47 protein-coding genes and 2 tRNA genes are annotated in these 47,769 nt (G+C 36.2%); 23 read left to right on the top strand and 26 right to left on the bottom strand.

The window, feature by feature from the left end; genetic code table 11:
• Positions 1-69: 69 nt before the first annotated feature.
• From EGH73_RS06060 to EGH73_RS06035, 6 genes are all read right to left on the bottom strand, one after another.
• The gene (locus EGH73_RS06060) at positions 70-1,248 is read right to left on the bottom strand and encodes a M28 family peptidase (protein ID WP_089770091.1); all 1,179 of its coding nucleotides are present in this window, start codon (positions 1,246-1,248) and stop codon (positions 70-72) included.
• Between the two features lie 78 nt (positions 1,249-1,326).
• Positions 1,327-1,671, bottom strand: a complete 345-nt coding sequence (gene rplT / locus EGH73_RS06055; protein ID WP_074233035.1) for a 50S ribosomal protein L20 — start codon at positions 1,669-1,671, stop codon at positions 1,327-1,329.
• 122 nt (positions 1,672-1,793) lie between these two features.
• On the bottom strand, positions 1,794-1,991 hold the full coding sequence (gene rpmI / locus EGH73_RS06050; RefSeq protein ID WP_027384637.1) for a 50S ribosomal protein L35: 198 nt from the start codon (positions 1,989-1,991) through the stop codon (positions 1,794-1,796).
• A gap of 160 nt (positions 1,992-2,151) precedes the next feature.
• On the bottom strand, positions 2,152-2,682 hold the full coding sequence (gene infC, locus EGH73_RS06045) for a translation initiation factor IF-3 (RefSeq protein WP_074233036.1): 531 nt from the start codon (positions 2,680-2,682) through the stop codon (positions 2,152-2,154).
• A gap of 72 nt (positions 2,683-2,754) precedes the next feature.
• A complete protein-coding gene (gene thrS, locus EGH73_RS06040) occupies positions 2,755-4,698 on the bottom strand; it encodes a threonine--tRNA ligase (RefSeq protein ID WP_123281106.1) in 1,944 nt (647 codons plus the stop codon).
• Between the two features lie 57 nt (positions 4,699-4,755).
• The gene (locus EGH73_RS06035; protein WP_123281105.1) at positions 4,756-6,291 is read right to left on the bottom strand and encodes a hypothetical protein; all 1,536 of its coding nucleotides are present in this window, start codon (positions 6,289-6,291) and stop codon (positions 4,756-4,758) included.
• 148 nt (positions 6,292-6,439) lie between these two features.
• Between EGH73_RS06035 and EGH73_RS06030 the strand changes: the two genes are divergently transcribed.
• From EGH73_RS06030 to leuB, 5 genes are read left to right on the top strand one after another with little or no spacing between them, the layout of a single operon-like run.
• A complete protein-coding gene (locus EGH73_RS06030; RefSeq protein WP_123281104.1) occupies positions 6,440-7,603 on the top strand; it encodes a 2-isopropylmalate synthase in 1,164 nt (387 codons plus the stop codon).
• Positions 7,604-7,610: 7 nt separating this feature from the next.
• Positions 7,611-8,996, top strand: coding sequence for a 3-isopropylmalate dehydratase large subunit (leuC, locus tag EGH73_RS06025; RefSeq protein ID WP_089770120.1), 1,386 nt, complete (start codon positions 7,611-7,613; stop codon positions 8,994-8,996).
• 1 nt (position 8,997) lies between these two features.
• Complete coding sequence (locus EGH73_RS06020) at positions 8,998-9,684, top strand: class I SAM-dependent methyltransferase (RefSeq protein ID WP_123281103.1); 687 nt, start codon at positions 8,998-9,000, stop codon at positions 9,682-9,684.
• Positions 9,685-9,731: 47 nt separating this feature from the next.
• Entirely contained in the window at positions 9,732-10,337 is a 606-nt protein-coding gene (gene leuD / locus EGH73_RS06015; protein ID WP_123281102.1) for a 3-isopropylmalate dehydratase small subunit, read from the top strand.
• Positions 10,321-11,442: a 3-isopropylmalate dehydrogenase gene (gene leuB, locus EGH73_RS06010; RefSeq protein WP_123281101.1), complete on the top strand. Its 1,122-nt coding sequence runs from the start codon at positions 10,321-10,323 to the stop codon at positions 11,440-11,442. The genes leuD and leuB overlap by 17 nt, the downstream gene beginning before the upstream one ends.
• Positions 11,443-11,523: 81 nt before the next feature.
• Here leuB and EGH73_RS06005 read toward each other — a convergent pair whose 3' ends face one another.
• The 6 genes from EGH73_RS06005 to EGH73_RS14465 form a co-directional block, all read right to left on the bottom strand.
• On the bottom strand, positions 11,524-12,021 hold the full coding sequence (locus EGH73_RS06005) for a hypothetical protein (RefSeq protein ID WP_123281100.1): 498 nt from the start codon (positions 12,019-12,021) through the stop codon (positions 11,524-11,526).
• Between the two features lie 148 nt (positions 12,022-12,169).
• Positions 12,170-12,349, bottom strand: a complete 180-nt coding sequence (locus tag EGH73_RS06000; RefSeq protein WP_123281099.1) for a hypothetical protein — start codon at positions 12,347-12,349, stop codon at positions 12,170-12,172.
• 12 nt (positions 12,350-12,361) lie between these two features.
• On the bottom strand, positions 12,362-12,973 hold the full coding sequence (locus EGH73_RS05995; protein ID WP_123281098.1) for a DUF4230 domain-containing protein: 612 nt from the start codon (positions 12,971-12,973) through the stop codon (positions 12,362-12,364).
• Between the two features lie 32 nt (positions 12,974-13,005).
• The gene (locus tag EGH73_RS05990; RefSeq protein WP_123281097.1) at positions 13,006-13,551 is read right to left on the bottom strand and encodes a TlpA family protein disulfide reductase; all 546 of its coding nucleotides are present in this window, start codon (positions 13,549-13,551) and stop codon (positions 13,006-13,008) included.
• Positions 13,552-13,561: 10 nt separating this feature from the next.
• Positions 13,562-14,026, bottom strand: coding sequence for a pyrophosphohydrolase domain-containing protein (locus EGH73_RS05985; protein WP_089770102.1), 465 nt, complete (start codon positions 14,024-14,026; stop codon positions 13,562-13,564).
• 197 nt (positions 14,027-14,223) lie between these two features.
• Positions 14,224-15,363 carry an acyl-CoA dehydrogenase family protein gene (locus tag EGH73_RS14465; protein WP_245985441.1) on the bottom strand — a complete coding sequence of 380 codons (1,140 nt, stop codon included), beginning with the start codon at positions 15,361-15,363 and terminating at the stop codon, positions 14,224-14,226.
• A gap of 119 nt (positions 15,364-15,482) precedes the next feature.
• Here EGH73_RS14465 and EGH73_RS05975 point away from each other — a divergent pair, with 119 nt between their 5' ends.
• The 4 genes from EGH73_RS05975 (at position 15,483) to EGH73_RS05960 (ending at position 17,412) form a co-directional block, all read left to right on the top strand.
• Positions 15,483-15,968: a ribonuclease domain-containing protein gene (locus EGH73_RS05975; RefSeq protein ID WP_123281096.1), complete on the top strand. Its 486-nt coding sequence runs from the start codon at positions 15,483-15,485 to the stop codon at positions 15,966-15,968.
• Between the two features lie 158 nt (positions 15,969-16,126).
• A complete protein-coding gene (locus EGH73_RS05970) occupies positions 16,127-16,438 on the top strand; it encodes a barstar family protein (RefSeq protein WP_123281095.1) in 312 nt (103 codons plus the stop codon).
• Positions 16,404-16,877, top strand: a complete 474-nt coding sequence (locus EGH73_RS05965) for a GNAT family N-acetyltransferase (protein ID WP_245985439.1) — start codon at positions 16,404-16,406, stop codon at positions 16,875-16,877. Before EGH73_RS05970 ends, EGH73_RS05965 begins: the two co-directional genes overlap by 35 nt.
• 31 nt (positions 16,878-16,908) lie before the next feature.
• The gene (locus EGH73_RS05960; RefSeq protein ID WP_123281094.1) at positions 16,909-17,412 is read left to right on the top strand and encodes a DinB family protein; all 504 of its coding nucleotides are present in this window, start codon (positions 16,909-16,911) and stop codon (positions 17,410-17,412) included.
• An 80-nt stretch (positions 17,413-17,492) separates the two neighbouring features.
• On the opposite strand, the gene lnt is transcribed toward EGH73_RS05960, so the two are convergent.
• From lnt to EGH73_RS05935, 5 genes are all read right to left on the bottom strand, one after another.
• Positions 17,493-19,142, bottom strand: coding sequence for an apolipoprotein N-acyltransferase (gene lnt / locus EGH73_RS05955; protein WP_123281093.1), 1,650 nt, complete (start codon positions 19,140-19,142; stop codon positions 17,493-17,495).
• A 179-nt stretch (positions 19,143-19,321) separates the two neighbouring features.
• Positions 19,322-20,977 (bottom strand): gliding motility-associated ABC transporter substrate-binding protein GldG, encoded by a 1,656-nt coding sequence (gldG, locus tag EGH73_RS05950; protein WP_123281092.1) that lies wholly within the window; start codon positions 20,975-20,977, stop codon positions 19,322-19,324.
• 95 nt (positions 20,978-21,072) lie between these two features.
• Positions 21,073-21,801: an ABC transporter permease gene (locus EGH73_RS05945; protein WP_123281091.1), complete on the bottom strand. Its 729-nt coding sequence runs from the start codon at positions 21,799-21,801 to the stop codon at positions 21,073-21,075.
• Between the two features lie 77 nt (positions 21,802-21,878).
• Positions 21,879-22,451 carry a CopD family protein gene (locus EGH73_RS05940; RefSeq protein WP_123281090.1) on the bottom strand — a complete coding sequence of 191 codons (573 nt, stop codon included), beginning with the start codon at positions 22,449-22,451 and terminating at the stop codon, positions 21,879-21,881.
• A gap of 233 nt (positions 22,452-22,684) precedes the next feature.
• Positions 22,685-23,512 carry an SAM hydrolase/SAM-dependent halogenase family protein gene (locus EGH73_RS05935; protein ID WP_089770110.1) on the bottom strand — a complete coding sequence of 276 codons (828 nt, stop codon included), beginning with the start codon at positions 23,510-23,512 and terminating at the stop codon, positions 22,685-22,687.
• 105 nt (positions 23,513-23,617) lie between these two features.
• On the opposite strand from EGH73_RS05935, the gene EGH73_RS05930 reads away from it, so the two are divergent.
• The 7 genes from EGH73_RS05930 to hemL all read left to right on the top strand — a co-directional run bounded on the left by EGH73_RS05930 (position 23,618) and on the right by hemL (position 31,210).
• Positions 23,618-24,571 (top strand): PhoH family protein, encoded by a 954-nt coding sequence (locus EGH73_RS05930; RefSeq protein WP_123281089.1) that lies wholly within the window; start codon positions 23,618-23,620, stop codon positions 24,569-24,571.
• A gap of 76 nt (positions 24,572-24,647) precedes the next feature.
• Positions 24,648-25,112 (top strand): hypothetical protein, encoded by a 465-nt coding sequence (locus tag EGH73_RS05925; protein WP_312207587.1) that lies wholly within the window; start codon positions 24,648-24,650, stop codon positions 25,110-25,112.
• A gap of 338 nt (positions 25,113-25,450) precedes the next feature.
• Complete coding sequence (locus tag EGH73_RS05920) at positions 25,451-26,302, top strand: transketolase (RefSeq protein ID WP_123281087.1); 852 nt, start codon at positions 25,451-25,453, stop codon at positions 26,300-26,302.
• A gap of 99 nt (positions 26,303-26,401) precedes the next feature.
• Positions 26,402-27,355: a transketolase family protein gene (locus EGH73_RS05915; protein WP_089770114.1), complete on the top strand. Its 954-nt coding sequence runs from the start codon at positions 26,402-26,404 to the stop codon at positions 27,353-27,355.
• A 348-nt stretch (positions 27,356-27,703) separates the two neighbouring features.
• Entirely contained in the window at positions 27,704-28,627 is a 924-nt protein-coding gene (locus EGH73_RS05910) for a 1-aminocyclopropane-1-carboxylate deaminase/D-cysteine desulfhydrase (protein WP_123281086.1), read from the top strand.
• 142 nt (positions 28,628-28,769) lie between these two features.
• Complete coding sequence (locus EGH73_RS05905) at positions 28,770-29,834, top strand: glucosaminidase domain-containing protein (protein ID WP_123281085.1); 1,065 nt, start codon at positions 28,770-28,772, stop codon at positions 29,832-29,834.
• A gap of 95 nt (positions 29,835-29,929) precedes the next feature.
• Positions 29,930-31,210: a glutamate-1-semialdehyde 2,1-aminomutase gene (gene hemL / locus EGH73_RS05900; protein ID WP_123281084.1), complete on the top strand. Its 1,281-nt coding sequence runs from the start codon at positions 29,930-29,932 to the stop codon at positions 31,208-31,210.
• Between the two features lie 613 nt (positions 31,211-31,823).
• Here hemL and groL read toward each other — a convergent pair.
• The 4 genes from groL to fbp form a co-directional block, all read right to left on the bottom strand.
• Positions 31,824-33,446, bottom strand: a complete 1,623-nt coding sequence (gene groL, locus EGH73_RS05895; RefSeq protein WP_123281083.1) for a chaperonin GroEL — start codon at positions 33,444-33,446, stop codon at positions 31,824-31,826.
• Between the two features lie 104 nt (positions 33,447-33,550).
• Positions 33,551-33,829, bottom strand: a complete 279-nt coding sequence (locus tag EGH73_RS05890; RefSeq protein ID WP_123281082.1) for a co-chaperone GroES — start codon at positions 33,827-33,829, stop codon at positions 33,551-33,553.
• A 339-nt stretch (positions 33,830-34,168) separates the two neighbouring features.
• Entirely contained in the window at positions 34,169-35,179 is a 1,011-nt protein-coding gene (locus EGH73_RS05885) for an o-succinylbenzoate synthase (RefSeq protein WP_123281081.1), read from the bottom strand.
• Positions 35,180-35,242: 63 nt separating this feature from the next.
• On the bottom strand, positions 35,243-36,262 hold the full coding sequence (gene fbp / locus EGH73_RS05880; RefSeq protein WP_089767520.1) for a class 1 fructose-bisphosphatase: 1,020 nt from the start codon (positions 36,260-36,262) through the stop codon (positions 35,243-35,245).
• Between the two features lie 237 nt (positions 36,263-36,499).
• On the opposite strand from fbp, the gene EGH73_RS05875 reads away from it, so the two are divergent.
• From EGH73_RS05875 to EGH73_RS05860, 4 genes are all read left to right on the top strand, one after another.
• Positions 36,500-37,738, top strand: coding sequence for an aspartate kinase (locus EGH73_RS05875; RefSeq protein WP_089767522.1), 1,239 nt, complete (start codon positions 36,500-36,502; stop codon positions 37,736-37,738).
• 5 nt (positions 37,739-37,743) lie between these two features.
• Positions 37,744-39,588, top strand: coding sequence for a lysophospholipid acyltransferase family protein (locus tag EGH73_RS05870; protein WP_123281080.1), 1,845 nt, complete (start codon positions 37,744-37,746; stop codon positions 39,586-39,588).
• 92 nt (positions 39,589-39,680) lie between these two features.
• Positions 39,681-39,753, top strand: a tRNA-Phe gene (locus EGH73_RS05865).
• A gap of 121 nt (positions 39,754-39,874) precedes the next feature.
• Positions 39,875-39,947: transfer RNA gene (locus tag EGH73_RS05860), tRNA-Phe, on the top strand.
• Between the two features lie 106 nt (positions 39,948-40,053).
• On the opposite strand, the gene coaD is transcribed toward EGH73_RS05860, so the two are convergent.
• The 3 genes from coaD to EGH73_RS05845 all read right to left on the bottom strand — a co-directional run bounded on the left by coaD (position 40,054) and on the right by EGH73_RS05845 (position 42,153).
• Positions 40,054-40,524 carry a pantetheine-phosphate adenylyltransferase gene (gene coaD / locus EGH73_RS05855; protein WP_089767525.1) on the bottom strand — a complete coding sequence of 157 codons (471 nt, stop codon included), beginning with the start codon at positions 40,522-40,524 and terminating at the stop codon, positions 40,054-40,056.
• A 75-nt stretch (positions 40,525-40,599) separates the two neighbouring features.
• Complete coding sequence (locus tag EGH73_RS05850; protein ID WP_123281079.1) at positions 40,600-41,583, bottom strand: D-alanine--D-alanine ligase; 984 nt, start codon at positions 41,581-41,583, stop codon at positions 40,600-40,602.
• Positions 41,584-41,787: 204 nt separating this feature from the next.
• A complete protein-coding gene (locus EGH73_RS05845) occupies positions 41,788-42,153 on the bottom strand; it encodes a diacylglycerol kinase (protein ID WP_123281078.1) in 366 nt (121 codons plus the stop codon).
• A gap of 267 nt (positions 42,154-42,420) precedes the next feature.
• Between EGH73_RS05845 and dnaN the strand changes: the two genes are divergently transcribed.
• Positions 42,421-43,551 carry a DNA polymerase III subunit beta gene (gene dnaN / locus EGH73_RS05835; RefSeq protein WP_123281076.1) on the top strand — a complete coding sequence of 377 codons (1,131 nt, stop codon included), beginning with the start codon at positions 42,421-42,423 and terminating at the stop codon, positions 43,549-43,551.
• Positions 43,552-43,799: 248 nt separating this feature from the next.
• Positions 43,800-46,199 (top strand): phenylalanine--tRNA ligase subunit beta, encoded by a 2,400-nt coding sequence (gene pheT, locus EGH73_RS05830; RefSeq protein WP_123281075.1) that lies wholly within the window; start codon positions 43,800-43,802, stop codon positions 46,197-46,199.
• A 34-nt stretch (positions 46,200-46,233) separates the two neighbouring features.
• On the opposite strand, the gene EGH73_RS05825 is transcribed toward pheT, so the two are convergent.
• Positions 46,234-46,842: an NUDIX hydrolase gene (locus EGH73_RS05825; RefSeq protein ID WP_123281074.1), complete on the bottom strand. Its 609-nt coding sequence runs from the start codon at positions 46,840-46,842 to the stop codon at positions 46,234-46,236.
• A gap of 37 nt (positions 46,843-46,879) precedes the next feature.
• On the opposite strand from EGH73_RS05825, the gene EGH73_RS05820 reads away from it, so the two are divergent.
• Positions 46,880-47,266, top strand: coding sequence for an SRPBCC family protein (locus EGH73_RS05820; RefSeq protein WP_123281073.1), 387 nt, complete (start codon positions 46,880-46,882; stop codon positions 47,264-47,266).
• A 21-nt stretch (positions 47,267-47,287) separates the two neighbouring features.
• Here the strand turns inward: EGH73_RS05820 and EGH73_RS05815 are convergent, their stop codons facing one another.
• On the bottom strand, positions 47,288-47,575 hold the full coding sequence (locus tag EGH73_RS05815; RefSeq protein WP_123281072.1) for a helix-turn-helix transcriptional regulator: 288 nt from the start codon (positions 47,573-47,575) through the stop codon (positions 47,288-47,290).
• Between the last annotated feature and the right edge of the window lie 194 nt (positions 47,576-47,769).

Raw genomic sequence — 47,769 nt, 5'->3', positions numbered from 1 at the left:
TTTTGTTAAGGAACGACTAAATAATTTTCTTTCTTAAATAAGTTTTTCGCTGAAGTTCAGAGCATATTTTTATTGTACTATTATTTTTTTGGTTGATTGTTGATCTGCTGAAATCACCCTAGCAAAATAAACACCAGGCTTCAAAGTTGTGATGTCAATTTGAGATTGGTTTTCCGAGGTTAAGATATGTTTTCCGCTCAGATCTGTTATGTCCACTTTAAAAGTCTTAATATTATTATCAATTTTCAGATTCAGCACTTTACTTGCGGGATTAGGATAGAGGTCTACAAATCCGGATGATTTTGGAACCGTGTCATCTGCATCCAAAGATGTTTTCGATGCTACCGCAAAATGCTGTACAGCGCCCACAGCAGCCTTCCCAATATTGAAGACATAAACAGGATCCATATTTGCATATAAATCATTAACTGTATGAACATATGGATTGTTATATCCGCCTTCATATTCAAAATATCCAGTAATGATTTCGCCATTCTGCTGGAAAGGCACATAATCCGTATTTTCCGCATTGTCATATTCCACACTTAGCGGCGAATATAACAAAGTACAATTGGCCAATTCCTGCACTGCTGTTGCTGCAGCAGCGTTATTACTTGTGGGCGAGCTTTGATCTTTGTCGTGATACAGTTTGTTATTAATTTTGTTTTTCAGGCCGCCAACCTGATCTAGATTTACAACCACTTTAATATCCATTTTAGGGCTTGTTCCATTAACAATTTGAGAAACATATCTGGAACTTCCCAAAAGACCTTGCTCTTCACCAGAAAAATGAATGAATTTGATCGAATATTCTGTAGGAACATCTTTTAGGATTCTAGCCATTTCAAGGATTATCGATGTTCCGCTTCCGTTATCGTTCGTTCCCGGACCATTGATAGAATCAAAATGCCCACAGATAATCACAAATTTATTAGGGTAGACAGTTCCCGTTTTCGTAACGATTAAATTTTTTGATGACAATCCGCTTGATGTCCAAGAGTGTTCAAAAAAATTGGCTGTAGTATATCCCAGAGAAAGGTATTTATTTTTTAGCCAATTGAATGCATTTGTATTCTGTGTGGTTCCTGTTTTTTTTACACCAATAGCTTCAAATTCCTGAAGATAAGTATTAATGTTGCTTTGAGAAATCTGGTTTGCTCTGTCCTGGTAAACTTGGACAAAAGTCTGAGCTTTGGGAAAAGCCATCGTGGCGAAAGACGCCAAAAAGAAAATAGATTTTCTTAACATTGTAAATTAAATTTTGCCAAAAATAAAAAAATCCTAAGATATTTCTCAGGATTTTATATTGATAACAAAGATTTGTAATTATTTTACTTGATCTACAACAGCTTTAAAAGCTTCAGGGTGGTTCATTGCAAGGTCTGCAAGAACTTTTCTGTTTAGCTCGATGTTGTTTTTCTTAAGAGCTCCCATAAACTGAGAGTAAGATAATCCGTGCTCTCTAGCACCCGCGTTGATACGAGTTACCCAAAGGCTTCTGAAGTTTCTTTTCTTCTCTTTTCTACCACGGTAAGCATATTGCATTGCTTTTTCTACCGCGTTTTTAGCTACAGTCCAAACGTTCTTTCTTCTACCGAAAAAACCTTTAGCTTGCTTAAGTACTTTTTTTCTGCGCGCTCTAGACGCTACAGCGTTTACTGATCTTGGCATAATTTAAATTGTTTTTTTTGAAATGTGCGGTAACTATTTCATTACTCTTAGTGGCTCCATCTCAGGGTTAAATTGTTGAATTTGTTTTGAATTCTTATAAACCGAATATAGATTTATAAAAACTACTTAATTGCTAATTGTCTTAAAACACTTTTCGTGTCCACAGCAGCAACGTAAGAAGTTTGCGTTAGATTTCTCTTTTGCTTAGTTTCTTTCTTTGTCAAGATGTGGCTTTTGAAAGCATTCTTTCTTTTGATCTTACCTGTTCCGGTAAGAGCAAAACGCTTTTTAGCACCTGATTTCGTTTTTAATTTTGGCATTGTTCTGCTTTTTATGTTTTGTTATCAATATTTTATTAATATTCCCAAATGTATTTAAGAATAATAGTTTGCAAAATTACAAAAAAATTCTGAAAGTTGAGATATTAAAAAACCTCAAAAATTAATTCGAGGTTTTATATTTCATTGAATTTTATCAATATTATTTTGCAGGCTTCTTAGGGCTCATCATCATAATCATTCTTTTTCCTTCAAGCTTAGGAAGTTGGTCAACTTTTCCAACGTGTTCCAAATCTTGAGCAAGCTTCAAAAGAAGAATTTCTCCTTGATCTTTGAAGATAATAGAACGTCCTTTGAAGAAAACATAAGTCTTCAGTTTAGAACCTTCTTCCAAGAATTTTTCAGCGTGCTTTTTCTTGAATTCGTAATCGTGGTCATCAGTCTGAGGACCGAATCTGATTTCCTTTACAACTACTTTTACTTGCTTCGCTTTTAGTTCTTTGGTTTTCTTCTTTTGCTCGTACAAGAATTTTTTATAATCCAGGATACGAGAGATGTAAGGTTCTGCCTTATCAGAAATAACAACAAGGTCTAACTCTTGTTCTCTTGCTATTTCCAAAGCTTTAGCCAATGGATAAACTCCTGGTTCTACATTTTCTCCAACCAAACGAACTTCTCTTGCGCGGATCTTATCGTTGATTTGATGAAGGTCTTCTTGGACTGGGCGTCTCATCGGACCTCTGCTGTTGTTTCTTTTTAGTGCTATGGTTTTAAAATTTTAAAATTAATAATAATTAAATAAGGCTTAGTTCTTTCCGCCTAGTTCAAATGTGGGTTTTGCCTGCTCTTTAAAATAAGAGATAAAAGCGTCAACCGTCATTTCTCCAAGGTCGCCTTCGCCTCTTCTTCTTACAGAAATCGTACCGTTATTTTCCTCATTCTCACCTACAATAAGCATAAATGGTAGCTTTTTCAATTCGGCATCACGGATTTTTTTACCCGTTTTCTCGTTTCTGTCGTCTATTAAACCGCAAATATCGTGATTTTCCAATAATTGTGAAACTTTTTTTGCATAATCTGCATACTTTTCACTGATAGGCAAAATCGTAAATTGTTCAGGGCTCAACCAAAGTGGGAAATCCCCTGCTGTGTTCTCTATCAAAATAGCAATGAAACGTTCCATAGAACCAAATGGCGCTCTGTGAATCATCACAGGTCTGTGCTTTTCGTTATCATTACCGTTATACCAAAGATCAAATCTCTCTGGCAAATTGTAATCAACTTGGATTGTTCCTAACTGCCAGCTTCTTCCCAAGGCATCTTTTACCATAAAATCTAGCTTAGGACCATAGAAAGCCGCTTCGCCATATTCGGTTACAGTTTTAAGACCTTTAGATTTTGCAGCAGTTACAATAGCGTTTTCAGCTTTTTCCCAATTTTCATCAGAACCAATATATTTTTCTCTATTTTCTGGGTCTCTCAAAGAAATCTGAGCTGTAAAGTCCGCAAATCCAAGTGAGCCGAAAACATATAACACTAAGTCAATTACTTTTTCAAATTCCTGTAATAATTGGTCTGGCGTACAGAAAAGATGCGCATCATCCTGAGTAAATCCACGAACTCTGGTCAAGCCGTGCAATTCTCCAGACTGCTCGTATCTGTAAACGGTTCCAAATTCCGCATAACGTTTTGGTAAGTCTTTGTAAGACCATTGTTGTGCTTTATAAATCTCGCAGTGATGAGGGCAGTTCATTGGTTTCAACAAAAATTCTTCACCTTCGTTCGGAGTTTTGATGGGCTGGAAACTATCTGCTCCATATTTGTCCCAATGTCCCGAAGTTACATATAATTCTTTTGCTCCGATGTGTGGAGAAATCACGAATTCATAACCTTGCTTTTTCTGAGCTTCTGATAAGAAGTTTTCTAATTTCTTTCTCAATGCCGCTCCTTTTGGCAACCAAAGTGGAAGACCAGCTCCTACTTTTTCTGAGAATGCAAAAATACCTAATTCTTTTCCTAGTTTTCTGTGGTCTCTTCTTTTTGCTTCCTCTAATCTTTCAAGATATTCAGCAAGTTCTTTTTGTTTTGGGAAAGAAACACCGTAAACTCTTGTAAGTTGCGGGTTTTTCTCATCACCTCTCCAATAAGCTCCTGCGGCGTTAAGGATTTTCACAGCTTTCACAATTCCTGTTGAAGGGATGTGTCCACCTCTACAAAGGTCTGTGAAGTTATCGTGAGTTACGAAAGTGATTTCGCCGTCAGGAAGATTTTCAATCAATTCAGTTTTGAAAGGATTGTCTGCATATTCTTTCAAAGCTTCTGCTTTAGAAACTTCACGCAGGTTGAAAGTCGAATTTTTCTTAGCGTTTTCTAAGATTTTCTTTTCTAATTTCTCAAAGTCTTTTTCAGACAAAGGCTCTCCTCCGAAATCTACATCGTAGTAGAATCCGTTGGCAATTGCAGGCCCGATTGTCAGCTTCGCATTAGGATAAAACTCCATAATTGCCTGAGCCAACAAGTGAGCAGAAGAATGCCAGAATGCTTTTTTACCCATATCGTCATTCCACGTCAAAAGCTGCACTGTAGAATCCTCCGTTATCGTGGTTTCTACTTCTGTCTGTTGTCCGTTTACGATGGCAGAAATCGTGTTTCTTGCCAAACCGTCACTTATACTTTGCGCAACTTGTAGTGGAGTAACTGCTCCTTCATATTCTCTGATGCTGCCATCAGGAAGTGTAATTTTTAGCATAATGGTTTTAAAAAATTAATGTTTGCAAAAATAGTGATTTTTAAAGAAAGAATAATGTTATTTTAGTTTAACTTTTTCCTTAATTATCTCTATCACATCTACATTCCTCACTTTGGAAGTAACCCATCCGTGGATGTCGATGTACATCAGCGTTCGTTTGTCATATTTGTTTTGGGAAGAAATTTTCAGTTCTTTCTCAAATTCCTTAAAGGCGATGGCTTGGTCTTTTGGATTTCTATCATTGATTTTCTTGAAGAAATTCACGATGCTGAAATGCAAATCGCCTGGATTTTTCATCTTTTTAGCAAACTTCATTGTTGCTTTTACGAAGTCATCATAATCATCATCAAAGCCTGATTCATATTTTGCCATCAACATCAAAATTCTTGTATGAAATAATAAATCTTCTTGTACATTGCCTTTAGAATTAATGATTTTTTGTCCGTATTTTACCGTATTCTGATAGTTTTTGCTTCCAAAAAACATCGCTGCAATTTTCAGATAAAGAACTAGAAAATGATGCTCATCGATTTTGTCGCGGTGTTTTTCGATTTTTAATTCCAATTCAGGAATCATTTTTGTACCGTTGAAAAAATCACCTTTAATAAAATAGAGATTCATTTTGGTGTTATAATAATTAAGGAAAATCAGAGATTGTGAATTCTCGTTATGAATGAAAGCATTTGATTTTACAACACTTTCAAATTTCTCAAAACTCTCTTCGATTCCCTTTATGCTTCCGTAAATAAACAAAAGTTTGAACAAATAAGTATTTCCTTTGATGTACCAAACAGGATGATTTTTTATCATTTCCGGATTCTGATGAAAAAGTTCTACCCATTGATAAGCGTATTTTATCGTGTACTTATAATCCTGAAGCAACTGATTTTTCCAAACGTGCGCTTTATAATACCAAAGTTTTTCTGTGAAATTTAATTTTTTTAAATCAATATTTTTGATGTTGCTGTCAAAGAAATTAAAAATATTGTTGCGGTCATTATCATTTTTGATGTAGCCGTGCGTCAGCATTTCGCTGTATAATTTCAAGGATAGATTGGAAAGTTGTGTTGCGTAACTATTTTGCTTGTTGATTTCGCTGGATTGCAGAATCAATTCGTCCGCTCTACCATTAATACTTCTTGTAATGAATTGGGATTCAATTACTTTTTCGAGTTCAATAATTTCGGATGCAATACTTTTTTCATCCAATTCCAATGCAGATTGTTTGGCTTTATCAAGAATCTTCAGAGCTTGTTTGTACAATCCTTTTTGATATAAAATCGTCGCAAAATCCAATTGTTCACGCAACTGGATTCTATTATTTTGATGACTTGGATTCAACCTCAAACTCACTAAAATTTGCTTATAAAGATGCGCTTTCAGATTAGAAAGTTGAAGCTTTGAAGAGATTTTTTTCTCGAGGATAATCTCTTCATTATATTCTTTCATTTTGTCCAATTCAGAAAATAGCAAGAGGAATTTTGCATCAACATTAATCCCTAGACGATTGACATATAGCTTAAATTGTCGCTTTTCTGAGGTCGAAAGTGACTTAATAAGGACAAATAAAAAATCTTTCTGTAATTCTGACATTGTAAAAATTAAATATTTAAATAACTGATAATTAATTTTTTATAAATTATTTTGAGCAAATCGAATATTGTATTTTTTGAAGTGTTTCCATAATAAACAATAAATCAAATTCTACTTTTGAATATCAAAATTAGATAAAAACTTTATTATGGATTCGGAAAAAATTGAAATTTTTGATACGACGTTGCGAGATGGGGAACAGGTCCCGGGATGTAAACTGAATACGGAACAAAAATTAGTTATTGCAGAGAAACTCGATTTTTTAGGTGTTGATATTATAGAAGCAGGTTTTCCGATTTCCAGTCCTGGCGATTTTCAGTCGGTTCAGGAGATTTCAAAAATCCTAAAAAATGCTAAAGTCTGCGGATTGACGAGAGCTAATAAAAAAGATATAGAAGTTGCGGCGGAAGCTTTAAAATATGCGAAAAGACCAAGAATCCATACAGGAATCGGGACTTCGGATTCTCATATCAAATTCAAATTCAATTCTACAAGAGAACAGATTTTGGAAAGAGCCGTTGACGCTGTAAAATATGCCAAAAATCTTGTGGATGATGTCGAGTTTTATGCGGAAGATGCAGGAAGAACAGATAACGATTTCTTGGCAAAAGTTTGTGAAGAAGTGATAAAAGCGGGAGCAACTGTTCTTAATATTCCTGATACGACAGGTTATTGCTTGCCCGAAGAATACGGAAGAAAAATCAAATATCTGAGAGATAACGTAAAAGATATTGACAAAGCGATTTTGTCCTGCCATTGTCATAATGATTTGGGAATGGCAACTGCCAATTCGATTTCTGGAATTATTAACGGCGCGAGACAAATTGAATGTACCATCAATGGACTTGGCGAACGTGCCGGAAATACGGCGTTGGAAGAAGTAGTGATGATTATTAAACAACATCCTGACCTTAATTTCTTCACTGATATCAATTCCAAAATGCTGAACGAAATGAGTTATCTCGTTTCTGACTTGATGGGAATGCCGGTTCAACCGAACAAAGCGATTGTTGGAGCGAATGCATTTGCTCACAGTTCAGGAATTCATCAGGACGGTGTCATCAAAAATAGAGAAACTTACGAAATCATCGACCCAAGAGAAGTCGGAATCAATGAATCTTCAATTGTGCTGACTGCGAGAAGCGGACGTTCGGCTTTGGCTTATCGATTCAAAAATATTGGTTTTGATGTGACAAAAGTAGAATTGGACTTTTTGTATCAGGAGTTTTTGAAAATTGCCGATACTAAGAAAGAAGTTAATAATGATGATTTAAGCTATATGATGAAATCATTTAATCAAAAAATTGGATAGAAATAAAATGAGCCAAAACAAAACATTATTTGATAAAGTCTGGGATGCACACGTTGTAGAAACCGTTCCGGATGGACCTCAGGTGATTTATATAGACAAACATTTGATTCACGAAGTGACCAGTCCGCAGGCTTTTGCAGAATTGGAAGCGAGAGGTTTAGAAATCTTTCGTCCAAATCAGATTGTTGCAACAGCAGACCACAATGTTCCGACTTTGGGACAAGAACTGCCTATCAAAGACGAATTATCAAGAACTCAAGTTCAGCAATTGACAGAAAATTGCAAAAAAAATAACATCGAATTATACGGACTTGGTCATCCATATCAAGGAATTGTGCACATTATCGCACCGGAACTGGGAATTACTCAGCCGGGAATGAGCATTGTTTGCGGTGACAGCCATACTTCCACGCACGGCGCTTTTGGTTCTATCGCTTTTGGAATTGGGACAAGTCAGGTTGCGCAGGTTTTTGCAAGTCAATGCTTATTGATGAACAAACCAAAATCGATGCGTGTTTCCGTGAATGGAAAATTAAACAAAGATGTTCAGGCAAAAGATGTGATTCTTTACATTATTTCGAAAATCGGGACTGATGCTGGAACGGGCTATTTCTGCGAATATGCAGGGAATGTCTTCGAAGAAATGTCTATGGAAGGACGAATGACAGTCTGCAATATGAGTATCGAAATGGGAGCGAGAGGTGGAATGATTGCACCGGACGAAACCACTTTCAATTATATTAAAGACAAAGAATTTGCACCAAAAGGAGAAGAATGGAATGAGAAATTAGAATATTGGAAAACTTTGAAATCGGATTCTGACGCCATTTTTGATAAAGAATTCGAATTCTCTGCAGAAGATATCAGACCAATGATAACTTATGGAACCAATCCGGGAATGGGAATTTCCATTGATTCTAAAATTCCGACTGCTCAAAACGAATCCGAAGAAAAAGCCCTGAAATATATGGGGTTGAACGCTGGACAATCAACTTCAGACATCAAAGTGAATTATGTTTTTATCGGAAGCTGTACCAATGCAAGAATCGAGGATTTCCGTTCTGCCGCAGATTATGTTAAAGGAAAACATAAAGCTGAAAATATTGTGGCTTGGTTGGTTCCAGGTTCGCAGAAAGTAGCAAAACAAATTTATGATGAAGGATTGGATAAAGTTTTCAATGAAGCGGGTTTCCAAATCCGTCAGCCTGGATGTTCCGCTTGTTTGGCAATGAATGAAGATAAAATCCCGGAAGGTGAATATTGTGTTTCCACGTCCAACAGAAACTTCGAAGGTCGGCAGGGTCAAGGCGCAAGAACACTTTTGGCAAGTCCTTTAACAGCTGCGAAAGTTGCTGTGGAAGGAAGAATCCCGGCTTTTGAAAACTTGAATTAAAATGCCTACCATAGAATCTATTAAGTCAAAATTCAATGCGGTATCAGAAAAATACGATAAGCAAAGAAAAGAACTGATACCTTGTTTTGATGATTTTTATAAAATACCAGTTGAATTATCGAATCAAATAAAATCCGTTCACAACATATTAGATATAGGAGCTGGCACAGGTTTGATGAGTGCTTTTTTTCTTGAAAAATATAACGAAGCCGATTTTACATTGTTAGATATTTCGGAAGAAATGCTAAAAAAAGCTAAGGAAAGATTTTCAGGATTTTCAAATTTTGAATTTCTTGTTCAGGATTTAGCCGATTTAGCTTTAGAAAAAAACAAATTTGATTTGGTGATTTCTGGTTTAGCAATTCATCATTTAGATGATGAAGCTAAAAAAAAGCTTTTCAAAACAATCCATAAACTTCTGAATGACGGTGGATTATTTATAAATGCAGATCAGGTTTTGGGTGAAAATGATTTTTCGGAAGCACTTTACACTTCTACTTGGAGAGAGAAAGTTGTAGCGAATAAAACTTTGACATCAGAAGAAAAAGAAGCAACATTTGAAAGAATTAAACTGGATAAGATGAGTCCGCTGAATGAGCAACTAAAATGGATGGAAGATGTAGGGTTTCAAAATGTTGCTAACGTATATCAATACTATAATTTTGTTGTTTATACAGCAAAAAAATAAAGGCAAAAAAACATCTATTTGATGATTACTTTTTAAAAGAATAAAAAATGCAAAAATTAGTTTTAATCAATTCTCAGGCTGTTCCATTACCGAGTGAAAATATAGATACAGACCAGATTATTCCGGCGCGTTTCCTGAAAAGCATTAGCAAAGAAGGTTTCGGAGAAAATCTTTTCAGAGATTGGCGTTACAATGTTCATACTAATGAGCCAAACGCTGATTTCGTTCTGAATAATTCTAAATATTCTGGAGAAATTTTAGTCGCAGGAAGTAATTTTGGATGTGGAAGCAGCAGAGAACACGCTGCTTGGGCGCTCACAGATTACGGTTTCAAGGTTGTGGTTTCTAGTTATTTTGCTGATATTTTCAAAGGAAATGCACTTAACAATGGACTTCTTCCTGTGAAAGTTTCGGAAAATTATTTAAAAGATTTGATGAATACCATTACGAACCAGCCGGAAACAAAAATTATTGTTGATGTAGAAGAACAAACCATTTCTTTTAATAATAGAACAGAAAATTTCGAACTCGATTCTTATAAAAAAATATGTCTTTTGAATGGCTATGACGACATCGATTTCTTAACCAGTAAGAAAGAAGCTATCCAAAAATTTGAACAACAAACACAAAAAGTATATGAGCAAAACTTATAAAATAGCAGTTTTAGCAGGCGACGGAATCGGTCCTGAAGTTACTAAGGAAAGTGTGAAAATATTGAAAGTAATCGGTGAAACTTTTCAATATAAATTCCAATTCGATTATGGAAGTGTGGGAGCGGAAGCAATTTATCAGACAGGAAATCCACTGCCGGATGAGACTTTGGCATTATGCAAAAATTCTGATGCTGTTTTGTTTGGAGCAATTGGTGATCCAGCATTTGACAATAATCCTGATGCAAAAGTTCGTCCGGAGCAAGGTTTGTTGAAATTGAGAAAAGAATTAGGATTGTTTGCTAATATCAGACCGATAAAAACCTACGCTTCTTTGATTAAAAAAAGTCCGTTGAAAAAAGAAATTGTAGATGGAACGGATATTCAAATCTATCGTGAGCTGATTAGCGGAATTTATTTTGGGGAAAAATTCACGGATGAAAATGGTGAATATGCTTACGATCTTTGCAAATATTCCAGAGAAGAGATTGTGGGAATTACCCATTTGGCTTTTCAAGATGCACAGAAAAGAAGGAAGAAACTCACCTTGATAGACAAAGCAAACGTACTCGATACTTCCAGACTATGGAGAAAAATCGTCAAAGAAATAGCTCTGGAATATCCAGATGTTGAATTAGATTTTATGTTTGTGGACAACGCTGCGATGCAAATGATTCTCAATCCACAACAGTTTGATGTAATTCTTACAGAAAATATGTTTGGTGATATTATTTCAGACGAAGCCAGTGTAATTGGAGGCTCTATTGGATTGTTGCCTTCAGCTTCTATTGGCGAGGATAACGGACTTTTTGAACCAATCCACGGGTCTTATACTCAAGCCAAAGGAAAAGGAATTGCGAATCCAATCGCTTCAATCTTGAGCGCGGCAATGTTGTTGGATTATTTAGAACTGGATCAAGCTGCTGATAAATTGAGAAAAAGTGTAGAGCACGCTATAGAAAGCAAGTTTGTAACAATAGATTTGAATGCGGAACAGCATTATACCACTTCAGAAGTTGGTGATTTTATCGCAGATTATATTAAGTTTTCAGAAAAGTCTTATTATAATTTTGAAAATATTCAATTGGGCAAATCCACAATCGTTTGATGAGATGAAGTCTGTAAAAAGAGCCGAAGATATTCGGCTCTTTTGAAAAATGTAAAGTTATATATAGGGATGTGATTGGTTTTAATCTTTACTACCCAGAGAGTCCATTTCGTCAGACATTCCTTTTTCTGGTTTATAAGCAGCACTCCGCTCGTCAGTAAAGTATAGGTTATTTTTTGCTTTTGCAATTATCCTAGCTCTTTTATGTTCAGAAATGGGATACTCGTGATGTGTATCTGTATATTTCCCAGAAATGTAATCTCGGGTTTTTTCTTCTATGTCAATGGCGCCATTTTCGTCAAGAATGCTTTTTACGGCATTTGCATCATCTTCATTATCAACATAAACTGTTACTGTAGCACTATTTATGCTTGCGTATTCGTAGCGATCCTGATCAACACTACTGTCATCAAAAAGCCAATTCCAGAAACCTTTGTTTTTTGTATGATCTACAGTTTCCAAAGTTTTTTTTTCTGATTGCGTGATGGTGTAATCATAAAATCCTGCATTTTCTAATTTGGTGATGACTTCATTGTATTCCTCTTGATTAGGAAAAATTCCAAAAACGGTGTAAGACATAATAATATTTTTTGTGTGTTAATAATTGGTGTTGTTCAAGAAACAAAAACTATGGCATTATTACATAGAATGATAATTTTAACTTTATTTTAATATTTAGTCGATGGGCAAAATAATAAACCCATTCGTATGAATGGGTGTGGTTATGTTAATTATCTATATTGTCAGTCTTTCCGTCTTTATTGATTTTTGAACTTTTATCGATGTCTTTTTTATCAATGTCAGGCGGACTTTTCTTGTCAGAGGCAGCAGGAATATTTTTGAAATCTTCGGTCTGCTTTTGATTTTCAGAACTGTTGCTGTTTTCGGTTTTTTTATCAGGATTCATAACGTTGGTTTTTTATAATTCGGTAGAAGGAAACGTGTTCGTTTTGTCTTCTATAGAATAATGCAAGGCTTTTGCCAAAACAAAAATTTCGTTAAGATTTTCTTTAAGTTGTTTTTTACTTTGCTGTTTCAGACTTTCTTGATTCACACTTTTCGCCATATTTTTCTTGGCAGATTCCATAATACTATTGATGTCACTTTGTTTGAATCTATTCACCGCATAATCATCCATAAAATGAATTTTCACATCCGGAAAAATTTTGATTTCAGGTTGGGGCAATTCATTAATAATCACTTTTTTGCTAACCGTATCCACATCAATTTTCATTCTTTTCAAGTCGTAAGAAACCTGAGCTTTTGCAGTCGTATAAAGAACCATTTCCCTTGGCAAAATATCGAATCCTGCAACAGTCGCCGCTGAACTTTTATGCGTTTGAAAACTGGAAAAATCTTGTTCCAAAACTACCATTTTGTTCATTTTCTGGATTTGATTCGTAATCAGATAATAATCCTGATTGACCAAAGCCGCATCGTCTTTTTTGTTGCAGCTTCTCCACGACAAGAACACAAAAACCGTCAGAATAATTCCGAAAATAAAAGAAAGTAAACCCGTGTATTTATTCATTGATTTAGAATTTATCAGCAAATCAAGTTCTATTATTTAAACAAACCTGAATTATTATCTTTTTTTAGGATGTTAAGCAAATCTCTTTCCAAATAGCCTGTTTCCGGCATTTCTGTGATTCTTCCGATTTCTTTGCCATATTTTTTCACAATAATAGTAGGAACGCGTGAGATATTGTACAGACCTTCTTCGCCGGCTGGTGATTCCTTTTTGCGATTTACAGAAATGATTTGCATTTTCTCAGTATTGTATTTCAAGGTTTCCAGAATTTTAATCAATCTCGGAAATTCTCGATGGCTATCCTCGCACCAGCTTCCTACAAACACAACCAAACTGTAAGAATTAAGTTTTTCTTTTTTTAATTCTGCCAAACTCGATTGGTCAATCTGATAACGATTATATTCATCAATAAACCAAGTTTTGAAAGGTTCTTTTCGGAATTGGTCTAGTGTCTGAGTTCCGAGCAGCATTTTACCGTCATTTTTGGATTCTACTTCACGGTTGACAATCACTCTTTCCGCGCAAGAATTAATCGTCGCTAACGCAATAATTCCCAATAAAATCGAAATTTTTTTCATCCTGAGTTTTTTATTTTAATAACGAAGCAATGTCCGCCGCAGAATAATATTTGTTCTTCAGAACTTTGTTATCTGCAACTCTGTGAACATTGTATTTGTCGCCGGACTTTTCGTAATAAGCATCGGTGCCTTTGGCTTTATAGAATTCTACAGTTTCCTGAGCCTGAATTTCATTATCACAAGCTTTGGACATATTAGAACGCTGAACTTCATTGAACAACTCCACGAATTTTTCTCCCAAACCAAACTCCAAAACAGCACCACTCAAAACATATTGCAAATCGCAAAGTGCATCAGCAACTTCTACCAAATCATTGTCTTCAATGGCTTTTTTTAGTTCGTCTAATTCTTCTTGTAGAAGACTAACTCTCAATGCAGCACGTTCTTTTGAAGGAATCTGTGGCGTGTCAAGAATTGGGGCGTTGAAGGTTTTGTGAAATTCGGCTACCTGATTCAGGCTATCTAATTTTTCCATTATTTTTCTAAAATTTTAACAAATATAAAAAATGCCGTCTAAGGAGACCGCATTTATTTTTTATTAACCACAAAAGCCACAAAAGAAATTTAAAAAAATAAAAGTTCAAAAAAGTCTAATAATTTAATTAGTTTCTTTTTGAACTTTTAAAATAAACTTAAAGCTTTTGTGACTTTTGGGGTTTATTAAAATATATTCTAATCACAAATATCTCTACCGATAACCAATCTCTGGATTTCAGAAGTTCCTTCGCCAATCGTACACAATTTAGAATCTCTGTAGAATTTCTCCACTGGGAAATCTTTTGTATAACCATAGCCACCGAAGATTTGAACAGCATTGTTAGAAATTCTTACGCAAGCTTCGGAAGCGTATAATTTTGCCATTGCACCTTCGCGCGTCATTTTTTGTTTCGCATTTTTCAGGTCAGATGCTCTTCTGATTAACAATTCTGATGCATCAATTTCTGTTGCCATGTCCGCCAACATAAAGTTAACCGCCTGAAAACTTGAAATTGCTTTTCCAAACTGATGTCTTTCTTGAGCATATTTAAGCGCAGCTTTGTAAGCGCCTCTCGCAATTCCCAAACTCAATGCAGCAATAGAAATACGACCGCCGTCCAGAATTTTCATTGCTTGTTTGAACCCGCTTCCAACTTCTCCCAATCTGTGAGAATCTGGAACACGAACGTTATCGAAAATCAACTCAGCAGTTTCGGAAGCACGCATTCCTAATTTATTTTCTTTTTTACCAGAAGTGAAGCCAGCCATTCCTTTTTCCAAAACAAATGCTGTGGAATTATTTTTCGCCCCTTTTTCGCCAGTTCTTGTCATCACCACTGCAATGTCTCCGGAAATAGCGTGTGTGATAAAGTTTTTTGCTCCGTTGATAATCCAATCGTCGCCGTCTTTTACAGCAGTTGTGGACATTCCGCCAGAGTCAGAACCTGTGTTGTGCTCAGTCAATCCCCAAGCACCGATTACTTTTCCTGAAGCTAAGTGAGGTAACCATTTTCTTCTTTGCTCTTCGTTTCCGAATTCATAAATATGATTCGTACAAAGTGAATTGTGTGCGGCAACAGATAATCCGATGGAAGGGTCAACCTGAGAAATTTCGTTCAAAATGGTCACATATTCCTGATAACCAAGACCAGAACCGCCATATTCTTCGGGAATTACAATTCCCATAAAGCCTAATTCTCCCAATTGATGAAACAATTCTACAGGAAAAGTCTGGCTTTCATCCCAATCCATAATGTTTGGGCGAATATTTTTTTCAGCGAAATCTTTGGCTGTTTCGGCTATCATTTTTAAGTTATCCATAGTTTGGGTTTCCATATTTTTATCTTTGTGCCCAAATATAGAAAAATTAGGCTAAGCACAATTTTTTTTTAAAGTTTGTTTTTTCTTCTTTAATAATCGAGGTTTTCATTATTTTAGCGCATAAATCTTCATCAATGAATCCAAAACTGAAAACCCTGTTTTTCTTTCTCATCGGCGCATTTGCCGGAATATTGACTATGTATCTCATTTCGAATTACCGAATCGAAAGGAAGTCGGACGTTGGAAGTCAGAAGACCGAAGTTGGAAGTCCAATGTCCGAAGCTAAACAAAGTTCGATTTTGGAAAAATCTTCTAATAGCAATTCGATTGATGAATTAACGAAAGATAATAAAGTGATTGCTTATGTAAAATCCAATCATCAGTTACCTGATTTTTATATCACAAAATCCGAAGCGAAAAGCAAAGGTTGGGTTCCGTCCAAAGGAAATTTATGCGATATTTTGCCGGGAAAAGCAATAGGCGGCGACAAGTTCAGTAATCGTGAAAAACAATTACCCAAAGGGGAACAATATTACGAAGCTGATGTGAATTACAATTGTGGAAACCGAGGCGCAGACCGAATTGTCTTTACTAAAAACGGTGATGTTTGGCTAACGTAAAATCATTATAAATCGTTTGAGAGAAAATAGTCAGAAGTTGGAGGTCAGAGGTCGGAAGATTTTAGATTCGGTTCTTTGACTAATCTTACAATGACATAAAAATTTAACATTAAAAACTTTGGACATCGGTCTTCCGACTTCCGACAAATTATAGAAAAATGAAAGAAATATATATTGACTTCGCTAACATCGGCGATTACGAGGATTTTTACGAACAACTGAAATCAAAATTAGAATTGCCGGAACATTTCGGAGATAATCTGGATGCGCTTTCGGATGTGATTTCCGGAGAATTGGAAATGCCACTTCATATCGAATTTGTCAATATGAGCGTGGATCAGCTGGAAACTTTTGAAGACCTTCTAACAACCTTGGAAGATGCAGAAGATGAGGTAGCAGGTTTCACCTTTACTTATTACCTTGAACAATACGAAGATGAGGACGGAAATTCTGATGATGATGAAGAGTAATACAAGAAAAGCGACCATCGACGATTTGTCTCAACTCGCACAATTGTTTGATGAATATAGAATGTTTTATCATAAAATATCTGATTTTTCAGCAGCTCAACAATTTTTATCCGAAAGATTAGAGAAAAAAGATTCCGAGATTTTTGTTGCAGAAGATGAAGGGAAATTGGTTGGATTTGTTCAGCTTTATCCATTGTTTTCATCAACAAGAATGAAGCGTTATTGGTTGTTGAATGACCTTTATGTTAATTCAAATTCTCGTGGGAAAGGCTTTTCCAAAGCTTTAATAGAAAGTGCAAAAGAACTTTGCAGAACATCTGATTCTTGTGGAATGTATTTGGAGACAGGAAAAGAAAATATGATTGGAAATCAATTATATCCAAGTGCAGGCTTCAAAAAATATGATGAAGTGAATTTCTATGAATGGGAAGTTTCTTAATCATTTATAATTAACAATTAACAATTAAAAAGTGACAGAATTCGAAAAATATATACAGCGTTACCTTGATTTGGTTCCTTCTGCGCAATGGATTGAAGAAATGAAAATAGCTTCAGACGCAACTTTAGAAATCTACGAATCACTTTCCGAAGAACAAGGTAATTATGCTTATGCAGAAGGAAAATGGAGTTTAAAAACATTGTTGCAACATCTCATCGATACAGAAAAAGTCTTTGCTTATCGCGCTTTGAGGTTTTCCAGAAAAGATCAGTCTGTGGTTTCGGGATTTGATGAAGAAGCCTGGGCTGATCATTCTTATGCGGACAGCCGAACTTTGAAAAGTTTGATTAAAGAATTCAAATTGACTAGAAAATTATCCGTCAAGTTCTTTAGAAATCTTCCAGAAGAAGCACTTCAATTAATTGGAATTGTGAATGGAAATGACATCAAAGTAGAAACAATCGGGAAATTAACCGTTGGTCACAACATTCACCATTTGAATATTATTAAGGAAAGGTATTTACCGAATCTTTGAGTTTGAGAGTCGGAGAGTTTTAGCGTGTTAGAGTTTAAGAATTACTCTCAAATTCACAAACACTAATACTCTCCAACTTATTATTTCTTTCTCGTCAAATATTTTCTCCCTGGAATAAAAAGCAACAAAGCACCAATCACAAAAAGACATATTCTGGAAAGAAAATCGCCGCTTTTGGTGTAGAAGGTTTCTTTATCAATCAAATTGACTTTTGCTGTCAAAGCCCCTTTTGCACCGTAAGGCAACTCGTCCACAATATCGCCTCGGGAATTGATGTGAGCACTTGTACCGCTGTTTGCTGCTCTTGCAATTTCGCGTCTGGTTTCTATCGCACGAAGTTTTGCGTAAACCAACAATTGTTTATGTCCCTGCGAATAGCCCCACCAAGAATCATTAGTCACAATAGCTAAAAGGTTTGCACCCTTTTTGACATAACCGGTCACGAATTCTCCATAGATGCTTTCGTAGCAAATAATTGGTGCAATCACAGATTTGTTGTAAGGATTGGCGAAAACTTTCCGTTCCTCTGAAACACCCAGAGAACGAGTTGTTCCGCCTAAATCTAACATCGCATCTCCTAAAATTGGTTTAAAAACTTTGATGTAAGGGAAAATCTCAACACCAGGAACCAACATTGCTTTGTGGTAAACTTCGGGTTGTTGATTTGGGATAATTTGTATTGCCGAATTATATTCATCGACCCAAATGCCCAGTCTGTCGAGGTAACTCGCTGTTGAAGGTTTTTCTTCGCCCTCTTTATAAACGTAATGGCTGGAAATTCCGCCAGAGAAAACAGATTGGGGATGTTGAGAAAGAAAACCTTTGATATTATTAATTAACAAACTGTTATTGAATCCTCTTTCGCTAATAGAACCTGGACCAGGAAGTGATGTTTCGGGCGAAAGGTATAAATCGATTTTAGATTTTTTATCGCTTTGTAAAACTGAATTTTCTGAAGCTAATTTCAATAAATCATTTTCAATCGTCAAACTGTCTTTTTGGTATTTTTCATTGTACGGGTCAAGTGCTGGTTGAAGCATTGTGACGTTGATTGAACCAACTGATTCCGGCGTATAATTATAATATTTAACCAAAGAAATAACCATCGGTAAAATGATAAAACCGGCTGTCATCAAAACGTTTTTAATCAATGGTTTTCTTTTTCTTCCAGCTTCCCAAATTCTTATTGTATAAAATGCCAGAACATTACATATCAAAATCCAGAAACTTCCACCAGTTGCGCCCAAAGTATCATACCATTGAACAAACTGATGATAATCTGCGAAAACATTTCCGAGATTGAGCCAAGGCCAAGTGAATTCCCAAACAAGATGAAGCTTCTCAAAACACATCCAAATGGCTACAAAAAAGACCAATCCGTAATAAGTTCCCTGACTTTTTTTATAGATGTGATAGAAAGTAAAAACCAATGCCATAAAAAATGAATTGGTGAGAACAGGAAACAGAACTGCTAAAAGAGATTTGCTTCCATCAGGCAATTGTGAATTATAAAGCCATCCTGTAGTCACAAAATTCCATATCAAAAATGTGAGATATGAAAAACAGAAAACCGCTAATTTTTTCTTTTTGATATCGCTGAATTTTTCAATGTTGTGTTCCATCATCAGAAGCGGAACCCAAGCAAAAAATATAAAAAACGGAATCCCGTAAGTCGGCCAGGATATGGCTAACAAAACTCCGGAAATTAAGGCTAATAAAAGGTTTTTCATAATATTTATTTTTTGAACACTAAGTCCGCAAAGATTTTTTTTCAATAATTATGTTACAAGTCTCACAAAGGCGTAAAACTTAACAAAGCTTTTTCTTTTCCAAGCGAAGCGGCTTTGTGAAACTTAAGAAAGTCATTATTCATATAACTTTTGTGAACTTTGTGTTCAAAAAGATTTAATTACGAGAACATCTTCTTTCTCAAGAAATAAAATGCGGCACCCAAAGCGCCAATAATTCCCAAAGGCAAAAGAAGGTTGAACCATTGCCAATCTGATTTTTCTTCATCAATTCTTTGTCTGTCGAGCAATCGGACTTCGATGGTTCTGTCTCGTAGTTCCATTATATTGCTGTCATCCAAAAGATAATCTAAAGCATTTCTCAGGAATTGAGCATTGCCATAATGTTCCTTTGTCAACAAATCTTCGCCCAAAGGAAGCGGTTGTCCTTTCCATATTTGATTTCTTGCGATGTCACCATCGGCAATTACAAGCATTTTATTTTCCGGACTTTGAGCTTTGAAATCTGGGTAAGCATTTTTCTCACTTCTTGTCGCATAAGCGGATTTGAATTTACCTTCTAAAGCCACTGCAAAAATCTTCGGCGGCGTAGGACGTTCCATTTCTCCGATGCTGTCTGTTCTTACAATTTCAGAAAGTGCAACATAATTCGGAACCGTTTTGCTCGTTGTTCTTTCGCTGGATTCGAAAAGAACTTTGGTTTTGATATTTGGTCTTCCCAAAGTATCAATTGAAGTGGGGAATTCAAATTTTACAGGATTGATATTTTTGGTAATTGGATTTTTGGATTCAGCAATTCCTAGTGGGAAATAAGGCCAAAGAAAACTGCTGTATTGTGGATTGCCAGCCACTTCGCCCGAAACAATTCTTACCAACGCCGACTTTTTCATATCCTTGGTCAAGGCTGGATTGATCCTCAGTCCGTAATTGAACATAAAATCCGTCAGATTAAGGTCAATCGGATAAGCCATAATTTTCTTGGCTTGAAAAAGCGTGTCCATTTCCGCATTCACGGCGTCAATCATCCAAAGTGTTTTTCCGCCGTTCATAATATATTGGTCGAGAATCACTTTTTCATTATCGGTAAACGCTTTTCTTGGCTTTGCAATGACCAGTGCGTCCATTTGTTTCAGCTTCGGAACGTCAGCCAGAGATAATTCGGTTTTATTTTCCGGAATGATTGGACCAACATTGTAATTCTCCATTGCCAAATCTAAAAATCCACGAAACTCATCAGGTCCCAATTCTTGCTGATTGACTAGGAAACCAATGTTTTTCGCTGTTTCTTCTGTCATTCCTTTGATGGTGGAAGCGAAGTTATATTCTAAGTTTTCAATTGATTTGCTGAGTTGTGTGGCAGCATCAATTCCAGATTGTTGAACAATTAAAGGAACCGAAGTTCCGTAACCATTATACTTGATGGCGGCGTAAGGAAACATCACGATTTCGGAGATTTTTCCGTCTTTCATATCCGGAAGAATCGAAGGTTGCATTCCCATCGCTTTCAGCGTGTCCTGCGGAACTTTCTCAGCAATCGGGTCACGGAATTTGTAATCGATTTTCGGATTAATTTTTCGGAATTCGTCCAGCATAAATTTGGTTTCATTCGAAAGCTGTTTGAAAGAAGCCGGAAAATCGCCTTCCAGATAAACCTCAATTGTCATTGGTTTTTTTACATTTTCCAAAACCTTGATGGTGGAATCGGAAAGTGTGTATCGTTTTTCCGCCGTCAAATCGAAACGTTTATAAAAAACGCCAAATGCGCCAAGTAAAACGATAATTAATACAATAAAAAGTGGAATATATTTTTTATTCATTTTAATTTTCTCTTTTTGTCATTCCGTAGGAATCTCTACAAAATTTGTCGAAAAACTAATTTAGATTCCTACGGAATGACAAATGTTGTAATAATTTATTTTTTCTTCTCAACAAACTTGTTGGCAAAGAACAAAGCAATACCTATAATTAAAAGGAAATAGCAAACGTCTCTTGTGTCAATTTGACCTCTTGTGAATGCCAGAAAATGTTGATAAAATCCAATATTTTGTAATACATAATCTGCGCCACCCATCAATTTATAACTTGCTAATTGTTCAATCCCAAAATAAAGAATGAAACAAAGGAAAACGCCTAAGAGATAAGCCATAATTTGGTTCGATGACAATGAAGAAGCCAAAATCCCGACTGCGGAAAAAGCAGCGATCAAAATCGTTAAACCAATGTAGCTCCCGAAAGTCATACTTCCATCAATATTACCTTCCGGAACACCTAAAACGTAAACCGTGTAATAATAAACCAACGATGGCAATAGACATAAAATACCAACCAACCAAACGGAAAGGAATTTTCCACCAACAATTTCGGTGATTTTTATGGGTTGAGAAAATAGCCAAAATAAGGTTCCCGATTGTTCTTCCTCTGCCAAAGTTCTCATACTGATTGCCGGAATGATAAACATAAAAAGCCAAGGCGAAAGCACAAAGAAACTTTGTACCGTGGCGCTTCCAATATCGAAAATATTAAAATTATTCTCGAAGAAGAATAGGAATAATGCGGAAATAATACTGAAAGCAGCGATGATGATCCACGCGCTCCAGTTTCCGAAAAAATTCCAAAGTTCTTTTTTGAATATAGCTAACATAAATGGGTTGTAGAGTTTGAGTGTATTAGAGTTTTTTGTTTAGTTCTTTTTTTGTCAGGCTGAGGTTCTCGAAGCCATTAATCCTGATTCTTTTGCCTTTTTTCTTTTATCTTATTTCTATTGACCAATTTAACAATAGAAGTTATCAGAATAATGATTCCGAAAAATCCGAATAATAACTGCCACCAATATTGTATAACGGAATATTTGAGAATTACTGTAAAAACTACAGCGAATAAAATAAAAGTTGCAATCTCATTGAATTGTCGAAGCTTGATATTTGGAATGGAGAGTGTTTTTCCGTTGAGGTTTTTTAGTTCTTTCACTCTTTTCCAACACCAAAAATGATAAATCCCGAGCCCGATTAGGAAGGTCAATTTCAGATGAAACCAAGGCGTTTTCAGTAATCCTGAATTAAGGAAAATCATAGTGAGTCCGCTTAATAACATCAGAATTCCTGCAGGAACTGTAATGATGTTCCAAAGTCTGACTGCCATAAAAGTATATTGATTTCTGAGAATCTGCTGTTTCAATTCATCAAACTCATCAGTATCTTTATAATAGACAAACAATCTCACGAGATAGAAAATCCCAGCGAAATAACTTACCATAAAAATAATGTGAACTGCCTTGATAATCGTGTAAAGCATCTACGGATTTTTTGCAAAGATACTTTTTATTGGTTGAAGAAATAAAAGAATTGGAACAGGTTTTTTTTGCAATCGATGATAAAATTGAACTGAATTCTTTTTTTTATTTAACTGAGTTGGTGTTTAGCCACGTTTTAATCATTTACTTTTCTCAAGTCTAAAGAAAGTTTACTTGTAAAGGACTTATTGTTAACAAAAGATTATGATGAACTGGCCATTTTTTTGACAGTTTTTTATGAGAATTCTACATAGATTTTTTCACCAGTGTTCATGCCGAAAAGTGAGGATGCGCCATTTAGCACGCTTCCTTTGTAAATGGCAATTTCTAGGAGTTCTGCGTCATTAAAAATAATCGATGATTTTCCGTGAAATTCAGGTTCTCTCTCCCAGTCTGTTACGACATCTGTGTATTGCTCAAAGATTCTCGTCAGGATGATATTCCTAAATCTTACTGTAAAACTCTCTTGGAGAGCAGCATATTTATCAAAAAATTTCCGGCTGATGTTGGAGACTACATTTCCAAAATTATCGATATACATTACCTCACCTACAATCATTTTTTCACTTTCATTATATATTGCTTTTGGAAAGGAAATATCCTTCATCGTCTGAATTTGTCTTCCTATGACTTCCGGCAAACCTCCTTTGTAGATATGCATCGCTGCAGGCACAAAAATGTCGGTGGACGGAAATGAAACCTGGTCATCAAACCTATTATTGAGTGTTATTTCATAAATCGATTCTGGTTTTATATCAAAGAACATAAGGCTGATGATACCATTATCCGCACAGATAAAGTAATGTCCGTCTATTTTTATAATAATATTTTTTCTGTGTTTATGATGAAAACTGTCTACAGAAATAATATGGATACTCCCTTCCGGGAAAAATTTATAGGCGTTTCTAACAATATAAGCCGTCTGCAGAAGATTGTAAGCCATTATATTATGGGTGATATCCACAACCTTTACTTCCTCGCTCCAGCTAAGTATTTTCCCTTTGATACTCGCAACGCGGTGATCTACAAGTCCATAATCCGAAGTAAGTGTAATAACTGGCATTGATTTAATATTTAATTGCAAATTTAGTACAATTCAATTTTTTAAAACGAACATAACATATCAAATGTATTCATATATTTGTTATACAAACTCTCAATATTAATTATGTTCGAAATAAATTATGAACTAGAAGGCGTAGATACTAAGACTTTTTACGGCGTACAAAACCAAAATTTTAACCTGATAAAGTCCAGTTTTCCAACGCTAAAAATCACAGGACGAGATAATTTCATCTTCGCAATGGGAAACCGCGAAACACTTGATGTGCTTAAACAAAAGTTGGATGATGTTACCGCATACATGTCCAAGCATAATTCTTTAGAGATAAAAAATCTCGAATCCCTTTTGAAGCTAAAAGACGATAACGAAAAACAATTGGTATTTGACCAGGATATTATAGTAAAAGGTGTCAACGGAAAAGCTATCAAAGCAAAAACTACCAACCTAAAAAAGCTGGTAAAAGTATCCGAAACAAAAGATATGGTCTTCGCAATCGGTCCTGCTGGAACCGGTAAAACTTATACAAGCGTAGCGCTGGCAGTCAGAGCTTTGAGAGATAAGGAAGTCAAAAGAATTATTTTAACCAGACCAGCGGTGGAAGCGGGTGAAAGTTTAGGCTTTCTTCCTGGTGATCTTAAGGAAAAGCTTGATCCGTATTTGCAGCCTTTGTATGATGCACTGAGGGATATGATTCCTCATGAAAAGCTGGAAGGTTTTATGGAGAAGAAAGTAATTGAAGTGGCACCATTAGCTTTTATGAGAGGCCGGACTTTGGACGAAGCATTTGTGATTTTGGACGAAGCACAGAACACCACCCATTCTCAAATGAAAATGTTCCTGACTAGGATGGGAATGAACGCCAAGTTTATCATAACCGGTGATCCCAGTCAGGTAGATTTGCCTCCGAAACAGCAATCTGGGCTCAAGGAATCTATGCAAATTCTTAAAAATATTGACGAAATCGGGTTCGTGCATCTTACAGAAGAAGATGTAGTGAGACATCCTGTAGTCAAAAAAATTATTGTTGCTTATAACAATAGTGAGAAGAAAGAAAAATAATTGGCATGAAAATTGGTAGCTTTCTATTAGATTAAATATTTTAAAAACTATGAAAAAGTTAATAATGATTGCAGCTATGGCAGTATTTGGACTGTCAAGTGCACAAGAAGGTTTTAAACTGGGTGCTCATATCGGTGTTCCAGTAGCAGATGCAGGAGATGTATCATCATTTAACCTAGGTTTGGATGCAGCTTATATGTGGAACGTTGCTCCAAGTTTTGATTTAGGAATTGCATCTGGTTACACACACTTTATAGGGAAAAGTTATGATGTGCCAGGAGGTTCTATAAAAGGTGATGATTTTGGATTTATTCCAATTGCAGCATCAGGTAAATATAGATTTTCAGGATCACCTGTTTCTTTAGGTTTAGACTTGGGATATGGGATCTCTACTAAGGATGGAATAGACGGAGGTTTATATTACCAGCCAAAAGTAGCCTATAATTTTTCTCAAGGTGAATTATATCTAGGTTACCAAGGCGTAAGTAATGATTTTTCAGTAGGATCAGTTAATTTAGGTTATAATTTCTTCTTGAAATAAATCTTACAATGATTATAAAAAAACTCTGGCAATTGTCATAGTTTTTTTTGATTAAAAGCTAATGTAGAATAATACAGTTGATAACTGTTATCATTTCGAACATAAAATGTTACTCGATCTACACTTAATAATATCACACCTTACATATTAAATTTACATAGATATTAGTGATGTTGTTTATGAATCTTTTATGAATTTAAATTTTCTGATAACTGGTATTATCGTCGTGTAAAATTTGAAACCGCCAATTGGCGGTTTTTTTTATGCGAAAATTTTAGACACAGAATTTTAGACCTCGTCAAAAAATTGTATTTTCGCAGGAAAGCAAATCTAATATAATGAGTAAATCAATCGAAGAGCTGAAAAGCATTTCTAAGCAGATCAGAAGAGATATTTTGAGAATGGTCCACGCTGTAAATAGTGGTCATCCTGGCGGATCGCTTGGCTGTACGGAATATTTTGTGGCACTTTACGGGGAGGTAATGAATTACAAACTTCCTTTCACAATGGATGGAAAAGGTGAAGATCTTTTCTTCCTTTCAAACGGACATATCTCGCCTTTATTTTACAGTACTTTGGCAAGATTCGATTTCTTTCCGGTAGCAGAATTGGCAACGTTCAGAAAACTAAATTCAAGATTACAAGGTCACCCAACAACTCATGAAGGCTTGCCGGGTGTTAGAGTAGCGTCCGGCTCTCTCGGACAGGGTCTTTCTGTTGCGCTTGGAGCTGCTCAAGGGAAAAAATTAGACGGAGACAATTCTTTGGTTTACATACTTCAGGGTGATGGTGAGTTGCAGGAAGGTCAGAACTGGGAAGCTTTTATGTATGCGGCGGCCAAGAAAGTTGATAATGTCATTGCGACGGTAGATTATAACGGAAGACAGATTGATGGAGATACAGATGATGTATTATCTTTAGGAGATTTGAGAGGGAAATTAGAAGCTTTCGGATGGTTGGTTCTTGAAGAAAAAAACGGAAACGATCTGGAAGCTGTCATCGGAATCTTAAACAGAGCCAAAGCGGAAACCGGAAACGGAAAGCCAGTCGCGATTCTTCTTCATACAGAGATGGGGAGCGGTGTAGATTATATGATGGGAAGCCATTCTTGGCACGGAAAAGCGCCTAATGATGAGCAGTTGGAATTAGCTATCAAACAATTATACTTAGAAGCACCAGCTGATTATTAATTATCAATGATAAATTATTAATGATGAATGATTTTTTTGATTAACAGAATTAAAAGTTGAGAAATCATTTATCACTTATCAATCATCAATTATAATAAAATGAAATATACATATACAGAAAAAAAAGATACACGTTCCGGTTTTGGAGCAGGATTGGCAGAATTAGCTGATACAAATCCAAATGTTGTAGCACTTTGCGCAGATTTGATTGGTTCTCTTAAAATGGAGAAATTCATAGAGAAAGCTCCGGAAAGATTTTTCCAAACAGGTATTGCAGAGGCTAATATGATGGGCTTGGCGGCAGGTTTGACGATTAACGGGAAAATCCCTTTTGCTGGTACTTTCGCCAATTTTGCAACATCCAGAGTTTATGATCAGATCCGTCAATCCATTGCTTACTCGGGGAAAAATGTGAAAATTGCTGCTTCTCACGCCGGAGTTACTTTAGGTGAAGATGGCGCAACACACCAGGTTTTGGAAGATATCGGGATGATGAAAATGTTACCGGGTATGACGGTAATCAATCCTTGCGATTATAACCAAACTAAGGCGGCAACTCTTGCTGCTGCTGCACACGAAGGTCCTGTTTATCTAAGATTTGGACGTCCTGTAGTGCCGGTTTTCATTCCGGAAGATATGCCTTTCGAGATTGGTAAAGGAATTCTTTTACAAGAAGGAACGGATGTAACGATTGTTGCAACCGGACATTTGGTTTGGGAATCTCTGTTGGCAGCGGACGTATTGGAGAAAGAAGGAATTTCTTGCGAAATCATCAATATCCACACCATCAAGCCTTTGGATGAAGAGATTATCTTGAAATCTGTAGAGAAAACTGGTAAAATAGTTTCTGCAGAAGAGCATAACTACCTAGGTGGACTTGGAGAATCTATTGCCGGAATGTTGGCGAGAAGAAGACCAACACCTCAAGAATTTGTAGCGGTACACGATACTTTCGGGGAATCTGGAACGCCTGCAGAACTGATGAAAAAATATGAAATCGATGCAGACGCTGTTGTAAAAGCAGTGAAAAAAATCATCGAAAGAACAAAATAATTTTTAAAAATTATATCATACAAAGTCCACCATTTTTGGTGGATTTTTTGTTTACAGAATTTTTAGGAGCTTATTGACTCCGTCGGATAACGACTTTTTTAAATTTTCAATTAGGAGCTATTTCCCGCTATCCGCTATATCTTTTTTGGCATTGCGAACGAAGGGAAGCTATTCTTAGAGGTTTTCACCGCAATACCAAAAAAGGATGCCGCTACTATCGGGGCTATGGCTTTTGTCATCCAAAATAATTTTTCAGTTTAGTAGAACAGTCGGAAATTTTTATAGTTAAAGAAAGAGAAAAATTTTCATAAATTTCTTTCTCATCAAAAACTTACCTAATTTTGAAAAATGCTTCAGATTCCGGAACATAAAATCCCAATTATCGAAATCAAAACTGATTTTGATATTCAGATTTTTATCAAAAGAGAAGACTTGATCCATCCGAAAATTTCCGGGAACAAATTCTGGAAACTCTTTTTCAATGTCAATCAATATTTGGAATCGAAACCTGAAAAACCTTTGCTAATTTCTTTTGGAGGTGCTTTTTCTAATCATATTGCGTCGGTTTCTGCTTTTGGGACAGAGTTCGGGATTCCTACAATTGGAATCATCAGAGGAAATGAATTAGAAAATAACTGGCAAGAAAATCCCACACTTTCCGAAGCTTCAAAAAACGGAATGCAATTCTTCTTTGTGTCAAGAGAAGATTATCAAAACAAAGAAAAACTAACTCAAAAATTTATAGAAAAATATCCAAACGCACTTATTATTCCCGAAGGTGGAAGTAATGATATGGCAGTGGAAGGTGTACGGTATATGCTGGGGGAAGACACCAAAGATTTTGACTATCTTTGCACAGCAGTTGGAACCGGAGGAACAATTGCAGGGATTTCCAGATTTGCAGAAGACCACCAGAAAGTAATTGGAATCAAAGCGGTGAAAGATAATTCGCTGGAGAAGACAATACAGGAATGGAGTAGGAGAAACAATTTTGAATTGATAGATGCGGATGAAAGCCGCTACGGAAAAATAACTGACGAGAATATCCGTTTTATAAATTGGTTTTATGAAGAATATGAGATTCCGCTGGACCCAATCTATACAGGAAAAATGATGCAGAAGATTTTTGATTTGGCCCAGAAAGCTTTCTTTCCGAAGGGATCGAAGATTCTGGCATTTCATACGGGCGGATTGCAGGGCATCAAAGGTGCGAATCAGTTTTTGAAAAATAAAAATAAAGCATTGATTGAGTTTGAAAACTCGATTTTTTGAGAAAAGTTGAATGGATGTTAAAACCCATAGCCCCGATAGTAGCGGCATCCTTTTTCTTTTTTTGCTAAAAAAAGAAAAAGATATAGCGCATAGCGGGATTAGCTCCTGAAAAATAAAGATTAAATATTTTAAAATATTGACAATGAAAAAGTTATTGGCGATTGGTTTCGTTTGTGTTTTAGGATTTGCAAAAGCACAAACCTGGAAAACGGAAGACCAATATATCCAGAAGTTCGCGCCTTATGCGGTGGAAGAAATGGAAAAATACAAAATCCCGGCGAGTATCACACTGGCTCAGGGACTTTTGGAAACCGGGGGCGGACAAAGCCGATTGGCGCTGGAAGGGAAAAACCATTTCGGAATCAAATGTAAGGAAGAATGGACAGGGAAAACGATGAAACACACAGACGATGCTCCAAATGAGTGTTTCCGAGTTTATGAAGACCCAAAACAGTCTTATGAAGACCATTCGATTTTCTTGGCGACGAGAAAATATTACACGAAATTGTTTGACCTTAATCCAAAAGATTACAAAGCTTGGGCTCACGGGCTTAAGAAGGCTGGATACGCGACGAATCCGAGATATGCGTACATCCTGATTGATAAAATCGAACGCTACAAACTGTATGAATTTGATAATACTTCTAAAGACGAAGTTTATTATGCGATTCTGAAATTGTATCCGAACCTGAATAGTGACGCAGTTTTTATGGCACAGCTTGGTCAGGAAAAGCAAAATGAAAAAGTGGTTCCGCCAACAGTGAAAGTTCCTTATTCGCAAGGTTCTTATGCAAAAAAACAAGCGGAAGTATCTGATATGGTTGCAGCCAATACTAAAACAGCACTTCTGAAAAATATCCTTGTAAAAAATCATCCCAATGGCGATTTGAAATTCTTTGTAATGCCTGTAGATGCAGATATGTCTGATATTGCTAAGAAGTTCGGGATCAGTGAAAAACGTCTGATGAAATATAATGAGTTGGAAGATTCTAAGCTGGCAAAAAATGATATCGTTTTCTTGGAAGGCAAAAACTCTTCCGGAAACAAAAAAACTTACAAAGCAGGAATTGGCGAAACAATGCACGATATTGCTCAGAAATTCGGAATCAAATTGAAGAAATTGTATTCTAAAAATAGAATGGAAGCAGGGGAAGAACCAAGAGCCGGACAGGTGATCTATCTGCAAAGTAAAAAACCGAGATCTTAGTCGGAAGACAGAAGTCTGATGTCCGAAGACAAAACGCAATAATTAAATAACCTCCGGCTTCCGTCATCGGACTTCGGACAAAATAAACAACTATAATGTTATACCAAAGAAGTTCAGCGCTTTTTGAAGAAGCGTACAAATATATTCCAGGCGGTGTTAATTCACCAGTTCGTGCCTTCAAATCTGTTGGAGGTGTTCCGATTTTTATGAAATCTGCAAAAGGTGCTTACCTTACAGATGAAGACGACAGAACCTATGTCGATTATATCAACTCTTGGGGACCAGCAATTCTCGGTCACACACATCCAGAAGTTTTGGAAGCCCTGAAACTACAGGCTGAGAAAGGATTTTCCTTTGGAGCACCGACGGAATTGGAAACGGAGATTGCAAAATTTATCATAGAAAATGTTCCTAATGTTGACCAAATCAGAATGGTTTCTTCTGGAACCGAAGCTTGTATGAGCGCGATTCGTTTGGCGAGAGGTTATACAGAAAGAGAAAAAATCATCAAGTTCGAAGGTTGTTATCACGGGCATTCGGATTCATTTTTGATTCAGGCGGGAAGTGGAATGGCGACTTTTGGAAGTCCCAATTCTCCTGGCGTTACGCAAGGAACGGCGAAAGATACTTTGCTCGCCGAATACAATAATATAGAACAGGTAGAAGAACTTTTCAAAAATAATCCTGAGCAGATTGCGGCGATTATAGTAGAACCAATTGCTGGAAATATGGGTTGTATTTTGCCGGAAAATCAGTTCCTTCAGAACCTTAGAAAACTTTGTGATGAGCACGGAACTTTATTGATTTTTGATGAGGTAATGACGGGATTCCGCTTAGCTTTTGGTGGAGCGCAGGAAGCTTTGGGCGTGAAGGCAGATTTGGTAACTTACGGAAAAGTCATTGGCGGCGGTTTGCCTGTTGGTGCATTTGCGGGACCAAACGAAATTATGAACTGGCTTTCTCCAAGAGGACGTGTTTATCAAGCTGGAACTTTAAGTGGAAATCCTTTGGCTATGAGAGCCGGACTTAAAACGTTGCAACTGATAAAAGAAGATGCAGATTTCTATAAAAAATTAGATAAAACCACAGAAATCTTAGACTTCGAAATTGGGAAAATCCTGAATGAAAAAGGAATCCGACACCGCATCAACCGAAAGGGAAGTATGATGTCAATTTTCTTTGATGTAACTTCTGCGAGTAACTTTAATGAAGTGAATAATTCCAACATTGGTTTGTTCAATAATTTGTTTCATCAGGTTTTGGAGCAGGGGATTTATCTTCCGCCAAGTGGTTATGAGACTTGGTTTATTTCATCCGCAATTGGCGATACAGAGATTGATAAAACGCTGGAAGCTTTTAGGAAGTTTCAGTACTAGATAAAGAAATCAATTGGAGCGGGCTTTAGCCCGTTTTTTTTATAGATGTCAATCTGGCTTTAGCCAAAATATATATGGGTTAATTTTGGCTAAAGCCGATTTCTATTTTGATTTCTATCATCGGGCTAAAGCCCGACGCAATTGAATTTCGATTCGAAAGTTTTTTGTGATTTGTTAATTTCATTAAGTCACGGATTGCAAATCTGCAATGGCGGGTCTTTGAAGTACTTAATTGTAATCTAGCACTAATGTTTATTTGAAAACCGAATGTTTAATTTAGCGCTGAATCCTCCATTTTGTCAAACTGCTGTTAAACTAAACCTCCGGTAGCTTTACCAATTTCGTAAATCAGTTACTTTGTAAAAGTTAATTAAAAAATGTATGAAAATCGGAACTACTCCCGGACGTATCCCGAGCGGTTTGCAACATCTCTAGACCATTATTCCTACAACTAGAAGTCCAATCCCACCATTAGGCTAAAAAACTTTGGTTTTGCAGTAATGATAAAAAGGCAGCTATAAAATATAATTAGTGACTCAATGATTCCAAAAAATAACAAAAAAAACCGTCCTATAAAATAGAACGGTTTATATATTGTTTCGGTCGGTGACCGTTACATCATTCCTGGCATTCCGCCTCCCATTGGCATTGCCGGCTCGTCTTTTTTAACTTCTGTGATAACACATTCAGTTGTTAAAAGCATTCCTGAAACAGAAGCCGCATTTTCTAGAGCAACTCTTGTTACTTTAGTTGGGTCAATGATTCCAGCTTCAAGCATATTTACAAATTCGTCAGTTTTAGCATTGTAACCGAAGTCACCTTGTCCTTCTGCCACTTTAGCAACGATTACAGAACCTTCGCCACCAGCGTTAGCCACGATTTGTCTCAATGGTTCTTCGATTGCTCTTTTCACGATTTTGATACCTGTCGTTTCGTCAGCATTATCACCTTCGAAGTTAAGTGCAGCAACAGCTCTTACCAACGCAACACCGCCACCAGCTACGATACCTTCTTCCACAGCTGCTCTTGTAGCGTGTAGTGCATCGTCCACTCTGTCTTTTTTCTCCTTCATTTCTACTTCAGATGCCGCTCCTACGTAAAGTACAGCAACACCACCAGCTAATTTAGCCAATCTTTCCTGAAGTTTTTCTCTATCATAGTCAGATGTTGTAGTTTCCATCTGAGCTTTGATCTGCGCCACTCTTCCTTTGATTTGAGCCTCGTCACCACCACCATTTACGATGGTTGTATTGTCTTTGTCAATTACTACTTTTTCAGCAGTTCCAAGGATTTCGATAGACGCATTTTCCATAGTGAAACCTCTTTCTTCGGAGATCACTTGTCCGCCAGTTAGGATAGCAATATCTTCCAACATCGCTTTTCTTCTGTCACCAAATCCTGGTGCTTTTACAGCAGCGATTTTAAGAGAACCTCTCAATTTATTAACTACCAAAGTTGCCAAAGCTTCGCCTTCTACTTCTTCGGAGATAATTAATAAAGATTTTCCACCTTGTGCTACCGGCTCAAGAACTGGCAATAATTCCTTCATAGAAGAGATTTTTTTCTCAACCAAAAGAATATATGGATTATCTAATTCCGCAACCATCTTCTCAGGATTAGTTACGAAATATGGCGATTGGAAACCTCTGTCAAACTGCATACCTTCCACAACATCTACAGTTGTGTCGATACCTTTTGCTTCTTCTACAGTGATTACACCTTCTTTACCAACTTTTCCGAATGCTTCAGCGATTAATGAACCGATAGTTTCATCATTGTTTGCAGAAACAGAAGCAACTTGCTTGATTTTATCATTGTTGTCACCAACTGTTTGAGACTGAGATTTCAGATTCTCAACAACAGCCGTTACTGCTTTGTCAATACCTCTTTTCAGGTCCATAGGGTTTGCGCCCGCTGCTACGTTTTTAAGACCTTCTCTTACGATTGCTTGTGCTAGAACTGTAGCAGTCGTAGTTCCGTCTCCGGCGATGTCATTGGTTTTAGAAGCTACTTCTTTCACCATCTGAGCACCCATATTTTCTACTCTGTCTTCCAGCTCAATTTCTTTAGCTACAGAAACACCATCTTTGGTAACGTGAGGCGCACCGAAAGATTTTTCTATGACTACGTTTCTACCTTTTGGTCCTAAAGTTACTTTTACTGCATTAGCCAATGCATCAACACCTCTTTTTAAAGCGTCTCTTGATTCGATATCGAATTTTATTTCTTTTGCCATAATTTTGATTTTGTATTGATGTACAATGTAATATGTACAATGATTTTTTAATTTTGATTAATAAAAAGTCCTTAATACTTTTTACATTTTACTTTTTACAAATTTTACCCAATTATTCCTAAAAGGTCTCCTTCTTTTACAATTAAATAATCTTTGCCTTCAAATTTTAGTTCAGTTCCGGAGTATTTTCCATAAAGAACTTTGTCACCCACTTTTACAGTTGTAGGTTCATCTTTTTTACCGGGACCAACTGCTACTACAGTGCCTTCTTGTGGTTTTTCCTTTGCGGTGTCCGGAATAATGATTCCTGATGCTGTTTTAGTTTCAGCTGGAGTTGGTTCTACCAAAACTCTGTCTACTAATGGTTTAAAATTTACTGACATATTATTATAAATTTTTAAATGTTATTCTGCCACAGACTTCTCCAAGATTGTGCCAAGATAGCTGGAAGCCAGAAGTGAGAAGTTAGAAGTTAAAATTTGGCAGATTTTATTTTGAGATGTGAAATTTTGGCAGATTTTAATTTTTGAGTTACCGTTTCAGAGAACTCCGTAGGAGCGGAAAGTTTGTAGCAGATTTTAAGCATTATTGGTTAAGCTAAGTACGAGCGCTAAGTTTATAGCACATTTTAAGCAGACTTAGCCAAGCTCCGTAGCAGCGAAATGTTTGTAGTAAGGTTTACGTATATTTAGTAAAGCTCCGTAGGAGTGACGCTTTTAAAGTTAATGATTATCGAACCAAAGCCTTTCACCTTCCAGATGCAGGTTTGTTTCAAAATTATTAGTAAAGAGGCCGCCGGTTCCTAATCCTTGTGGCATCGGATTGTTTTTGGTGTAAGTGTACTGCGCAATAGCATTGAGACCGATGTTGCTTTCCAAAGCAGAAGTTATCCACCAGCCGATATTATTTTGTTCTGCCAATTGTATCCATTCGTCCGAGCCAGAAAATCCGCCAACCAAAGCTGGTTTCAGGATAATATATTGCGGTTTGATTTCTTTTATTAATGTTTTCTTAGATTCATAATTCAGAACACCAATCAGTTCCTCATCCAAAGCAATGGGCGTTGGCGTAGAATGACAAAGTTCTGCCATAGCTTTCCAGTTTCCGGCCTGAATGGGCTGCTCAATTGAGTGAATATGCAGTTCTGCCAATTCTTGCAAAACAATTTTAGCTTGTTCTGGGGAGAATGCACCATTGGCATCTACACGCAGTTCAATTTTATCGTTAGGAAATTGTTCGCGGAGTGATTTCAGGATTTGTTTCTCGGCATTCCAGTCCACACCAATTTTCAGTTTGATACAGGAAAATCCTTGGCTCAGCTTTTCTTCCAATTGCTCTTTCATATAATCCGAAGTTCCCATCCAAATCAGTCCATTGATTTTAATTGAATCTTTTCCTTCAGTAAACTCACTTGGAAAATAGAATTCATTCTGATGTTGCAGATTCAAAAGCGCCTGCTCAACACCAAAAATTATCGAAGGATGATTGACAAGTTCTTCGCGCAAATCATCGATGCTGAGGTTGATGTTTCGGCAAGTCCATTCCAGTGCTGCTTCATAATCATCATCGTCATCAAAACTCAGTCCTCGGAATAATGCGCATTCACCAATTCCTTTTTTGTCATCCTCAAAAACTTCTATAAAATAAGTTTCTTTGGTGTTGAGAACGCCTCTGGAGGTTCCGCTAGGACGTTTAAAATTGAGCGTGTAAGGGTAAAATTTTGCCGTTTTCATTTCACAAAAATAAGAAAAGACCGAGGGAAACCGGTCTTTATGATTAAGTCTTTGATGTCAATACTAATTTTTAACCACAGCTTTTGCCATAAACTCCTCAGCTTTGGTTACCATCGCTGCACTGCCACAGAAAAATGGCACACGCTGATGGAGTTCTGTTGGCTCAATTTCCATAATTCTTCGGAAACCGTCGCTGCATTTTCCGCCGGCCTGCTCTGCCAAAAATGCCATTGGATTACATTCATACAATAATCTAAGTTTTCCATTGGGCGATTGCGAAGTAGAAGGGTATATGTAGATGCCACCTTTCAGCATATTTCTGTGGAAATCTGAAACCAATGAACCAATGTAACGTGATGTATAAGGTCTGTCGCCTTCTTCTTCCTGGCAATATTTGATATAATCTTTTACACCTTGTGGAAATTTTACGTAATTCCCTTCATTGATTGAATAGATTTTTCCGGAAGTTGGAAATTTAATGTTTTTGTGAGAAAGATAATAAGTTCCGATAGAGGGATCAAGTGTAAAACCATTCACACCATTTCCTGTTGTATAAACAATCATTGTAGATGAGCCATAAACCACATAACCTGCAGCTACTTGATTCACTCCTTTCTGAAGGAAATCTCTTAGCTCAACAGGACTTCCCGGTGAGGTAACGCGTCTGTAAATGGAAAAAATCGTTCCTACAGAAACGTTCACATCAATATTTGAAGAACCATCTAAAGGGTCGATTAAAACCACATATTTGCTAAGATGCGCATTTTCTGTACACTTGATTTCGATAAAATCATCACTTTCTTCAGATGCGATGCCGCACACCACTTCCCGCTGAGACAGTGCAGCAATAAAAATATCGTTCGCCAGAACGTCCAACTTCTGTTGCTCTTCGCCTTGGATATTTTCAGTTCCGACTTTTCCAATAATATCTGCAATTCCTGCTTTGTTGACTTCCCGGTTTACGACTTTTGTGGCAATCCTGATGGAGCTGATTAGCCTGGAAAGTTCTCCTGTAGAATATTTGAAATCGTCTTGTTTTTCAATAATAAACTCTCCTAGAGTCTGTAAAGCTTGGTGTGACATTGTATTAATTTTGGGGTTTTACAAATCTAATTTATTTTTTAATGTCTTGAAACAGATTTATCTATTGTTGATAATAATCATTTATTTTCCGTTAATATCGTTTCATTCTGAACAATGTTTTTCTTAGGAAAAGCAAACTTCCTTTCATATATCATGCATTATTAATATTTTTGAATTTTAATTTGAAAATTATAATTTAAATTTACTAAAGTAACAGTCTGAACAACAATTGATCTAATGAAAGTTTACAAATTTGGAGGAGCATCTGTAAAAGATGCGGAAAGTGTGAAAAATGTAGCCTTGGTTCTGGAAACACAAGGATTTGAAAAATGTCTGCTGGTAGTGTCTGCAATGGGTAAAACCACGAATGCATTGGAAAAAGTTGTTGAGTTTTACTTTAAGAAACAAGATTATCAATCCGAGATTGAAACCATCAAGCAAAATCATATCGAGATTGCCAAAGGCTTGTTCAGTGATAACCACGCTGTTTTCGGAGAGATTTCTTTGTTTTTTGATGATATAGATTCTTTCCTTAGAAGAAATAAATCCCCAAATTATAACTTTGTTTACGACCAAGTGGTAAGCTGTGGCGAGATGATTTCTTCCAAAATCCTCAGCGAATATCTTAACGAAATTCAGTTCTTCAACCATTGGCTGGATGCGAGAGATTACATCAAAACCGACAGTAATTATAGAGAAGGAATCGTAAACTGGCAGGAAACAGAACAGAATATTGCAAAATTGGATAAAATCAATTGCTACGTAACACAAGGTTTTATAGGCTCCGAAAGCAATAACTTTACCGTAACATTGGGAAGAGAAGGGTCCGATTATACCGCGGCGATTTTTGCATATTGTCTTAATGCAGATGAAATGACTATCTGGAAAGATGTTCCTGGTGTGATGACAGGTGATCCAAGGAAATTTGAGAATGTGGAATTGCTGTCTCATATTTCTTACGAAGAAGCTATTGAAATGGCGTATTATGGCGCTTCGGTGATTCACCCGAAAACACTTCAGCCGCTGAAACAGAAGAATATTCCGTTCTACGTAAAATCTTTTGTGGAACCGAAAAAGCCCGGAACCAAAGTTGGAAATTCCGAAGAGAATGAATTAACGGAAAGCTATATTCTGAAAGAAAATCAAACCCTTCTGAATGTAGAGACCAGAGATTTTTCCTTTATAGCAGAAGATCACATGAGTTTGATATTCAAATTATTGGCAAAATATAAAATCAAAGTTTCTCTGATGCAAAATTCTGCAATTTCACTGGCTTTATGTCTTGAAGACAAATTTGGCAACGTGAATGATTTAAACGAGGAATTGCAACAAAGTTTCATTACACAAATGACAAAAAACGTATCACTATTCACGGTCAGAAATGTCAATTTAGACACGCTGGATCAATTTTATAAAGATAAAAAAGTCCTGTTAGAACAGATTTCCAAGAAAACGTTCCAAATGGTGACTATTTAAAAACTATGAGCTTAATCTCTAAAGAAGACTTAATAAAAGCATCGGGCTTAGATAAAATAGGTTTCCTGAAGAAACCCGTTGCGTCCGCTATAATGAATTTGGCAAAGATCAATGATGTCAATAATCTTTACGACAAACTCAAAAACACAGAAGGTGCTGACTTTTTTGATCAATTCGTCAAGGAACAGGGTCTGAGCTATATTGTTTTTGAAGAAGATCTCGCCAAGGTTCCAAAAACAGGTTCATTTATTTTGGTTTCTAACCACCCACTTGGTGCAATAGATGGCATCCTGATGTGCAAAATTCTTTTGAAAGTGCGTCCGGATTTTAAAGTGATGGGCAATTTTCTACTGTCAAAAATTGAACCTATGGCACCTTTTGTAATTTCCGTCAATCCATTTGAGGGGAGAAAAGACGCATTTAACAGCTCATCCGGAATGCGTGAAACCCTGAAACATCTACAGGGGGGTGGATGTATCGGTATATTTCCTGCTGGTGAAGTTTCCAATAAAAATAATGAATATGGCGAAGTCTTGGATAAGCCTTGGGAAAAAACAGCATTGAAACTCATCAAAAAAGCTAAGGTTCCCGTAGTACCGATGTATTTTCACGCTACAAACAGTAAGATTTTCTACAACGTAGCCAAGCTCCATCCAGATTTGCAGACGATTATGTTGCCAGCAGAAATGATGAAGAAAAGAGAAAAACCTATCAGAATCAGAATTGGCAAACCTATTTCTGTAAAACAGATGGAAGAGGAGGAAAGTATAGAGGAACTCGGCGAATATCTTTACAGGAAGGTCTATATGCTAAAATCTTATTACGAAAAAAGAAAAAGCATCACCGAAAAGCTGAAATTGCCTAATATGGCGCTCAAACTGCCGTTGCTCAAACAAAATAATATTGTTCAGAACATCATAGATGAAACACCGATTGAGGATATCATCAGTGAAATAGAAGTTTTAAAAAATACTGAAAATAAAAAATTATTTTCCCACGGGGATTATGATATATTTTTCACAACATCTGCCGAGATTCCTTCCATAATGCGAGAGATTGGGAGGCAGCGTGAACTGACATTCCGTGCGGTAGGCGAGGGTACAAACCTGCCTTTTGATTTGGACGAATATGATAATCACTACCATCACCTTTTTCTTTGGGATAATGCAGAGAGAAAATTGGTTGGGGCGTACAGAATGGCTCTGGGAGCTGAGGTGATGAAAAAATATGGTATCAATGGATTCTATACCAGTTCACTTTTCGAGTATGACCCGGAATTGCAGCCATTTTTCCGTAAAGTTATTGAGATGGGACGCGCATATATTTCAGTCGAATATCAGCAGAAACCTTTTCCTCTATTTCTTCTTTGGCGTGGGATTGTCCACGTTTGTCTTAGAAACCCGGGACATAAGTTCCTTATGGGCGGCGTGAGTATCAGTAACAAGTTTTCGGAATTCTCAAAATCATTGATGATTGAGTTTATGCGCTCGCATTATTATGATTCTGCAGTTGCACAATACATCCACCCAAAAAATGAATTTAAGGTAGTGATGAAGGAGCGTGACAAAGCTTTATTTTTTGAAGATATGAATGCAGATCTCAATAAGCTGGACAAGATAATTGATGACCTAGAGCCTAAACTTAGATTACCGGTTCTTATCAAAAAATATATAAAGCAGAATGCAAAAATGATCGCCTTTAATGTAGATCCGAACTTCAATGATGCTATTGATGGTTTAATGTATATTAGAATCAGCGACCTGCCGGAAGACACAATAAAACCTGTTTTGGAAGAATTGAGCGATTTCTTCAAGGCACAAACTGAAAAAAAATCGGCTGATAATCAATAGTATTTAAGTATTAGATAAAATTTACTTCAATAATATTTGCACAATAAAGATAAAGAGTATACTTTTGCACCACTCAAAACAACAAGAGTGCTGGTTTCTTAGCTCAGTTGGTAGAGCAACGGACTGAAAATCCGTGTGTCCCTGGTTCGATCCCTGGAGAAACCACTTAAAACCGCCTGAATCAGGCGGTTTTTTTATGTAATAAATTTTGTATTTTATCTTACAGAAATTTGCATTTTAGCCAAGAAGATTTTATATTTGCACCACTCAAAACAACAAGAGTGCTGGTTTCTTAGCTCAGTTGGTAGAGCAACGGACTGAAAATCCGTGTGTCCCTGGTTCGATCCCTGGAGAAACCACAAAAAAATCCCTCAGATCTTTCTTAGGGATTTTTGTTTGTATTTTTAAGAACAAAATTATTTAATTGTTCTGGAAATTAAAGTTTTCGACTTGTGTTTTATTAATTTAATTTTTCGTCACTCGCACAGCATCAGGAACCATAATTTCATAATTTCCTCCGAATGAAATAATTTCTCGCACAATGCTGCTGCTGATGTAAGATTTTCCGGACGAGGTCAAAAGGAAGATGGTTTCTATTGTGTTATCTCTGGTTAGTGCTCTATTAGTTTGGGCAATTGATTTTTCAAATTCAAAGTCAGCAGGATTTCTTAGTCCTCTTAAAATGAAATTAACGTTTTTACTTTTACAATAATCAATGGTCAAACCTTCAAAATCATCCACTTCCACATTTGGGAATTTTTCAAACGTTTTTCTGATAAAATCTTTACGCTGTTCCAGGGAGAACATATATTTTTTCTGAGAATTCTTTCCAATGGCAATGATGATTTTGTCAAACAGCGGAACTGCACGCTCTACAATATCATAATGTCCAAGTGTAATCGGATCAAATGACCCTGGAAAAACTGCAATTTTCATAGAAATTTTAAATTTTAGATTCTGAATTTTAGATTTATCGACATCAAGTAAAATCTAAAATTTATCATTGATGAGTTATTTATTAAGTGCTTTTTCTACTTCGTTTCCGCAAAGGTCTTTGATGGATATTCCATAGATTTTGGCTTGTTGCGGAAGTATACTCGCTGGCGAAAATCCAGGATTTGTATTCATTTCCAACAAGTGCGGGATTCCATCCACGATAATGAATTCTGAGCGTGAAAATCCACTCATTCCAAGGGATTTGTAGGCTTTGATGGAGATTTCTTCTACTTTTTTTCTGGTTTCTTCATCGATTCTTGCTGGCGTGATTTCCTGGGATGCACCTTCGTATTTAGCTTCGTAATCGAAGAATTCTTTCTCTGGAACAATTTCCGTAATTCCCAAAACAATCACTTTACCCTGATAATCCAAAACGCCAACAGAAACTTCCATTCCGTTCAAAGCACTTTCGATAAGGATCTCGTCATCTTCTTTGTAAGCAAATTCAATGGCGTTTTTAAGTTCGCTTTTGTCTTTCACTTTAGAAATTCCAAGAGAAGAACCACTTTGATTGGGTTTAACGAAAACCGGAAGACCAAGCTTTTCTACGATTTCGTCATCAGATATTTCCTCGCTATTTCGTAGATAAATACTTTTCGCAGAAGGAATTCCGTATTTTGATAGAACAGCTAATGTGTCTTTTTTATTGAATGTCAATGCGCTTTGGTAGAAATCACAGCCTGTATATTTTTGACCTACGGCATCCCAATAAGCTTGCATAATTCCGTTTTCACCTGGTGTTCCGTGGATAGTGTTGAAACAAGCGTCAAATTTCAAGTTTTCGCCATTTTCTAAATGTATGGAAAAATCGGCCTTGTTTATGGTTTTTTTATTCTCATTTTCATCCAGAAAGTACCATTCATCTTTCAGAATTACAACTTTGTAAACGTTATAAAGTTCTCGGTCCAGCGACTCAAAAATCAATTGTCCGCTTTTCAAAGAAACTTTGTATTCATCGGAATAACCGCCCATTACAACGGCTATATTTTTTTTACTCATTCTAAAATTTTCTTGAAAACAAATGTAGAGATTTTATGTAAAAAGTGATGATTAAATCTATCCAAATTTAGATAATGTGATATGAGCCATATTTAAGAATATTAGTATTTCAATTCTTTGCTAAGTTTTACGCCTTTGCGAACCTTAAAAATATTTTCAATAAACTCAAAAAAATCTTAGCGGTCTTTGTGTTTAAAAAAATCATCAATAAAATAATAATTTCAAATAAGGCCAATAAACCAAAGCCCCGACACAGATCGCAGAAATAGTCGCCAACATTACAGCGCCACCAGCCAAATCCTTAATAATTCCTATTCGGGAATCAAATTCAGGTTGAATGTAATCGCAGATTTTCTCAACACAAGTGTTCAAAGTTTCAGTCACCAAAACAAAAAAACAGCAGAGAAGGATTAAAGCTGTTTCTGTATTTGAAAGACCAAGAAAAACAATCAAAAAAAGATTTATTATCAATCCTAGAATATGGAATTGGAAATTTCTCTCGTTTTTCAAAATCCAAATAATTCCTCGGAACGTAAACTGAACACTTTTATGAAATGGCGGTTTTTTCATTTTTTGATTCTATAAAAATTAAATTTCTGATTCTATTCTTTAAAATCTTTGATGAGTTTTACGTCTATGCGAGCCTTAAAAATATTTTCAATAAGTTCAAAAAATCTTTGCGGATTTTGCGTTCAAAAATTCAGCAATCATCAAATTTCCACAAAGTTATTCAAACTTATTTCACTCCAATTCAAAAATTGTTAATAACTAAATAAAATCAACTTTTACAATCGAACCGAAATCATTATATTTGTGGAATTGAAATAAATACAGTTTATGAGATTTATTGTTGCCAGTGGCGATTTGCAAAAAGCTTTACAGACGGTGAGTGGCGTGATTTCCGGTTCACAATCCAGACCGATTTTGGAGAATTTTCTTTTCGACTTAGACCAGAACTTATTAACAGTTACGGCTTCTGACGGAGAAACGACTTTGATTACTTCTCTTGAAGTGAAGTCGGATGATAAAGGAAAATTCGCCGTTCCAGGTAAGATTTTTCAGGATTTCTTGAAAACTTACGGTGAACAGCCTTTGACTTTGGCAGTGAAAGATTCCGAAGACGGAAACGGAAGTGTTTTGGAGATTTTGGATGAGAAAGACAACTTTGCAGTGGCTTTGGACAATGCAGACGATTATCCGGAATTACCGGAATTTGACGCATCTCAAAAAGTAACCATCGGTGGCGGCGTTTTGGCAGAGGCTCTTAACAATACACTTTTTGCTACAAGTAACGATTCTCTTCGTCCTGTGATGACTGGTGTTTTATTCCAATTCAAAGAAGATGAGACTAATTTTGTTTCCACAGATTCTCACAGATTGGTGGTTTACAAAAGAACAGATGTCATACATCCAGAGACTTTGGAATTCATTATGCCAAAGAAACCATTGTCAATTTTCAAAAATATCCTGAACAATTCCAACGAAGATGTTGTGATTGAATTCAGTGATAATATGGCGAAATTCACATTCGGAAATAACATTTGGATTTGTCGTTTAATTGACGGAAAATATCCAAACTATAATGCGGTAATTCCGAAAGAAAATCCAAACGTTTTGACCATCAATAGAAGCTTGCTTTTGAGTTCTATCAGAAGAGCATCTATTATGTCGAACAAATCTACGAACCAAGTAAGATTCAAATTGTCTGGCAATGTTCTTCACCTTCACGCAGAAGATACAGAATACGCAAACAAAGCAGATATGCAGATTCCTTGCGATTATAATGGCGATGATATCAATATCGGTTTCAGTTCAAAATTCCTAACAGAAATGCTATCCGTTTTGGCTTCTGACGATATCACAATTAAAATGTCTCAACCAAACAGACCAGGAATTGTAGAACCAGTTGACGGATTGGAGGAGAATGAAAGTATCTTGATGCTGTCAATGCCTGTGATTGGGTTATAATTGATGGATAATAATTGATAATTGATTTATCAAATTGATTAATAAAAATTTGAGATTTGAAATTCAGGTCTCAAATTTTAGTTTAAAAAACAATAATGTGGAGGCTTCGACAAGCTCAGCCTGACACCGCAAATAGAAAGCGTCGCATATTAGAGCTGTAACTCTGAGCCTGTCGAAGAGTCTTTAAATAATAAACTAAAACTTCGGACATCGGACTTCCGACATCCGACAATCAAATATAAAAAAGAATGAAAATTTCTAATAATTGGCTTAAAGATTATATCAAAACTGATCTTAACTCAGAAAAAATCAGTGCTTATCTTACCGATATCGGTTTGGAAGTAGAAGGTGTTGATAAATTTGAAAGCGTAAAAGGAAGTCTGGAAGGAATCGTTGTAGGTAAAGTTTTGACTTGCGAAAAACATCCGAATGCTGATAAACTAAACAAAACAACGGTTGACGTTGGAAACGGAAAAATTCTGGAAATCGTTTGTGGAGCACCGAATGTTGCTGTTGGACAAACAGTTCCTGTAGCTGTTGTAGGAACAAAAATCTACGCCAAAGACGGTAGTTCTTTCGAAATCAAAAAAGCTAAAATCCGTGGCGAAGTTTCCGAAGGAATGATTTGCGCCGAGGATGAATTAGGTTTGAGTGATGACCACGGCGGAATTATGGTTTTGGACGAAACTAAATTTGAAGTTGGAAAACCTTTCGCAGACTATTTTGAATTGACAAACGATGAGGTTTACGAAATCGGATTAACGCCCAACAGAACCGATGCAATGTCGCATTACGGTGTTGCAAGAGATTTGCAGGCGTTCGTTTCTTCTAATAATCTGAAATCAGAATTCACAAAATTAGAATCTAAAGTTTTAAACATCGAAGGTTCTCACGATTTCAAATTAGAAGTTGAAGATTCTGAATTAGCACCAAGATATCTCGGTGCTGTTATCGAAAATGTTGAAGTTAAAACTTCTCCAGATTGGTTAAAAAACAGATTGAAAGCCATCGGACTTTCGCCAATTAACAATGTTGTGGATATTACTAATTATATCCTTCACGGATTGGGGCAACCGCTTCACGCTTTTGATGCCGATAAAATTGCAGACAAAACTGTGAAAGTTGGGACCGTAGAAGCAGGAACCAAATTCAAAACTCTTGACAATGTAGAGAGAACTTTGAAAGGTTTCGAAATCATCATCAAAGATGGAAAAGACAATCCACTTTGCATCGCCGGAGTTTTCGGTGGAAGTGAAAGCGGAGTTTCTTCCGAGACAAAAACTATTTTCTTGGAAAGCGCTTATTTTAATCCGGTTGCGATTAGAAAAGCATCTAAATTACACGGACTAAATACCGATGCATCTTTCCGTTTTGAAAGAGGTGTTGACCCAAATAATGCTAGAACAGCTTTAACGCACGCGATCAATTTGATTCAGGAATTAGCTGGCGGGAAATTAGTAGGAGAGATTCTAGAACATTATCCAGAGAAAATCAAAGACCATTATGTGGTTTTCAGATATTCGAAATTAGACCAGATTTTAGGAACTAAAATCCATAGAGAAAAAGTAAAAGAAATTTTAAAATCTCTTGATATTCAGATTCTTAATGAGATTCAAAATGGTCTAGAATTATCTGTTCCTGTTTACAGAGCAGATGTAACAAGAGAAATTGATGTCATAGAAGAAGTTTTGAGAATCTACGGTTACAACAAGATTGATGCGCCTAAAAAAATCTCATTCACACCTGTAAAATTGAGTTTTGATGATCAAGATGCGTTAGAAAACTCTTGGGCCAGAACATTGCAATCCAACGGTTTCCACGAAGTAATGAACAACTCGTTGACTTCTGTAAAAGATGAAACCAATGCGGTGAAATTGCTAAATCCTTTGAGTAATGATTTGGCATTTATGAGAAAGTCTTTATTGGAAGGGCTTTTGGAGAATGCCATTTACAATATCAATAGAAGATCTTCAGACATCAAATTTTTCGAATTAGGGAAAATTTACCATAAAAAAGAGCAGTACGAGGAAAGAAAACAGTTGGCCATTCTGACGACAGGAAGGGAAGTTTCTGAGAACTGGCTGCAGCCAAAAAGCGCGACAGATTTTTATCATCTGAAAGCTTATGTAAAAATTCTTTTGGAAAAACTGAACCTTGTTCTGCATGAATCTGCCCTGGAAGACGACCGTTTTTCTGATGCTTTGGAAATCAAATTCGGTGACAAAACATTGGCAAGGTTAGGAAAAGTATCGCCAAAATTGTTGAAAGATTTTGACATCAGTCAAGACGTTTTCTATGCAGAGATTGAATTGGAAAACTGCCAAGCACTGAGAACGAAAGAAAATCTGAAATTCGTAGATATTCCGAAGTTTAACAAAATAAGAAGAGATTTGGCGTTGTTGGTAGATAAAACCATCAACTATTCAGAATTATACCAATTGGCGAAGAAAAACAAATCGCCGTTCCTGAAGAATATCAACTTGTTCGATGTTTACGAAGGGAAAAATCTTCCGGAAGGCAAAAAATCTTACGCAATGAGTTTCGAACTCCTGAATGAGGAAAAAACATTAGAAGATAAGGATATAACAGAGGTAATGAATTCTCTTATAAAATCCTTTCAGAAAGAATTTAGTGCTGAATTGAGATAACAAAAAATGCCGCTAATATTTTTAAGCGGCATTTTTATTTACATTTGGATTTAAAATCGGCAAGAATTAATTTAATATTCTGGAAAGTTGATGGAATAATTACAGTTTCTATCTCGGCCTCATTTTTCCATCCAACTTCATTGATTCCTTCTTCTATCTGCGGTTTAGGCGTTCCTGTTCCTTGGTAGAACATCTCGAACCAATACGTCGTTTTCAGAACTTTGTCACCGTTTCTTTCTGTGTAAATGTGATAAGTCGAGTTGATGAAATCCTTCAATTCCAAATCAAAAATCCCACATTCTTCTTCCACTTCTCGCACTGCAGCAAGTTCTTTAGATTCGCCTTTTTCAATTTTTCCTTTCGGAAGATCCCATTTTCCGAGACGATGGATGAACAAGATTTTATTTTCAGGATTCAAGACAATGCCTCCAGCGGCTTCTATATTTCTGAAAAAACCTTTGAAATCTGCCCACAATTGGTCAATGTCATTGTGATAAATATTCAAGCCTTGCGATGCTGTGTTCGTAAGAAGATCTACCGCAAATTCAAAGCTATGCGTTCCATCGTAATTCAATGTTTTAGGGCTGTCTTGAGGCTCTTGACTCAAAACTATTTTTTTTTCATTGATAAAAACTTTATACATTTGTACGGCTTTTGATATAAATACAAAAATATAAAAAATGAATTTAGAAGGACGAAAAATTATAGTAAATAAATCTTCATCTGAATTGGCAGGAATGCTTAAAAACCCAGAAGATTACAAAGATCTAATGCCAGAAGGACTTCAGAAATTTGAAACAAGCGCAGACGGATTCAAATTCGGGTTGAAAGGAATGCCGGAAATCGCTTTGAAAATCGATAATGTGTCTGATAAAGAAGTCGTTCTGAAATCTGCAAGTTCAAGCTTAGATTTCGCTTTGACTGGAACAATGAATCCTTTGAACGAAAATCAAACTGAAGTTCAGTTGTTATTTGATGGGAAATTCAATCCATTTATCAAAATGATGGTAGAAAAACCTCTTCAGAATTTCATCAATTCTTTGACAGATAAGATCGAGCAACTTTAAAAAATATATTGAAAGCCAATCTTAATGATTGGCTTCTTTGTTTAATCTCTCTTTCAACAATTCTACTTCACTTTCTAAATGTTTTATTTTTTGCAAATAAATTTCCTGATTTTGACTTGTCGTTAGAATATCCAAAATGCTTGTGTCAAATAATTTTGCAATGTCTTTCAAGCGGTCTATGTCTATTTTTGTTTTTCCATTTTCTATATCGGAATAAGCTCTTTGTGATATAAATAATTTTTCTGCAACATATGCCTGAGAATAACTACTAAGTGCTCTCAGCTGTTTTATTTTTTCATTTATTTTCATCGATTAATGTTTTGTTAAGTGAAATTAATGAAAATTTCTATAATAGATGAATAATTTCTAAAATATGAAGTAAAACCGCTAAAGCTTTTTGTTGATTTATTTTTTTTGTTACTAATTTTGAAATAATAAAAAATGCGCAAATTTATTTATCAAAAATTTTATTAACTTTAAATTATGGATCAAGATCAAAAGTT

This window comes from Epilithonimonas hominis (assembly GCF_003730015.1).
Taxonomy (GTDB): domain Bacteria; phylum Bacteroidota; class Bacteroidia; order Flavobacteriales; family Weeksellaceae; genus Epilithonimonas; species Epilithonimonas hominis.
The sequence above is the reverse complement of the archived record's forward strand: the minus strand, read 5'-3'. Positions and strand labels throughout refer to the sequence as shown.

Coding starts and splice junctions, on each gene's coding strand:
- EGH73_RS06060 (WP_089770091.1), bottom strand. CDS start 1,248: ATGTTAAGAAAATCTATTTTCTTTTTGGCGTCTTTCGCCACGATGGCT.
- rplT (WP_074233035.1), bottom strand. CDS start 1,671: ATGCCAAGATCAGTAAACGCTGTAGCGTCTAGAGCGCGCAGAAAAAAA.
- rpmI (WP_027384637.1), bottom strand. CDS start 1,991: ATGCCAAAATTAAAAACGAAATCAGGTGCTAAAAAGCGTTTTGCTCTT.
- infC (WP_074233036.1), bottom strand. CDS start 2,682: ATGAGACGCCCAGTCCAAGAAGACCTTCATCAAATCAACGATAAGATC.
- thrS (WP_123281106.1), bottom strand. CDS start 4,698: ATGCTAAAAATTACACTTCCTGATGGCAGCATCAGAGAATATGAAGGA.
- EGH73_RS06035 (WP_123281105.1), bottom strand. CDS start 6,291: ATGTCAGAATTACAGAAAGATTTTTTATTTGTCCTTATTAAGTCACTT.
- EGH73_RS06030 (WP_123281104.1), top strand. CDS start 6,440: ATGGATTCGGAAAAAATTGAAATTTTTGATACGACGTTGCGAGATGGG.
- leuC (WP_089770120.1), top strand. CDS start 7,611: ATGAGCCAAAACAAAACATTATTTGATAAAGTCTGGGATGCACACGTT.
- EGH73_RS06020 (WP_123281103.1), top strand. CDS start 8,998: ATGCCTACCATAGAATCTATTAAGTCAAAATTCAATGCGGTATCAGAA.
- leuD (WP_123281102.1), top strand. CDS start 9,732: ATGCAAAAATTAGTTTTAATCAATTCTCAGGCTGTTCCATTACCGAGT.
- leuB (WP_123281101.1), top strand. CDS start 10,321: ATGAGCAAAACTTATAAAATAGCAGTTTTAGCAGGCGACGGAATCGGT.
- EGH73_RS06005 (WP_123281100.1), bottom strand. CDS start 12,021: ATGTCTTACACCGTTTTTGGAATTTTTCCTAATCAAGAGGAATACAAT.
- EGH73_RS06000 (WP_123281099.1), bottom strand. CDS start 12,349: ATGAATCCTGATAAAAAAACCGAAAACAGCAACAGTTCTGAAAATCAA.
- EGH73_RS05995 (WP_123281098.1), bottom strand. CDS start 12,973: ATGAATAAATACACGGGTTTACTTTCTTTTATTTTCGGAATTATTCTG.
- EGH73_RS05990 (WP_123281097.1), bottom strand. CDS start 13,551: ATGAAAAAAATTTCGATTTTATTGGGAATTATTGCGTTAGCGACGATT.
- EGH73_RS05985 (WP_089770102.1), bottom strand. CDS start 14,026: ATGGAAAAATTAGATAGCCTGAATCAGGTAGCCGAATTTCACAAAACC.
- EGH73_RS14465 (WP_245985441.1), bottom strand. CDS start 15,363: ATGGAAACCCAAACTATGGATAACTTAAAAATGATAGCCGAAACAGCC.
- EGH73_RS05975 (WP_123281096.1), top strand. CDS start 15,483: ATGAATCCAAAACTGAAAACCCTGTTTTTCTTTCTCATCGGCGCATTT.
- EGH73_RS05970 (WP_123281095.1), top strand. CDS start 16,127: ATGAAAGAAATATATATTGACTTCGCTAACATCGGCGATTACGAGGAT.
- EGH73_RS05965 (WP_245985439.1), top strand. CDS start 16,404: ATGAGGACGGAAATTCTGATGATGATGAAGAGTAATACAAGAAAAGCG.
- lnt (WP_123281093.1), bottom strand. CDS start 19,142: ATGAAAAACCTTTTATTAGCCTTAATTTCCGGAGTTTTGTTAGCCATA.
- gldG (WP_123281092.1), bottom strand. CDS start 20,977: ATGAATAAAAAATATATTCCACTTTTTATTGTATTAATTATCGTTTTA.
- EGH73_RS05945 (WP_123281091.1), bottom strand. CDS start 21,801: ATGTTAGCTATATTCAAAAAAGAACTTTGGAATTTTTTCGGAAACTGG.
- EGH73_RS05940 (WP_123281090.1), bottom strand. CDS start 22,451: ATGCTTTACACGATTATCAAGGCAGTTCACATTATTTTTATGGTAAGT.
- EGH73_RS05935 (WP_089770110.1), bottom strand. CDS start 23,512: ATGCCAGTTATTACACTTACTTCGGATTATGGACTTGTAGATCACCGC.
- EGH73_RS05930 (WP_123281089.1), top strand. CDS start 23,618: ATGTTCGAAATAAATTATGAACTAGAAGGCGTAGATACTAAGACTTTT.
- EGH73_RS05925 (WP_312207587.1), top strand. CDS start 24,648: ATGGCAGTATTTGGACTGTCAAGTGCACAAGAAGGTTTTAAACTGGGT.
- EGH73_RS05920 (WP_123281087.1), top strand. CDS start 25,451: ATGAGTAAATCAATCGAAGAGCTGAAAAGCATTTCTAAGCAGATCAGA.
- EGH73_RS05915 (WP_089770114.1), top strand. CDS start 26,402: ATGAAATATACATATACAGAAAAAAAAGATACACGTTCCGGTTTTGGA.
- EGH73_RS05910 (WP_123281086.1), top strand. CDS start 27,704: ATGCTTCAGATTCCGGAACATAAAATCCCAATTATCGAAATCAAAACT.
- EGH73_RS05905 (WP_123281085.1), top strand. CDS start 28,770: ATGAAAAAGTTATTGGCGATTGGTTTCGTTTGTGTTTTAGGATTTGCA.
- hemL (WP_123281084.1), top strand. CDS start 29,930: ATGTTATACCAAAGAAGTTCAGCGCTTTTTGAAGAAGCGTACAAATAT.
- groL (WP_123281083.1), bottom strand. CDS start 33,446: ATGGCAAAAGAAATAAAATTCGATATCGAATCAAGAGACGCTTTAAAA.
- EGH73_RS05890 (WP_123281082.1), bottom strand. CDS start 33,829: ATGTCAGTAAATTTTAAACCATTAGTAGACAGAGTTTTGGTAGAACCA.
- EGH73_RS05885 (WP_123281081.1), bottom strand. CDS start 35,179: ATGAAAACGGCAAAATTTTACCCTTACACGCTCAATTTTAAACGTCCT.
- fbp (WP_089767520.1), bottom strand. CDS start 36,262: ATGTCACACCAAGCTTTACAGACTCTAGGAGAGTTTATTATTGAAAAA.
- EGH73_RS05875 (WP_089767522.1), top strand. CDS start 36,500: ATGAAAGTTTACAAATTTGGAGGAGCATCTGTAAAAGATGCGGAAAGT.
- EGH73_RS05870 (WP_123281080.1), top strand. CDS start 37,744: ATGAGCTTAATCTCTAAAGAAGACTTAATAAAAGCATCGGGCTTAGAT.
- coaD (WP_089767525.1), bottom strand. CDS start 40,524: ATGAAAATTGCAGTTTTTCCAGGGTCATTTGATCCGATTACACTTGGA.
- EGH73_RS05850 (WP_123281079.1), bottom strand. CDS start 41,583: ATGAGTAAAAAAAATATAGCCGTTGTAATGGGCGGTTATTCCGATGAA.
- EGH73_RS05845 (WP_123281078.1), bottom strand. CDS start 42,153: ATGAAAAAACCGCCATTTCATAAAAGTGTTCAGTTTACGTTCCGAGGA.
- dnaN (WP_123281076.1), top strand. CDS start 42,421: ATGAGATTTATTGTTGCCAGTGGCGATTTGCAAAAAGCTTTACAGACG.
- pheT (WP_123281075.1), top strand. CDS start 43,800: ATGAAAATTTCTAATAATTGGCTTAAAGATTATATCAAAACTGATCTT.
- EGH73_RS05825 (WP_123281074.1), bottom strand. CDS start 46,842: ATGTATAAAGTTTTTATCAATGAAAAAAAAATAGTTTTGAGTCAAGAG.
- EGH73_RS05820 (WP_123281073.1), top strand. CDS start 46,880: ATGAATTTAGAAGGACGAAAAATTATAGTAAATAAATCTTCATCTGAA.
- EGH73_RS05815 (WP_123281072.1), bottom strand. CDS start 47,575: ATGAAAATAAATGAAAAAATAAAACAGCTGAGAGCACTTAGTAGTTAT.